Raw genomic sequence first — 56,771 nt, 5'->3', positions numbered from 1 at the left:
ATTTGCAATAAGTACAGATCTTAAATACACAAAATCAAATAATACGAATGCAATAAAGAAGAGCTGGACTGCATTCCATAAAGAAGATGAGCGAAACATCCCTAGTCCAAAACGGTGGATTGTTAAATATGCAAAGAATCCCATTTGACTTATAACACTAAAAATAAATCCTACACCCATCAGCCAGAAAGATACTGCTAAAATCTCCTTACCGTCGAAATTTTGAAAAAATTTATTGTACTTGTCCCACTCCAAAACAAAACCAATAATAACTGTGCTAATCCCACCAAGAAACAACGTCGTTAAAAATAGTCGTACCCACTTGCGGCTATTCACAACACATCCCCCATTATCCTTATATTTCTAATTAAATTGTATCAATGACAATTTCAAAAAGCTAGCCATGTTCATGTATAAATTCCTTAAAGATATTTATATTAAAAAGAGAGAACTGTGCTGAAAGGAGTTCCAACTTATGAAACGGATGCTATTCATTTTCGTTTCTTCTTTTCTACTTATCGCACTTGCAGCATGCGCACAAGGAAAAGAAACGAAATCCGAACTAGATTACGATCAAACAAAGAAAATGATTGTTGATATTTTAAAAACAGATCAAGGTAAGAAAGCTATTCAAGATGTATTAACTGATGAAAAAATGAAACAAGCACTCATACTAGATGAAACAGTAGTAAAGAAAACGATTGAAGATGCCATGGTATCCGATAAAGGGCAACAATTCTGGGAAAAGCTCTTTAAAGATCCTGAGTTCTCATCAAAGTTTGCTAAAAGTATGGGGAAAGAACAAACTCAATTAATGAAAACCTTACTAAAAGACCCTGAATACCAAGCAGGCGTTATAGAAATTATGAAAAATCCTGAAGTAGAAAAAATAATGTTACAAACAATGAAGAGTAAAGAATACCGTCAATATCTACAACAAGTACTAACAGAAACTGCTGAAAGTCCACTCTTCCAAGCCAAGATGATTGATATCATTAGTAAAGGTGTGCAAAAAGCTGAAAAAGGCGGATCTGGTAAGAAAGAAGCAGGCGGTGACGGTGGTTCTCAAGGCGAAAAGAAGGAAGAACAGTAAAAAATAATAACTATAATAACGAGTGGACAATGTATACATTGTTCACTCGTTATTACTTTATCTTACTATTAACAGACAAAATGGCCCCCTCTAGTTAAGCGAAAGGTTTACTAACAACAAAAGCATTATTGTTGTCAGTAACAGGTGAACCCCACTGATTAAAGTTTCACTTTATTTTTGTGTAACAGCTGTTTTATCAATTACTGTTTCAGCTATTTTACTATAAATAATGCCCGTTGTATGTGTATCTTCATATACTGAAGGAGCAAAGTCTTCTTTATTCCAATCGGGTTGTTGTAGCGGAATGCGACCAAGAACATTCGTTTGTAATTCGGTAGCTAACTTATCTCCCCCGCCTTTTCCAAATACATATTCTTTCTCACCAGTTACCTTACTTTCAAAATATGCCATATTCTCAACAACACCAAGAATACTATGTTCAGTGCGCAATGCCATCGCTCCAGCACGTGCTGCTACAAACGCAGCTGTTGGATGAGGCGTCGTTACAATAATCTCTTTGCAAGATGGCAACATTGAGTGCACATCTAACGCAACATCACCTGTGCCTGGTGGCAAATCTAGTACTAAATAATCTAGATCGCCCCATTCTACTTCTGTGAAGAAGTGGTTTAACATTTTCCCAAGCATAGGTCCTCTCCAAATAACTGGTGCATTATCCTCTACAAAGAAGCCCATTGAGATTACCTTTACACCTAAACGTTCCACCGGAATTATTTTGTCACCTCTTACGATAGGACGTTTTTCTATCCCCATCATGTCTGGCACACTAAAACCGTAAATGTCCGCATCGATAATACCAACTTTTTTTCCTAAACGAGCTAAAGCAACTGCAAGGTTAACGGAAACAGTTGATTTTCCCACGCCACCTTTTCCACTCGCTACTGCTAAGAATGTTGTTTTTGAATTAGGTGACAATAAAGATTCACTTTGCTCTTCTTGTTGTTCCGGTGCAAACTGAGCTAATTCCTCTTCTGTAAATTCTGCAAAACGAAGTCCAACTGTTGCTGCCCCAAGTTCTTTTACTAACTTTACAATTCCAGACTGCAACTGCATTTGTTCCGCTGTACCGGTTTTTACGATTGCAATTTTGACACTCACATGTTCCTTCTCTGGCTTGACTGTTACCTCTTTAATTGCACTTGTTTCTTTTAATTTTTTATGTAAAAACGGATCTACAATCCCTTCTAACGCTTCAACCACTTGCTCTTTCGTTACCATAATTAGCCCAGCCCCCTGTATGAAAAATAACGTAATGTTAATTGAATTTATCTCTGCTTATTCTTGAAATAAATGCGTTTACATTTCCAGTATAACATATTTTCCGAAAACTTCGTTAACGAGAGAAGCTCAAAAAAATCCTCCTTATTCTGGAGGATTTCCTTTTTCCGTGAAATAACGTAATATACCACGGTATATTGCAGCTGCTAACTTTTGCTGATATTTCTCCGAATTTAACATATACCTTTCGTTCACATTCGATAAAAAGCCAGCTTCAATTAAAGCACCTGGTGTTTTAGAATACTTTAATAAATACACATGCGAAATAGTCTTAGCAGAACGATTCGTGTTCTCTAAACTTGTTCTCAATTCAGCCTGTATAAATTTTGCAGCACGTTCATTTTCAATTGAAGAACGGTAATAGAACGTTTGTGCGCCTTTCGATCCACTACTAGTTAAAGCATTTAAATGAATACTTGCAAAAAAGTCTACATCAGGTTTATTGATGATTTCTACACGTTTTTTTAAATCCTCTGCTTTACGTCTGCTATATGACTTTGTATCTTTGTTAGCTAAATCATAATCTCCCTCACGCGTTAAAATAACTAGTGCACCTTGTTCTTGTAAATAGTCTTGTACCTTTTTTGTAATTTCAAGCGTAATATCCTTTTCTATAATATCCTTTCCACCAACAGCCCCTCCATCTGGTCCACCATGCCCAGCATCTAATACGATTACTTTCCCTGATAAGGGTAAATTCCAAGCACGCCACGATTTTGTAATTTGAAATTCTTGTTTGACTAAAAAAAACAATACAACCGCAGCGAGTGCAAAAGAGATAATTCGAATTCTCTTCATACCTTTCCTCCTCCAGCTAGTCCCTCTAATTACTTATATGGGACAAGAGGAAAGTTTATGCTTGTCTTAATGAAGCTTTAATCGATATCTTCTTTCACCTTTTTCATACCCTTCTTGCCACCACAATCCTATAAACTGCTGACAAGATTCAAAAAGTAATTCCTCATCTTTCAACTTTATTTCTCGCATAGTCATACTCGTTAAAAATTGAAATAGCGTTTCAGTTAATTGTTGTTCTTCTTCTAAAGCTCTATATTTCACATCAAAAAATGATTCACCATAATAACCAAATTTACTGTATCTCGCTCCTAATAAATAAGATTCTATCCCTAATTCAATACAGTAATCTTCATACTGACGATGAAGCTCTTGCATTTGAAATGCATCACGAATATTTGAACGCAATGTTTTTAATGATAATTCCCGCAACATCTTCCGCTCGTATTTTAACTGCTTTTCTTTTTGTTTTTCTTGTAAGCTGACAATGACATTCATAGTACTTATAAACCTCCCTAATACGTATTAGTCTAAACTTCTAAAGAAGAAGCATACGCGCGGCGGTAGCACTAAAATATTCCAAGCTATAAAAATTGCAAAAGAGGAATGAAACATAAAAAAACCCCAACCAAAATGGTTGGGGTTTGTAGTTCGCAAAAATTAACGTTTTGAGAACTGAGGTGCACGACGTGCGCCTTTAAGACCGTATTTTTTACGCTCTTTCATACGTGCGTCACGAGTTAATAGACCTGCACGTTTTAGTGTTAGACGGTATTCTGGATCAGCTTTTAATAAAGCGCGAGAAATACCGTGACGAATAGCACCAGCTTGACCAGTGTATCCACCACCATTTACGTTTACAAGTACATCGTAGTTACCTAAAGTTTCTGTTGCAACTAGAGGTTGTTTCACTACTTCACGTAATGCAGCAAATGGGATATAGTTTTCAAAATCACGACCGTTAATGATAACGCGTCCTTCGCCTGGAACTAGGCGTACGCGCGCTACTGAACTCTTACGACGTCCAGTACCATAGTATTGAACCTGTGCCAAAGTAAGCCCTCCTTTAATTAATTATCCGCGAAGTTCGTAAACTTCTGGTTTTTGTGCTTGGTGTGGATGCTCTGCTCCAGCATACACGTTAAGTTTCTTAGAAACTTGACGGCCTAAGCGTCCTTTTGGAAGCATGCCTTTAATTGCAAGCTCTAACATTTGTACAGGGTAGTTTGTACGCATTTCAAGAGCTGTTCTTTGCTTAAGTCCACCTGGGTGGTTAGTGTGACGGTAGTAAATTTTATCGTTTAATTTATTACCTGTTAAATGAATTTTCTCAGCGTTAATAATAATTACATGATCACCCGTGTCAACGTGTGGTGTAAATGTAGGTTTGTTTTTACCACGTAAAATGGATGCTACTTCACTAGCAAGGCGACCTAAAGTTTGACCTTCAGCATCAACCACATACCATTTACGCTCAACTTCGTTAGCTTTTGCCATAAAAGTCGTACGCATGTGTTTCCCTCCTCGTTATCTTTTCCATAGAAAAAATCTATTGTTTATCTTAAACACGATTTCCTTCCGGGGCTAATCGTGGTTTTAGAAACAATACCATATGTTATGATATACTTTTGAGTTTCTAATGTCAAGCAAATGTTACACCAGGATTAGTTGTTATAGTTTACCTCCCATAAGTAAAGCCCATGACCTGGAGCCATCTTTCCAGCAAACTGACGATTTTGTTTCGCTAAAATCTCTGGAATGCTATCAGGATCAAGCTTTCCTTGTCCTATGCTAAGTAACGTACCAACAATAATTCTGACCATATTATATAAAAATCCATTACCTACAAAACGAAAAATTATTTCATCATCTTGTTCAATTAACTCGATTTCATAAATTGTTCGCACTTTATCTTTTTTGTCAGTTTTTGCCGAACAAAAAGAAGTGAAATCATGCGTTCCAATAAAATAAGGAATTGCTTTTCTTATAGAGTTGATTTCGAGCGGGTATGGATATTGATATACGTAATTTCTACGGAATACATCCGCAGTCTTTGATAATAATACACGATAACGATATTCTTTTTTCTCAACACCGTAACGTGCATGAAATTCTTCTGTTTTTTTCTCTACTTGCCTTATAACAATATCATCTGGCAACATTGTGTTTAAAGCATTACTCCATTGCCACTCTTCAAGAGACAAAGGGGTATCAAAGTGTATTACTTGTCCTTTTGCATGAACTGTAGAATCTGTTCTACCAGATGCCTGAACACGAACAAGTTCTCCCTTATGCAATTTCTGCAATGCTTTTTCTATCTCCTGTTGAACAGTACGATGGTTCGGCTGAATTTGATAACCACAAAAATGCATGCCATCATATGCAACCGTACATTTTATTCTATCCATTTCTCTATTCTCCATTACGATCGCACCCATGCCAAAATACAAGCTAAACAAAATAAGCTGACAATCGTTACTGTATCGCTTGTTTTCCAGCGTAGTTGCCTAAATTTAGTACGTCCTTCACCACTTTGATATCCACGAGCTTCCATCGCAATGGCTAAGTCCTCTGCACGCTTAAAAGCACTGATAAACAGAGGAACGAGCAGTGAAATAATAGCTTTCATTCTATCTTTTATCGGTCCCCCGGCAAAATCAATACCACGTGACGCTTGTGCTTTCATTATTTTACTCGTTTCATCCATTAATGTCGGGATAAAACGAAGAGAAATTGACATCATTAATGCGATTTCATGAACAGGAACCTTTATACGCTTCAACGGCTTTAATAACGTCTCCAAACCATCTGTAATTTCAATAGGTGTCGTCGTTAACGTTAATAATGTCGTCATTAAAATAATAACGAAGAATCGTACAGAAATGTATATCCCTTGCTCTAATCCTTTTTCATATATCGAAAACCAACCAAGCTGGAATAGTACATCCCCCTCTTTATTTGTAAAAATATGCAGGAAAAATGTAAAAAGAAAAATCCATAAAATTGGTTTTAAGCCCGAAAGTACATAACGAATCGGCACTTTTGCAAAAAATAAAGCAATGAGTGCATATAAAAATAAAAATCCATATGAAATCGCATTATTTGCTAAGAAAACAACAAATACATATAAAAAGACAATCAGCAGCTTCGTACGTGGATCAAGTTGATGAATAAGTGAATTCCCCGGGATATATCTCCCAATAATCAACTGCTGCATGATTCATGACCACCTTTTCGTAACACCTGCACAACTTCATGAGTAAGATCCTCTAAAGATAAGGTAGCCTTTGGAATTGAAATACCAAACTTCTCTTCAATTGCACGTTTATACTTTAATGACATAGGAAGATCCACACCAATTTTCTCTAGTTCATCAGCATGTGAAAATACTTCCTCTGCACTTCCTTGCAAAAAGACCGTTCCTTTATGCATAACTACAATCTGCTCCGCATACTGAGCAGCATCCTCCATATTATGCGTTACAAGGATAACTGTAAGACCCTTCTCCTTGTGCAGCTTATAAAACATCTCCATAAGTTCGTTCTGCCCTTTTGGATCTAGTCCTGCTGTAGGTTCATCTAATACAAGCACTTCAGGTTCCATCGCCAGTACACCCGCTATAGCAACACGTCTCATTTGTCCACCACTTAATTCGAACGGAGAACGTGTTAACAGTTCCGGTTCTAGCCCTACAAGTTCAATTGCCTTTCTAGCCTTTTGCCTTGCTTCGTCTACAGATACTCCAAAATTAGTAGGGCCGAAACAAATATCTTTCTCCACAGTCTCTTCAAACAACTGATGTTCTGGGAATTGAAAGACAACCCCTACTTTTTTACGTAGTGGCTTTAGCTTTTTTTCTTTCTTTCCTGCCGAAATCAAATGTTCACCAATTTGAACTGTACCATTTGTCGGCTGCAATAAACCATTTAAATGTTGAATCATCGTCGACTTACCTGAACCAGTATGACCGATAATGGCATAATAACCCCCACTTGGAAACGACACGTCTACATCATAAAGTGCGCGTCTTTCAAATGGAGTTTTATATTGATAACGATGTTCTACTTTTTGGAATGTAATCTCCAAAGTTCGTTCACCAAGCTTTCCATTGTAAGATGCGTATTTTGCAAGAGAATTTCATTTCTTTTTAATAATTCTGCTATTTTCACTGAAAATGGTACATCTAATCCAATTTCTTGGAGCATATGAGAGGATTTGAAAATTTGTTCTGGAGTCCCTTCCTCTAATATCTCTCCCTTATTTAAAATAATGACACGGTCTGATTGTGCCGCTTCTTCTAAATCGTGCGTAATTGATAACACGGTAATACCTTTTTGATTAACAAGTTGTCTAACCGTTTCTACTACTTCACGTCTCCCTTGGGGGTCTAGCATTGACGTTGCTTCATCTAATATTAAAATAGATGGCTGAAGTGCTAAAACGCCTGCTATTGCCACTCGCTGTTTTTGCCCACCAGATAACGAATGAGGCTCATCATTAAGAAAATCTTCCATACGGACAAGTTTGAGAGCCTGATCTAATCTTTCTACCATCTGTTCTCTTGGCATTCCGATATTCTCTAAGCCAAAAACAACGTCGTCTTGCACTGTCGTTCCAACAAATTGATTATCTGGGTTTTGAAATACCATCCCAATTTGTTTTCGAACATCCCATACCGTTTCCTCTGATAAAACCATTGTATCATTTACTGTAATAGTTCCTGCTTCTGGCAAAAACAAACCATTCAATAATTTTGAAAGTGTAGACTTCCCTGAACCGTTTTGTCCAATAACAGATACCCATTCTCCCTCATATAAGGAAAATGAAACATCTTTTAATGCATAAGTGGCTGCCCCAGGATATTGAAAGGATATATTTTCTGTCCGAAGTTTCTCTTTTTTCAATACAAGGCACCCTTTCCTTCGCCAAGTTAGCCTATTTTTATATTTAAAAAAAAGGGCCATGACCAGTTTCTTGAAAAGAACTGTCCTGCCCTTTTAATTATCATTATACTAACTCGATAATTACCATTGGTGCTGCGTCTCCGCGACGTGGACCAATTTTTGCAATACGAGTGTATCCGCCTTGGCGCTCAGCATAGCGTGGAGCTACATCAGCGAATAATTTTTGAAGTGCATCTTGACCAGTCTCAGCGTTAGCTACTTCATTGCGAATGAAAGCTGCTGCTTGACGACGAGCATGAAGATCTCCGCGTTTACCTAAAGTGATCATTTTTTCCACTACAGAACGAAGTTCTTTTGCACGAGTTTCTGTCGTTTGGATGCGCTCGTTGATAATTAAATCAGTAGCTAAGTCACGTAACATAGCTTTACGTTGCGCACTTGTACGGCCTAATTTTCTGTATGCCATTCGTAGTTCCCTCCTTTGTTGATGGGTTTAAATCCTCAGTCGTCTTTACGTAAACCTAAACCTAATTCTTCAAGTTTATGTTTAACTTCTTCTAAGGATTTACGTCCTAAGTTACGAACTTTCATCATATCTTCTTCTGTTTTGTTCGCAAGCTCTTGTACAGTATTAATTCCTGCACGTTTAAGGCAATTATAAGAACGAACAGAAAGATCTAGTTCCTCGATAGTCATCTCAAGAACTTTCTCTTTTTGATCTTCTTCCTTCTCAACCATAATCTCAGCATTTTGTGCTTCATCAGTTAAACCAACAAAGATATTTAAATGCTCAGTTAAGATTTTGGCACCTAAAGAGATAGCTTCTTTTGGCCCGATGCTTCCATCCGTCCATACATCAAGCGTAAGCTTATCATAATTAGCCACTTGTCCGACACGTGTCTTTTCCACTTGGTAAGTCACACGTGATACTGGAGTATAAATAGAATCAATAGGAATTACTCCTATTGGTTGATCTTCGCTTTTATTTGCATCAGCTGGCGTATACCCACGGCCACGCTTTGCAGTTAAACGCACGCGGAAATGCGCATCTTTTGCTAACGTTGCAATGTGTAAATCTGGATTTAAGATTTCTACATCACTATCGTGAGTAATATCAGCAGCTGTGACAATACCTTCGCCCTGCACATCAATTTCCAACGTCTTCTCTTCTTCAGAGTAGATTTTAAGAGCTAACTTTTTCAAGTTTAAGATGATCGTTGTAACGTCTTCTACTACGCCCTCAACTGTTGAAAATTCATGTAATACGCCATCGATTTGGATAGCAGTAACAGCGGCACCAGGGAGTGAAGATAAAAGAATACGACGTAAGGAGTTACCCAACGTAGTACCATATCCACGCTCAAGCGGTTCAATTACGAATTTACCATATTTAGCATCTTCGTTAAGTTCAACCGTTTCGATTTTCGGCTTTTCGATTTCAATCATTAACTAAACCCTCCTTCAAAACGTCGAAACCCCGGTTAAACAAAGGTACAACCCCTGTCTAACCGAAAGTCCCCCTTAGGCAGTTCCCGATTGTGCACAACAAGCGATGTTTCTGTACGAAATTTCTCGATAATGCATCATATCCATTATAGACAAAAGGGAAAATTCTATACAGAAAAATTACACACGACGACGTTTTGGTGGACGACATCCATTATGAGGAACTGGAGTAACATCTCTAATTGCTGTTACTTCTAGACCTGCAGCTTGAAGAGCACGAATTGCAGCTTCACGACCAGCACCAGGACCTTTAACAGTAACCTCTAAAGTTTTTAAACCGTGTTCCATTGCAGCTTTAGCAGCAGTTTCAGCAGCCATTTGCGCAGCGAATGGAGTAGATTTACGAGATCCACGGAAACCAAGTGCACCAGCACTAGACCAAGAAAGTGCGTTACCGTGAGTATCTGTAAGAGTTACGATTGTGTTGTTGAAAGTAGAACGAATATGAGCTATACCAGCTTCAATATTCTTTTTCACACGTTTTTTACGAGTGTTTGTTTTACGTGCCATTGTTAGTTCAACCTCCTTTACTTATTATTTCTTTTTATTTGCTACTGTACGACGTGGACCTTTACGTGTACGAGCATTGTTTTTAGAATTTTGACCACGAACTGGTAAGCCACGACGGTGACGAAGACCACGGTAAGAACCGATCTCCATTAGACGTTTAATGTTAAGAGATACTTCACGACGAAGGTCTCCCTCAACTTTAATACGATCGATGATATCACGGATACGTCCTAATTCGTCTTCCGTTAAATCACGAACTCGTGTTTCTTCAGAAATACCTGCTTCAGCAAGAATTTTTTCAGCAGTTGTGCGACCAATGCCGAATACGTAAGTTAAAGAAATAACAACGCGTTTGTCTCGAGGAATATCTACACCTGCGATACGTGCCATTACGAATGCACCTCCTTCTGATTAACCTTGTTTTTGTTTATGTTTAGGGTTTTCACAAATAACCATTACTTTTCCACGTCTACGAATAACTTTACATTTTTCGCAGATTGGTTTAACTGACGGTCTTACTTTCATGTCTCGAACCTCCTTAAAGATTACGGAGTGCTATATTATTTAAAACGGTACGTAATACGACCACGATTTAAATCGTACGGAGATAATTCTACCGTAACTTTGTCTCCTGGTAAAATACGAATGAAGTTCATACGGATTTTACCAGAAACGTGAGCCAATACGACATGCCCATTCTCTAATTCTACTTTGAACATAGCATTTGGCAACGTTTCAAGAACGGTACCTTCGACTTCAATTACATCATCTTTAGCCATTCAATAGTTCTCCCTTCTTCAAATCAGTAACATTTTACACTGCTCTGAAATCCCGGAGAGCCAGCTACTTATAAAGTGGTAAGGATTTCGTATCCTGCTTCTGTAAGAGCAATCGTGTGCTCAAAATGGGCACACCATTTACCATCTACCGTTACCACTGTCCAGTCATCAGATAGTGTTTTTACATATCGTCTTCCTTGATTCACCATCGGCTCAACACAGATGACCATTCCCGGCTTTAATCTAGGGCCTCTATTTGGTGGACCATAGTGCGGGATTTGAGGGTCCTCATGTAAGTCTTGCCCGATTCCGTGACCAACATACTCCCTAACGATCGAGAATCCATTCTCTTCAGCATGGGTTTGAACCGCATGTGAGATATTTGATAATCTCTCGCCTGGTTTTACTTGTTCTAGACCAAGATACAACGATTTTTCTGTGACATCAAGTAGCTTTTGAACAGATTCAGAAATGTTTCCAACTGGATACGTCCATGCAGAATCTCCATGGTACCCATTGTATTTCGCACCAATATCGATACTGATGATATCGCCCTCTTTGAGCTTGCGCTTCCCTGGAATTCCGTGTACAAGCTCTTCATTTACAGAAGCACATATGCTCCCCGGAAATCCGTTGTATCCTTTAAAAGATGGCGTAGCACCATATTTTTGAATCGTCTTTTCCGCTATTTGATCGAGCTCTTTCGTTGTAATTCCTGGAGTAATGTGTTGTTTCAACTCTTGATGAGTCAAAGCAACGATCCTGCCAGCTTCTCGCATGATTTCTATCTCGCGAGGAGTTTTGCAGATTATCATTACGCTAAGCCTCCGATGAGAACATCGATATCAGCAAATACTTTATTGATATCTTGCTCACCATTAATGCTTTGTAAGTAACCAAGCTCTTCGTAGAAATCAAGCAAAGGTTTTGTTTGCTTAATATTTACATCTAAACGATTTGCTACAGTTTCTTCATTGTCATCAGAGCGTTGATATAATTCGCCACCACATTTATCGCACACATCAGCTTTTGCTGGTGGATTGAATTCTAAGTGGTAAGTCGCACCGCACTCTTTACAAATGCGACGGCCTGTAAGGCGTTTTAATAACAACCCTGAATCCACATTAATGTTTAAAACATAGTCGATTTTTTTGCCAAGATCTTTCATAATTTCTTCAAGAGCTGATGCTTGTGCAACAGTTCGTGGGAAACCGTCTAGTAAGAAACCTCTTACGCAGTCGTCTTGACTTAAACGTTCACGAACGATTCCGATTGTAACTTCATCTGGAACAAGTGCACCTTTATCAATAAAAGATTTTGCTTGTAGACCCATTTCAGTTTCAGCCTTCATAGCTGCACGGAACATGTCTCCTGTTGAAATGTGAGGGATGTTATACTTGGCAACAATCTGTTCGGCTTGTGTACCTTTACCAGCACCAGGAAGCCCCATTAAAATTAAGTTCATCCTTGTTCCCCCTCAGAGTACATGAGCATGTAGGGAAGACAATTCTTCCCACTTACTCACTGCTTGATAAACCCTTTGTAATGGCGTTTTACCAGTTGGCTTTCTAGCTGCTTCATTGTTTCTAAAGCAACGCCGACAACGATTAACATACTCGTTCCACCGATCTGTGCAGATGGAGGAAGATTTCCCAATTTCGTAAAGATAACTGGTAAGATTGCAATCGCTGCTAGGAAAATTGATCCTACAAAGGTCAAACGATACAAGATTTTTGTTAGATATTGTTCCGTATTCTTACCCGGACGAATACCTGGAACATATCCACCTTGCTTGTTTAGATTCTCTGACATTTGCTCTGGATTAACCTGAACAAATGCATAGAAATATGTGAAGGCTACAATGAGCGCAACATATATGATCATTCCCACTGGGTGAGAATAGTTAAAGTTTGCAATAATCCACTGCGATACATCATGTTTCGGGAAGAACTGTGCAATAGTCGGAGGCGTAATTAAGAATGAAACAGCAAAAATTACTGGAATAACACCAGCACTATTTACCTTAAGCGGTAAATGTGTGTTTTGTGCTCCAGCATAACCACCATTTCCTCCTGTTACACGCTTCGCATATTGAATTGGGATCTTTCTAACAGCCTGTTGAATGAAAATAACACCCACAATAACTGCTAGCACAGCTAGTAAAATCAATGCAACTTTAACGATACTCATGAACAATTGATCTCCGATATTTTGAAACTGTTGCTGATACACTTGAGATATAACACTTGGGATCGCCGCGGCAATACCGCCAAAGATAAGGATGGAAATACCATTACCTACACCTTTAGCTGTAATCTGTTCACCTAACCACATTAAAAATGCAGTACCAGCAGTCAGTACCGTAGCAATGTATAAATAAGTGCTCCAACCTGGATTCAAAATTAATTGTCCACCTACCATACCGTTAAAACCGATTGACATACCAAACCCCTGAATAAACGCAAGAACAATTGTAAAGTAACGCGTGAATTGCGTTAATTTACGACGGCCCATTTCACCTTGCTTCGACCATTCCGAAAATTTAGGAACAACATCCATCTGCAATAATTGCACGATGATGGATGCTGTAATATACGGCATGATTCCCATCGCAAAGATGGAGAAGTTTTTCAAGGCTCCACCGCCAAATGTATTTAGAATACCTAAAGCATTTAATTGATCTTGTGCCTTCAGTACGTCTCCATTTGTAAATGGCACGGGGATAAACGTGCCAATCCTGAATACGATTAACATCGCTAAAGTGAATAATATTTTACGTCTTATCTCAGCAACGCGCATAAAGTTGGAGATTGTACGAAACATTAGATCACCTCAACTGATCCGCCAGCTGCTTCAATTGCTTCTTTAGCACTTGAAGAGAACTTGTGCGCTTTAACAGTTAGTTTTTTCTCTACTGCTCCGCTTGCAAGAACTTTAACACCGTCGTTTAACTTGCTGATAACGCCAGTTTCCAGCAATAATTCAGGTGTTACTTCTGTACCATCTTCAAAACGATTTAACGTTGATAAGTTTACAATAGCAAACTCTTTACGGTTAATGTTTGTGAAGCCGCGTTTTGGTAAACGACGGAATAATGGAGTTTGACCACCTTCGAAGCCAAGACGAACACCGCCGCCAGAACGTGCGTTTTGTCCTTTATGACCTTTACCAGCAGTTTTACCGTTACCAGAACCGATACCACGACCGACACGGTTACGTACTTTACGAGAACCTTCTGCAGGTTTTAATTCATGAAGTTTCATTCCCAGGCACCTCCTTATATTAATGAGTTATCCTTAAGCTTCTTTTACAGTTACAAGGTGAGAAACTTTGTTGATCATACCAAGAATAGCAGGAGTTTCTTCCTTAACTACAGTTGAATTCAACTTTTTAAGACCTAAAGCTTCTACCGTCGCACGTTGATCTTGTGGACGACCAATTACACTACGAGTGAGGGTAATTTCTAACTTTTTCGCCATTTGTTTTCCCTCCTTAACCTAGTAGCTCTTCTACAGATTTACCGCGTAATTTTGCAACATCTTCAGCGCGCTTAAGTTCGCTTAATCCGTTCACAGTAGCGCGAATCATGTTGATTGGTGTGTTAGAACCAAGAGATTTCGAAAGAATATCTTGTACACCAGCTAATTCAAGGACCGCACGAACAGGTCCACCAGCAATAACACCAGTACCCTCAGCAGCAGGTTTTAAGAATACTTCACCAGCGCCAAAATGACCGTTGATTGTGTGTGGAATTGTTGTACCAACTAATGGTACAGCGATTAAGTTTTTCTTAGCGTCTTCGATAGCTTTACGGATTGCGTCTGGTACCTCTTGTGCTTTACCAGTACCGAATCCAACATGACCGTTTTTATCGCCAACTACAACTAGTGCAGCAAAGCGGAAACGACGACCACCCTTAACAACTTTCGCGACACGATTTATCGTAACTACACGTTCTTCAAGTTCTAATTTACTTGGGTCAATGCGATGCATCAATTTTCCCTCCTTTGACCATTAAAATTGTAATCCAGCCTCACGAGCAGCTTCAGCTAGAGCTTTAACACGGCCATGGTATAAGTAACCACCGCGATCAAATACTACTTCTTTAACGCCTTTCTCTACAGCACGCTTAGCAACTGATTCTCCAACTTTCGTAGCAGCTTCAATATTGCTAGTACCGTTAAGAGCAAGGTCTTTATCAAGAGTAGATGCACTTACTAACGTTACACCATTCACATCATCAATAACTTGAGCGTAAATATGTTGGTTAGAACGGAACACGTTTAAACGTGGACGCTCTGCAGTACCAGTAAGTTTAGCACGTACACGTGCATGTCTTTTCTTACGAGTCGCATTTTTATCAGCTTTAGTGATCATTCTTGTCACTCCTTTCTCTCACCTAACGGGTTTACTTAGCAGTTTTACCTTCTTTACGACGAACAACTTCGCCTTCGTAACGAATACCTTTACCTTTGTAAGGCTCAGGAGCACGTACAGCACGGATGTTAGCAGCGAATTCGCCAACACGTTGCTTGTCGATACCTTTAATTACGATCTTAGTTGGTGCAGGTACTTCAACTTCAAGACCTGCTTCCGGAGTCATTTCTACTGGATGAGAATAACCTACGCTTAATACAAGTTTATCACCTTGTTTTTGAGCACGGTAACCAACACCGACTAATTCAAGTCCGCGTGCGAAACCTTCAGTTACACCTTCAACCATGTTTCCGATTAAAGCACGAGTTGTACCGTGTAATGCACGGTGTTCCTTCTGTTCAGATGGACGCTCAACTGTTAATGTATTCTCTTCAATTTTGATAAGCATATCAGCATTGAAAGTACGAGTTAATTCACCTTTAGGGCCTTTTACTGTTACAGTATTGTCTTCTGCAACTGTAATAGTAACACCTGCAGGGATTTCAAGAATCTTTTTACCAATACGAGACATGTGGTCACACCTCCGTTCGTTTTAAATATATATTACCAAACGTATGCTACTACTTCTCCACCAGTTTGTAATTGACGAGCGTCTTTGTCTGTCATTACTCCCTTAGATGTAGAAACAAGAGCGATACCTAATCCGTTAAGTACACGTGGTACTTCGTCAGCTTTAGCGTAAACGCGTAAGCCAGGTTTACTGATACGTTTTAATCCAGTGATTACACGTTCATTGTTTGCACCATATTTCAGGAAAATACGAAGGATACCTTGTTTGTTATCCTCGATGTATTCTACATCACGAATGAAACCTTCACGTTTTAAAAGTTCAGCGATCTCTTTTTTGATTTTAGAAGCAGGAACCTCTAATTTCTCATGACGTACCATGTTCGCATTACGGATGCGAGTAAGCATGTCTGCAATTGGATCTGTCATCACCATGTGTTTTACCTCCTTCCCATTTGTGGGTTTTACCAACTAGCTTTTTTAACACCAGGAATTTGACCTTTATATGCAAGTTCACGGAAACAAATACGGCAAAGTTTAAATTTGCGGTATACAGAATGCGGACGACCGCAGCGTTCGCAACGTGTATACTCTTGTACTTTAAACTTAGGAGTACGCTTTTGTTTCGCTATCATAGATTTTTTAGCCACGTTTTCGCCTCCTCTACTTAGCGTTGGCTTCCATTATTTTTGGAATGGCATACCGAATTGTGTTAAAAGTTCACGAGCTTCTTCATCAGTTTTCGCTGTAGTAACGATTACGATGTCCATACCGCGGACTTTGCTTACTTTATCATAATCAATCTCAGGGAAAATAAGTTGCTCTTTAACACCTAATGTATAGTTTCCACGACCATCGAATGATTTCTTAGAAACACCACGGAAATCACGTACACGTGGTAAAGAAACTGATACTAATTTGTCGAAGAACTCATACATTTGCTCGCCGCGTAAAGTTACTTTCGCACCGATTGGCATACCTTCACGAAGACGGAAACCAGCGATTGATTTTTTAGCACGAGTTACAACAGGTTTTTGACCTGTGATTTGTGTTAATTCTTCTACTGCGTTGTCTAACGCTTTTGAGTTAGATACCGCGTCACCAACACCAGTGTTGATTACGATCTTTTCGATTTTTGGTACCTGCATTACAGATTTATAGTTAAACTTGCTCACTAGAGCAGGAGTAATTTCCTTTTGGAACTTCTCTTTAAGGCGATTCAATGAAGTGACCTCCTTTCTTAAGAAAATTATTTATCTAATAATTCACCAGATTTTTTTGCAATACGAACTTTTTTACCATCTTCTACTTTGAAGCCTACACGAGTAGGTTCACCTGTTTTCGGATCTAAAATCATAACGTTAGAAACGTGAATAGGTGCTTCTTTAGTAATAATTCCACCTTGTGGATTTAATTGAGATGGCTTAGAGTGCTTCTTAACGATATTGACACCCTCAACGATAACACGGTTTTGCTTTGGGAAAGCCACAAGGATAACGCCTTGTTTTCCTTTGTCTTTACCAGTGATTACCTGTACTTTATCACCTTTTTTTACATGCATCTTAATTCTGCACCTCCTTAGCAAGGCAATACCTTAAATTATAGAACTTCTGGAGCTAAAGAAACGATCTTCATGAAGTTGCTATCACGTAATTCACGAGCTACTGGTCCGAAGATACGAGTACCACGTGGGCTCTTATCGTCTTTAATGATAACCGCTGCGTTTTCATCAAATTTGATGTAAGAACCGTCCGGACGACGAGCTCCGCTCTTCGTACGTACCACTACTGCTTTAACAACGTCACCTTTTTTAACAACGCCACCTGGTGTTGCTTGTTTTACCGTAGCAACGATAATGTCACCAATGTTAGCATATTTACGACCAGAGCCGCCTAATACTTTAATTGTTAAAAGTTCACGTGCACCAGAGTTGTCAGCAACTTTCAAACGAGATTCTTGTTGGATCATGTTATGAAACCTCCCTTCGGACTAAAAATTCCGATTCGTCTATTTAGATAATAACCGCTTCTTCAACGATTTCAACTAAACGGAAACGCTTAGTAGCAGAAAGCGGGCGAGTTTCCATGATTTTAACGATATCGCCAAGTTTCGCTTGGTTTTGCTCATCATGGGCTTTGTACTTCTTAGAATACTTAACACGTTTTCCGTACAAGGAATGAGTTTTGTAAGTTTCAACTAAAACTGTAATCGTTTTGTCCATTTTGTCAGACACTACACGACCAGTATAAACTTTGCGTTGGTTACGTTCGCTCACTATGCAAACCTCCCCTCAATTTATCGATTAATTCCGATCTCTCTTTCACGAACTACAGTTTTCATACGAGCAATTGCTTTACGCACTTCACGAATGCGAGTTGGATTCTCTAATTGTCCTGTAGCAAGTTGGAAGCGAAGATTAAACAACTCTTCCTTTAAAGCTTTAACTTTTGTTTCGATTTCGGCAGTGGTTAATTCACGAATATCATTAGTTTTCATTAGATTCACCACCATTTTCTTCACGTTTTACGAATTTACATTTCACAGGTAACTTGTGAGCTGCAAGACGTAATGCTTCGCGTGCTACCTCTTCAGATACACCCGCGATTTCGAACATAATTTTCCCAGGTTTTACTACTGCTACCCAGCCTTCTGGTGCCCCTTTACCGGAACCCATACGTACTTCTAGAGGTTTTGCAGTGTAAGGTTTAGAAGGGAAAATTTTAATCCATACTTTACCGCCACGTTTCATGTAACGAGTCATTGCACGACGAGCAGCTTCGATTTGACGGTTTGTAATCCATGAAGCAGCTTGTGCTTGTAAACCGAATTCACCGAAAGCAATTTCAGTTCCACCTTTAGCACGACCACGCATTTTACCACGATGCTCTCTACGATATTTTACGCGTTTTGGCATTAACATATTATTTTCCTCCTTCCTCAGAAGCTTTCTTTTTTGTAGGAAGGACTTCTCCACGGTAGATCCATACTTTTACGCCTAATTTACCGTATGTTGTATCAGCTTCAACTGCTGCATAGTCAATATCAGCGCGAAGTGTATGAAGTGGAACAGTTCCTTCACTGTAAGATTCTGCACGAGCGATATCAGCTCCGCCAAGACGACCAGAAACCTGTGTTTTAATACCTTTAGCACCTGCACGCATAGCACGTTGAATAACTTGCTTTTGTGCACGACGGAATGATACACGGTTTTCTAATTGACGAGCGATGTTTTCGCCTACTAATTTAGCGTTAAGATCAGCTCTCTTAACTTCTAAAATGTTGATGTGTACACGCTTGCCTGTTAATTGGTTAAGAGCTTTACGAAGTGCTTCAACTTCAGTACCACCTTTACCAATTACCATACCAGGTTTTGCAGTGTGAATTGTAACATTTACACGATTTGCTGCACGTTCGATTTCTACTTTAGCAACAGCAGAATCTTTTAAGCGTACATTAATGTACTCACGGATTTTGATGTCTTCATGTAATAATGTAGCGTAATCTTTCTCAGCGAACCAACGAGATTCCCAGTCACGGATAACGCCGACACGAAGACCAATTGGATTAACCTTTTGACCCATCGATTATCCCTCCTTCTTTTCTGATACCACAACTGTGATGTGGCTTGTGCGTTTGTTAATTTGGCTTGCACGACCCATTGCACGTGGACGGAAACGTTTTAACGTTGGACCTTCGTCAACGAAAACTTTTTCAACAACTAGGTTGTTAATGTCCATCTCATAATTGTGCTCTGCATTTGCGATTGCAGATTTTAAAACTTTTTCTACAACTGGAGAAGCAGTTTTTGGTGTGTGGTTAAGGATAGCAATCGCTTCACCCACTTGCTTACCTCGGATTAAGTCTACTACTAAACGAACTTTACGAGGAGCAATACGAACTGTTCTCGCTACTGCTTTAGCTTGCATTGAAGTGCCTCCTCTCATTATCTTCTAGTTTTCTTATCGTCAGCAAGGTGACCTTTGTACGTACGAGTTGGTGCGAATTCACCTAACTTATGGCCAACCATATCCTCAGTGATGTACACAGGTACGTGTTTACGACCATCATATACAGCGATTGTGTGTCCGATGAACTGAGGGAAGATTGTTGAACGGCGAGACCAAGTTTTAACAACTTGTTTTTGCTCAGATGCAACTAATTTTTCCATTTTGCTCATTAAGTGATCATCGACAAATGGTCCTTTTTTTAAGCTACGAGCCATTTTGGTGCCTCCCTTCGTGATTGGCGTACGGTTCTAGAAATGAACCGTACTACAATCCCATTATTTTTTACGACGACGAACGATGAATTTGTCAGACGCTTTGTTTTTCTTACGAGTCTTGAATCCAAGAGTTGGTTTACCCCATGGAGACATTGGAGACTTACGTCCGATTGGAGAACGTCCTTCACCACCACCGTGTGGGTGATCAACCGGGTTCATTACAGAACCACGAACTGTTGGGCGTTTACCTAACCAGCGAGAGCGACCTGCTTTACCGATTTTGATAAGTTCGTGTTGTTCGTTACCTACTTGACCGATTGAAGCGCGACAAGCAGATAATACAAGACGTACTTCACCAGAAGTTAAACGTACAAGTACGTATTTACCTTCTTTACCAAGTACTTGAGCAGATGTACCAGCAGAACGAACTAATTGTCCGCCACGACCAGGCTTAAGCTCGATGTTATGAACAACAGTACCTACTGGAATGTTGATTAATGGTAATGCGTTACCGATTTTAATGTCAGCTTCTGGGCCAGACATAACTTCCATACCTACTTCTAAAGATTTAGGAGCAAGAATGTAACGTTTTTCACCGTCAACGTAGTTAATTAATGCGATATTCGCAGAGCGGTTTGGATCGTATTCGATCGTAGCAACGCGCCCTGGAATTCCATCTTTGTTACGCTTAAAGTCGATGATACGGTATTGACGCTTATGTCCGCCACCTTGATGACGTACAGTGATTTTACCTTGGTTATTACGACCAGCCTTCTTGCTTAAAGGAGCAAGTAATGACTTTTCGGGTCTATCAGTCGTGATTTCAGCGAAATCATTCGTAGTCATATTACGACGACCGTTAGTAGTTGGATTATACTTTTTGATTCCCATCTCAATTTCCCTCCTTCTTTAGTAAGAATTAAACGCCTTGGAAGATTTCGATTTCTTTGCTGTCAGCAGTTAGCTTAACGATTGCTTTACGACGACGGCTAGTAAAACCAGCGTGACGACCAACGCGTTTTGCTTTCGGCTTGTAGTTCATGATGTTCACTTTTTCTACTTTAACACCAAAGATCGCTTCAAGAGCATCTTTAACTTCTGTTTTATTAGATTTAACGTCCACATCGAACGTGTATTTTTTTTCAGCCATCATTTCCATAGAACGTTCAGTGATAACTGGGCGCTTAATGATATCACGAGGATCTCTCATTATGCAAGCACCTCCTCTACTTTTTCCACTGCCGCTTTTGTCATGATTAGCTTATCATGATGAAGCACGTCTAAAACGTTTACGCCATCAGCAGTGATTACTGTTACTCCAGGGATATTGCGAGCAGATAACTCTACAGATTCGTTTGCATCAGCAGTTACGATAAGAGCTTTCTTCTCAACAGTTAATCCTTTAAGTACTGCTAGCATATCTTTTGTTTTTGGTGCATTTAACACTAGGTCTTCAAGAACTACAATGTTGTTCTCAACTACTTTAGTAGCTAATGCAGATTTGATTGCTAAACGACGAACTTTCTTAGGAAGTTTGTACGCATAGCTTCTTGGTGTAGGTCCGAATACCGTACCACCACCACGCCATTGAGGAGAGCGGATAGACCCTTGACGAGCACGTCCAGTTCCTTTTTGACGCCATGGTTTACGACCACCACCGCGAACTTCAGAGCGAGTTTTTACTTTGTGTGTACCTTGACGTAAAGATGCACGTTGCATCATTACAGCTTCGAAAAGTACAGCTTCATTTGGTTCGATACCGAAAATAGCTTCAGCTAATTCGATTTCACCAACCTGTGAACCAGTTTGGTTATATACAGTAACTTTTGGCATTGGAATTCCTCCTTCCTATTGTGAATTATTTGCTAACCTTCACAGCGCCTTGAACAACTACAAGAGATTTCTTAGCACCTGGAACGTTACCTTTTACTAGTAATAAGTTGCGCTCAGTGTCAACTTGAACGATTTCTAAGTTTTGGATAGTAACTTGGTCTCCACCCATACGTCCAGCAAGTTTTTTGCCTTTGAATACACGGTTCGGAGCAACTGGGCCCATTGAACCTGGACGACGGTGATAGCGAGAACCATGAGACATAGGTCCGCGAGATTGTCCGTGGCGTTTGATAACACCTTGGAAACCTTTACCTTTAGAAATTCCTGTTACATCAACGATTTCACCTGTAGCGAATACGTCAACTTTTACCTCTTGACCAACCTCTAATCCGTCCACGTCTGCATCGCGGATTTCGCGAATGAAGCGCTTAGGAGTTGTAGATGCTTTAGCAGTGTGGCCTTGTTCAGGTTTGTTAGTTAACTTTTCACGTTTATCTTCAAATCCTAACTGGATTGCATTGTAGCCATCAGTTTCAGTTGTTTTCTTTTGAAGAACAACGTTTGGATTAGCAGCGATAACTGTTACTGGGATTAACTCACCGTTCTCAGCAAATACTTGAGTCATACCGATCTTTCTTCCTAAGATTCCTTTGGTCATGAGTTACACCTCCTACATTTTTAAGTTATATAAATTATAGTTTGATTTCGATATCTACACCAGATGGTAAGTCTAAACGCATTAATGAATCTACTGTTTGTGGAGTAGGACTCACGATGTCGATTAGACGTTTGTGCGTGCGCATTTCGAATTGCTCACGAGAATCTTTGTACTTATGAACAGCACGAAGAATTGTGTAAACAGTTTTTTCAGTTGGTAATGGGATCGGACCAGAAACTGTTGCCCCAGAACGCTTAGCTGTTTCTACAATTTTCTCAGCTGACTGATCAAGAATACGGTGATCGTAAGCTTTTAAACGGATACGAATTTTTTCTTTTGCCATTATTTTCCCTCCTTCGTTCGCCTATTTCTAAAATAGACCTTCTCCATGGAAATTTCCCCACACCATGCCATGGCAAAGCGGCCGGGTGTGTCAGCAACCTTCCACTTCATCGCAGTCAAAGACCAACATTGTCTATTATACAATGTTATTCGTCTAGATGCAAGCATCTTTTTGTTTGCATCCGCTTTTCTCTACTTTTGCTATTATACATGGCACTTTAAAGAATTTCAAGTTTTCATCTAACAGAATTCATTTTACAGTTTCTGGATTATCTTTTGTTGTTTTTATATACTATAGAAGAAACTCGTCAAAACAAAAAAAAACACTCTCTTCTCCCTTATATAAACGCAAACAAAAAACCTAAGGGAAAATCCCTTAGGTTTTTTTATATCAGTTAAGATTACTCAACGATAGTAGCAACTACACCGTAACCTACTGTACGTCCACCTTCACGAATAGAGAATTTAGTTCCCTCTTCGATAGCGATTGGAGCGATAAGTTCGATAGTCATTTCGATGTTGTCACCAGGCATTACCATTTCAGTACCTTCTGGTAATTGGATGATACCAGTTACGTCAGTTGTACGGAAGTAGAACTGAGGACGGTAGTTAGCGAAGAATGGAGTGTGACGTCCACCTTCTTCTTTAGATAATACGAAAACTTCAGCTTTGAATTTAGCGTGAGCTTTTACAGAACCGCTTTTTGCAAGTACTTGTCCACGTTGGATGTCTTCACGAGCAACCCCACGAAGTAAAGCACCGATGTTGTCTCCAGCTTGAGCTTGGTCAAGAAGTTTACGGAACATCTCTACACCAGTTACAGTTGTAGAAGCATTTTCTTCAGCAAGACCGATGATTTCTACTACGTCACCAACTTTAACGATACCGCGCTCAACACGACCAGTAGCAACTGTACCACGACCTGTGATAGAGAATACGTCCTCTACAGGCATTAAGAATGGTTTGTCAGTTTCACGTTCTGGAGTTGGGATGTAAGCATCAACTTCAGCCATTAATTCAATGATTTTTGCTTCCCAATCAGCTTCTCCTTGAAGAGCTTTAAGAGCAGAACCTTTGATTACAGGAATGTCGTCGCCTGGGAATCCGTATTCAGATAATAGGTCGCGAACTTCCATTTCTACTAATTCTAATAATTCTTCGTCATCTACCATGTCGCATTTATTTAAGAATACAACGATGTAAGGAACACCTACTTGACGAGAAAGAAGGATGTGCTCACGTGTTTGAGGCATTGGGCCATCAGCAGCAGATACTACTAAGATACCGCCGTCCATTTGAGCAGCACCAGTGATCATGTTTTTAACATAGTCAGCGTGACCTGGGCAGTCAACGTGTGCATAGTGACGAGTTTCAGTTTCGTACTCAACGTGTGCAGTTGAGATTGTGATACCGCGCTCTCTTTCTTCTGGAGCAGCATCGATTTGATCGTATCCGCGTGCTTCAGCACCACCAGCTTTTGCAAGAACTGTAGTGATCGCAGCAGTTAATGTAGTTTTACCATGGTCAACGTGGCCGATTGTACCGATGTTAACATGGGGTTTAGAACGTTCGAATTTAGCTTTAGCCATTCTAAATTCCTCCTTAGTTTATATAGGTTATTTTATATTTAGACTAGAAAGTGAAACTTACGTCCCACTTTCTAAGCTTACATAAGTAGTTATACTTGAACAATCGATAAAAATCAATTATTCACCTTTATTTTTTTTGATAATTTCTTCAGAAACAGACTTTGGTACTTCTTCATAGTGGTCAAACACCATAGAGAATGTTCCGCGTCCTTGAGTGTTAGAACGTAATGACGTTGCATAACCGAACATTTCAGAAAGTGGAACCATAGCGCGAACAACTTGTGCGTTACCGCGAGCTTCCATACCTTCTACACGTCCACGACGAGATGTTACGTCACCCATAATGTCACCCATGTACTCTTCAGGAATTACAACTTCAACTTTCATCATTGGCTCAAGAATTACTGGGCTACATTTAGAAACCGCAGCTTTAAGTGCCATAGATGCAGCGATTTTGAACGCCATCTCAGATGAATCGACATCATGGTAAGATCCGTCAACTAATGCAGCTTTAATGTCAACTAGTGGATAACCAGCTAGTACACCATTTTTAAGTGCATCTTCAAGACCTGCTCCAACAGCTGGGATGTATTCACGAGGAACTACACCACCGACGATCTTGTTTTCGAATTCGAATCCTTTACCTTCTTCGTTAGGTTCAAACTCAATCCAAACGTGACCGAATTGTCCACGACCACCAGATTGACGAGCGAACTTACCTTCAACTTTCGCAGCAGCGCGGAAAGTCTCACGGTATGCTACCTGAGGAGCACCAACGTTTGCTTCCACTTTGAATTCACGACGCATACGGTCAACGATGATATCAAGGTGAAGTTCACCCATACCAGCGATGATAGTTTGGCCAGTTTCTTGGTCAGTGTGAGCACGGAATGTTGGATCTTCTTCAGAAAGCTTAGATAATGCTGTACCCATTTTATCTTGGTCAGCTTTAGATTTTGGTTCGATAGCTACAGAGATAACTGGCTCTGGGAATTCCATAGACTCAAGGATAACAAGGCTCTTCTCGTCACAAAGAGTATCACCAGTAGTAGTATCTTTTAAACCTACAGCAGCAGCGATATCACCAGCGTAAACTGTTGAAATCTCTTCACGGCTGTTAGCGTGCATTTGTAGGATACGACCTACACGCTCACGCTTACCTTTAGTTGAGTTTTTCACGTATGATCCAGAGTTTAACACACCAGAGTACACACGGAAGAACGTTAACTTACCAACATAAGGGTCAGTCATGATTTTGAATGCTAAAGCTGCGAATGGTTCTTCATCGCTAGACTTACGTTCTACTTCTTCATCTGTATCCGGTAGAGTACCTTTAATAGCAGGTACATCTAGTGGAGATGGAAGGTAGTCGATAACTGCGTCTAACAGAATTTGAACACCTTTGTTTTTGAATGCAGAACCACAGATTACTGGGAAGAATTCTACAGAAGTTGTAGCCTTACGGATACCAGCTTTAAGCTCTTCTACAGTGATTTCTTCACCTTCTAGGTACTTCATCATCATTTCTTCATCAAGCTCAGCTACCGCTTCAATAAGTTTTCCACGGTATTCTTCAGCTAATTCTTTGTGCTCTTCAGGAATTTCAACACGTTGAATGTCTGTTCCTAAATCGTTACCGTACATGTAAGCACACTCTTCAACAAGGTCAATGATACCATTGAACTCATCTTCAGCACCGATTGGTAACTGAATTGGATGTGCGTTTGCTTGTAAACGATCGTGGATTGTTCCTACAGAGTATAAGAAATCTGCACCGATCTTATCCATTTTGTTAACGAATACGATACGAGGTACGCCGTAAGTAGTAGCCTGACGCCAAACAGTTTCTGTTTGTGGTTCTACACCAGATTGCGCATCAAGTACTGCTACAGCACCATCAAGTACGCGTAAAGAACGTTCTACTTCTACTGTGAAATCTACGTGTCCTGGAGTATCAATGATGTTTACACGATGACCTTTCCATTGTGCTGTAGTTGCAGCAGAAGTAATTGTGATACCACGCTCTTGCTCTTGCTCCATCCAGTCCATCTGAGATGCACCTTCGTGAGTTTCACCGATTTTATGAATACGTCCTGTGTAGTACAGAATACGCTCAGTTGCTGTTGTTTTACCAGCATCGATGTGAGCCATGATACCAATATTACGAGTGTTTTCTAAAGAGAACTCTCTTGCCATTTGGTGTCTTGCTCCTTCCATATATGGATTGGATTTTTTTATTTTAAGTAGCAAAAAAGCCACTTTATATTGTTACACATGTCAGTATGTCCAGTACTCTCATTATGTAAAACGAGCGCCCGATGAAAGGGAGAGGCATTCTCCCTCTCCACACTTCCATAAGCGACAAATAAAGCGGTTTATGCTTACATTTATTTTACGTTGAATCCTACCAACGGTAATGAGCAAATGCTTTGTTAGCTTCTGCCATTTTATGAGTGTCTTCACGTTTCTTAACAGATGCACCAGCGTTGTTAGCTGCATCTAAGATTTCGTTAGCAAGACGCTCTTCCATAGTTTTTTCACCACGAAGACGAGCGTAGTTTACTAACCAACGAAGACCTAAAGTTGTACGGCGTTCTGGACGAACCTCAACTGGAACTTGGTAGTTAGCACCACCAACACGACGAGCACGTACTTCAAGAACAGGCATGATGTTCTTAAGAGCTTGCTCGAATACTTCCATTGGCTCTTTACCAGTACGTTCGTTTACGATATCGAACGCATTATAAAGAATTGTTTGAGATTTACCTTTTTTACCGTCAACCATCATTTTGTTGATAAGGCGTGTTACTAGCTTCGAATTGTACATTGGATCTGGTAACACGTCACGTTTCGCAACAGGTCCTTTACGAGGCATATTGAGTTCCTCCTTTCATTTTAAAGTTATTATTTTTTAGCAGGTTTTGGTCTCTTAGTACCATATTTAGAACGTCCTTGCATACGTTTGTCAACACCAGCTGTGTCAAGCGCACCACGAACGATGTGGTAACGTACCCCCGGTAAATCCTTTACACGACCACCGCGAATTAATACTACGCTATGCTCTTGTAGGTTATGACCGATACCTGGGATGTAAGCTGTAACCTCGATACCGTTTGTTAAACGTACACGAGCGTATTTACGTAACGCTGAGTTAGGTTTCTTTGGAGTCATTGTACCAACACGAGTACATACACCACGTTTTTGAGGTGCAGAGATATCAGTTGATTTTTTCTTTAAAGAGTTAAAACCTTTGTTTAACGCAGGTGATTTAGATTTCCATACTTTATCAGTACGACCATTTCTCACTAATTGGTTAATAGTAGGCATTTGATTATCCTCCCTTCGCATGTTTGTATGACCACATATCCAGGTGGTTCATTATTAGTTGAAAACAAAGTTTTTGCAAGGAAGAGCAAATGCTCTCTCCTCACAAAAACAGTTTTAACTTATTATTCCTATTGCTGAAGCTCCCACTTGAATCCCCGAAGCTTTACCAAGCTTACGAACTGATTCAACTTTTGTTATGGGCACGTTATATTGCATTGCAATACGAATGATAGCATGGGTTAACCGCATGTCAGCATCCTCTGCGATGACAACTTCTTTAACTGTACCATTTTTGATTGCTTCCAATGTGCGTTTATGACCAACGACTACATTTTCAGCAGTTGATACTTTTTGATAAGACATATAAATATCCTCCAAAGCATCGTTCAGGAGCAACCTTGATTATAGTAACATTTTGACTCATACAATGTCAACTAAGATTAATTGTTTTTATACAAAATTTATGACGGAAAATTTTACTGTTCCACATAAACCTCATCGTTTTCTACATTCATGTCATCTTGTGTTGTTTTTACAAGATCCACTTTGCGATAACGATTCATACCTGTTCCAGCAGGAACAAGTTTACCGATAATAACATTTTCTTTTAATCCTAGAAGTTCATCGCGTTTACCCTTAATTGCTGCATCAGTTAAGACACGAGTTGTTTCTTGGAACGATGCTGCAGATAAGAATGAATCTGTTTCAAGTGAAGCTTTTGTAATACCAAGCAGAACAGGTCTAGCTGTTGCTGGTTGCTTACCTTGCAGTAAGACCTTAGCATTCGCATCAGTAAACTGATGGATATCTAGTAATGTTCCTGGTAATACATCTGTTTCACCTGCATCACTTACACGAACTTTACGTAACATTTGACGTACCATTACTTCTACGTGTTTGTCACCAATTTCTACCCCTTGCATACGGTATACTTTTTGAACTTCACGTAATAAGTATTCTTGAACCGCCGTAATGTCCGTTACTTTTAGTAATTCTTTCGGATCAATAGAACCTTCTGTTAACTCTTTACCGTGGCTAATTGGCTGTCCTGGAGTTACTTTCAGACGAGCACCGTAAGGAATAGCATACGTACGAGCTTCAACTTCACCCTGTACAACTACTTCTTGGCGATCTTTAACGTCGTTGATCGCTGCGATAACACCGTCGATTTCACTGATAACTGCCTGACCTTTCGGATTACGAGCTTCGAAGATCTCTTGGATACGAGGTAAACCTTGAGTGATATCATCTCCGGCAACCCCACCTGTATGGAATGTACGCATCGTTAACTGTGTACCTGGCTCACCGATAGATTGAGCTGCGATAATACCTACCGCTTCTCCTACTTCTACGTCTGTTCCAGTTGCTAAGTTACGACCGTAACACTTCTTACATACACCGTGGCGAGTGTTACACGTAAACGCTGAACGAATGTTTACAGTTTCAACACCCGAATTTTCAACGATATGAGCGATATCTTCAGTAATTAATTGATTTTCAGCAACTAATACTTCACCTGTTTCAGGATGTTTTACAGTTTTTCTTGCAAAACGTCCAACAAGACGATCATATAATGACTCGATAACTTCATTACCCTCTTTAATCGCACCAATTAATAAACCGCGATCTGTTCCACAATCATCTTCACGAACGATTACATCTTGTGCAACGTCAACAAGACGACGTGTTAAGTAACCAGAATCGGCAGTTTTAAGTGCTGTATCGGCAAGACCTTTACGCGCACCATGCGTAGAGATGAAGTACTCAAGTACTGTTAAACCTTCACGGAAACTCGATTTGATTGGAAGTTCGATGATACGACCAGATGGATTGGCCATAAGACCACGCATACCAGCAAGCTGAGTAAAGTTAGATGCGTTACCACGGGCACCTGAGTCACTCATCATGAAGATTGGGTTGCGTTTATTCAAGGATTTCATCAGTTTTCCTTGGATAACATCTTTTGCATTACTCCAAATAGAGATAACACGATCGTAACGTTCTTCTTCCGTGATTAAACCGCGACGGAATTGTTTAATTACATTATCTACTTTTGCTTGTGCTTCGTGGAGAATTTCATCTTTTTCGCCTAATACAAGAATGTCAGATACCCCAACTGTAATACCAGCTTTTGTAGAGTACTTGAATCCTAAGTTTTTCATACGATCAAGCATGCGAGACGTTTCTGTAATTTGGAAACGTTTGAACACTTCCGCAATGATGTTACCAAGGATTTTCTTGCTAAATGGCGCCACTTCTTCGCGACTAGCAATAATTTCTTTAATGTTCGCACCTTTTTCAACGAAGTATTTCGCTGGTGTTTCTTTTTCAAGGTTTGAATTTGTTGGTTCATTAATATAAGGGAACGACTCTGGTAAGATTTCGTTAAATATTAATTTACCAACTGTTGTTAATAGAAGCATACTCTTTTGCTCTTCAGTAAATGTTGCGTTGTTTACTGCACTTGCAGCTACTGCAACACGTGTATGAAGATGAACATATCCATTTTGATATGCAAGTAATGCTTCGTTTGCATCTTTGAAGACCATACCTTCACCGATTGCACCTTCACGCTCAAGTGTTAAGTAATAGTTACCTAATACCATATCCTGAGATGGAGTAACAACTGGTTTACCGTCTTTCGGGTTCAAGATGTTTTGTGCCGCTAACATAAGAAGACGAGCTTCAGCTTGAGCTTCTGATGATAAAGGTACGTGAACGGCCATTTGGTCACCGTCAAAGTCCGCGTTGTATGCAGTACATACAAGTGGGTGAAGACGGATTGCGCGACCTTCTACTAATGTAGGTTCAAACGCCTGGATACCAAGACGGTGAAGTGTTGGTGCGCGGTTTAGAAGTACTGGATGTTCTTTAATCACAGACTCTAAAACGTCCCAAACTTCAGGTTGTACACGCTCGATTTTACGTTTCGCACTCTTAATGTTATGTGCTAATCCTTTTTCAACTAACTCTTTCATTACGAAAGGTTTGAACAGTTCAAGCGCCATTTCTTTTGGTAATCCACATTGATACATCTTTAAGTTCGGTCCTACAACGATTACAGAACGACCAGAGTAGTCAACACGTTTACCTAATAAGTTTTGACGGAAACGTCCTTGTTTACCTTTAAGCATGTGAGATAGTGATTTTAATGGACGGTTACCTGGTCCAGTAACTGGACGGCCACGACGACCATTATCGATTAATGCGTCTACAGCTTCTTGTAACATACGTTTTTCGTTTTGAACGATGATGCTTGGTGCACCTAAGTCCAATAGACGTTTTAAACGATTGTTACGGTTAATTACACGACGGTATAAGTCGTTTAAGTCAGAAGTAGCAAAACGTCCACCATCTAACTGTACCATTGGGCGTAGTTCTGGTGGGATTACTGGTAGAACATCTAAGATCATCCAAGATGGTTCATTTCCAGAGTTACGGAATGCTTCTAATACTTCTAGACGTTTAATAGCACGAGTACGGCGTTGTCCTTGTGCTGTTTTTAATTCTTCTTTTAAGAAGTCTACTTCTTTATCTAAATCGATGTCTTGTAGTAGCTTTTTAATCGCTTCTGCACCCATAGCAGCTTGGAATGTGCTACCATATCGATCACGATATGCACGGTATTCTTTTTCAGAAAGTAATTGCTTCTTATCAAGTGGTGTATCTCCACTTTCTGTTACAACATAAGAAGCGAAATAAATTACTTCTTCAAGCGCGCGAGGGGACATGTCTAAGACAAGTCCCATGCGGCTCGGGATACCTTTGAAATACCAAATATGAGATACAGGAGCAGCTAATTCGATATGACCCATGCGTTCACGACGTACTTTTGCACGCGTTACTTCAACGCCACATCGATCACAAACTACACCTTTATAACGTACACGTTTGTATTTTCCGCAATGACATTCCCAGTCCTTTTGTGGTCCGAAAATACGCTCACAGAACAAGCCATCTTTTTCAGGCTTTAACGTACGATAGTTAATAGTTTCTGGTTTCTTAACTTCACCGTATGACCAAGAACGAATCTTGTCAGGTGAAGCAAGTCCAATCTTCATATATTCAAAGTTATTTACATCTATCAAGGGGCCTACCTCCCTTTTAGTCTACAGGTTATCCCAATTATTCCTTAGTTGTCTCAACTTCGACATTCAATTTATCTGCTGATTGATGATCATCGTCATCTTCTGTATCACGCATTTCAATTTCTGTATCGTCGCTAGACATCATTTTAACGTCCATACCTAAACTTTGCAGCTCTTTAATCAATACTTTGAATGATTCAGGAACGCCTGGTTCTGGAACATTTTCGCCTTTAACAATTGCTTCATAAGTCTTAACACGTCCAACAACATCATCAGACTTCACTGTTAAGATTTCTTGAAGAGTATAAGCAGCACCGTAAGCTTCAAGTGCCCAAACCTCCATCTCACCGAAACGCTGTCCACCGAACTGAGCTTTACCTCCAAGAGGTTGCTGCGTTACAAGTGAGTATGGTCCAGTAGAACGAGCATGAAGTTTATCGTCAACCATGTGCGCAAGTTTGATCATATACATGACACCAACAGATACGCGGTTATCGAATGGTTCACCAGTACGTCCGTCATACAGGATTGTTTTCGCGTCATTTGCCATACCAGCTTCTTCAATTGTGCCCCAAACATCTTCCTCACGAGCACCATCGAATACTGGTGTTGCAATGTGAATGCCAAGGTATCTTGCTGCCATACCAAGATGAAGCTCTAATACCTGACCGATATTCATACGAGATGGTACCCCTAATGGGTTTAACATGATATCGATTGGCGTACCGTCTGGTAAGTAAGGCATATCTTCTTCTGGTAAAATACGAGAAATAACACCTTTGTTACCGTGACGTCCGGCCATCTTGTCACCTTCAGAAATTTTACGTTTTTGAACGATATATGCACGTACAAGTTGATTCACGCCTGGTGGCAATTCATCGCCATCTTCACGGTTGAATACTTTTACGTCTAAGATAATACCGCCACCACCGTGTGGTACACGTAGTGATGTATCACGTACTTCACGCGCTTTTTCTCCAAAGATAGCATGTAATAGACGTTCTTCAGCTGTTAATTCTGTTACACCTTTAGGTGTTACTTTACCAACAAGTAAATCTCCATCTTTTACTTCAGCACCAACGCGAATGATACCGCGCTCGTCAAGGTTACGTAATGCGTCTTCCCCAACGTTTGGAATGTCACGTGTAATTTCTTCTGGTCCAAGCTTCGTATCACGAGCTTCTGATTCATATTCTTCAATATGAATAGAAGTGTACACATCATCTTTTACAAGGCGCTCACTCATGATGATCGCATCCTCGTAGTTATAACCGTCCCAAGTCATGAAGCCAACAAGCACGTTACGTCCAAGTGCTAGTTCACCTAATTCCATAGAAGGACCATCCGCAAGGATTTCACCTTTTACAACTTCATTTCCAACACTTACGATTGGACGTTGGTTGTAACAAGTTCCTTGGTTAGAACGAATGAATTTTTGCATTTTATAGCGATCTAAGTCGCCTTTTACTGTTTGACCGTCAACTTCTACATAGCGACGTACCCAAACTTCACGTGCTTCTACGCGCTCAACAACACCAGGATGTTTACAGATTACTGCAGCACCTGAGTCTTTTGCTGATACGTACTCCATACCTGTACCTACAATCGGAGATTCCGGATTCATTAACGGAACCGCCTGACGTTGCATGTTCGCTCCCATAAGTGCGCGGTTAGAGTCATCGTTTTCTAAGAACGGAATACAAGCTGTCGCTGCCGACACTACTTGTTTTGGAGATACATCCATGTAGTCGATGCGTTCTCTATTTGTGACAATGTTTTCACCACGGAAACGAGCTACGATATCTTCACTTAGGAATTCACCTTCGTCAGATAATTTCATATTCGCTTGGGCTACAACATAGTTATCTTCTTCATCTGCTGTTAAGTAATCAACATGCCCTGTTACAAGACCAGTTTCTGGGTCAACACGACGGTATGGTGTTTCAATGAAACCAAACTCATTTACTTTCGCGAACGAAGATAACGAGTTAATCAAACCGATGTTTGGTCCCTCTGGTGTTTCAATCGGACACATACGACCGTAGTGAGAGTAATGAACGTCACGCACTTCAAAGCCTGCGCGCTCACGTGTTAAACCACCAGGTCCTAATGCAGATAGTCTTCGTTTGTGAGTTAACTCTGCTAATGGGTTTGTTTGGTCCATAAACTGAGATAACTGAGAACTTCCGAAGAACTCTTTAATAGATGCAATAACAGGACGAATATTAATTAGTGCCTGTGGTGTAATTGCATTTGTATCTTGGATCGACATTCTCTCACGAACAACACGTTCCATACGAGAAAGACCGATACGGAATTGATTTTGTAATAGTTCTCCAACAGAACGCAGACGACGGTTTCCTAAATGGTCAATATCATCTGTATCCCCTACTTTGTATAGTAGGTTGAAGAAGTAACTGATAGAAGCAAGGATATCACCTGGTGTGATGTGTTTCACATCACGAGTAATGTTTGCATTACCAATTACATTAATTACGCGTTCGCCTTCCGACTCAGGAGCATAAATCTTAATAGATTGCAGCTCAACATCGCCTTCTACCACTCCACCCATTGGTTTCGCTGTTTTGAATCCAATGTTTTTCTCTAAGTAAGGTAAAATGCGATCAAGTGTACGACGATCTAAGATTGTTCCTTCTGCCGCTAAAATTTCACCAGTTTCTGGATCCACTAATGTTTCAGCTAAACGTTGATTAAACAATCTGTTTTTAATGTGTAACTTCTTGTTGATCTTATAGCGACCTACATTTGCTAAATCGTAGCGCTTTGGATCGAAGAAACGAGACACAAGTAAGCTCTTAGCATTTTCTACTGTTGGTGGTTCACCAGGACGTAGACGCTCATAAATTTCAAGCAATGCTTTTTCTGTGCTATCTGTGTTGTCTTTTTCTAATGTGTTGCTTAAGTATTCGTTATCACCTAAAAGCTCGGTGATTTCTTGATCAGAGCCAAACCCTAATGCGCGTAACAAAACAGTTACAGGAAGTTTACGCGTACGGTCAATACGCACATATACAACATCCTTAGCATCTGTCTCATACTCTAACCAAGCTCCGCGGTTTGGAATTACAGTAGCAGTAAAACCACGTTTTCCGTTTTTATCCACTTTGCCACTATAGTATACGCTTGGAGAGCGAACTAACTGGGAAACGATAACACGTTCTGCACCGTTAATTACGAATGTTCCAGTCTCTGTCATGAGTGGGAAATCTCCCATGAACACATCTTGTTCTTTTACTTCACCAGTTTCCTTGTTGATTAGACGCACTTTTACACGAAGTGGTGCTGCATACGTCACATCACGCTCTTTGCATTCGTCTACAGAGTATTTAGGTTCACCTAAGCTGTAGTCGATAAATTCAAGCGATAGATTTCCCGTAAAGTCTTCAATCGGAGAAATGTCTTGGAACATTTCTCGCAAACCCTCATCAAGAAACCACTGATAAGAAGAGGTTTGAATTTCGATAAGATTTGGTAACTCTAATACTTCACTAATACGGGCATAACTTCTTCGTTGGCGGTGGCGTCCGTATTGAACTAGTTGACCTGTCAACTGCTTCACCCCTCAAATCATGAGTATTATAAATGCACAAAAAAATTTGTGCAAAATCACAAATAAATACAACTACTGCTATTAGCGTAGTCTCTTTCTCTTAAAGATAAATACGTTGAGTCTTTCTACCTGCTCAAAAAAGAAAAATGGCTTCTATAAGAAAACCATCATTCTGTTTCATAATCTGCTGATTTTACTATCTTTTCCAAGAGAAACAAAAATATACATCTTTCTCAACGCAGAAAATCATATATTGGCATTGTATAATGTTAACATAGCCAAAAATAACCGTCAACGTTTTTTTGATTTTATGATATAATATCCTTTTTTCTTTTCTACAACCTCAACTTCAGAAAATACTTCTTCTAGTTTTTTTAGCGCAGACGGTGCACCTTGTTTCTTTTGAATAACAATCCAAAGTTCTCCACCTGGAACTAAATACTCCACAGCTTTTTCTAAAATCTCATGTACGATATCTTTACCCGCACGAATCGGAGGGTTAGATAGAATAGCAGCATACTTACCATCTACATTTTCATAGACGCTACTTTGAAAAATACGTATATTCTCGATTTTGTTATTAGCGGCGTTTTCTTTCGCAAGCCCAAGTGCCCTCTCATTCACATCCACCATGTGAACTTCACGACCTTGAAACTCTTTCGCTAACGACAAACCAATAGGACCGTATCCGCAACCTACGTCTAATATATTACCTTTAATATCTGGCATTTGAAACGCTTCAATTAAAAGACGGGAACCAAAGTCCACTTCGTTTTTCGAGAACACCCCATGGTCAGATAAGAAAGTAAATCGAGATCCACGAAGGACAAACTCCCATCGCTTGCGATCACTTTTACTAGAAGGGTCGTTAGAAAAATAATGGTCTGCCATATGGCCACCTCTTTTCTTTACAGTTAAAAAAAAAGCTCGCATGAGAGCGAGCTTTTTTTAAAGCATCAAAAGTTAATTACTTAACTTCTACAGCAGCGCCAACTTCTTCAAGTTTAGCTTTGATTTCTTCAGCTTCTTCTTTAGCAGCAGCTTCTTTGATTACTTTTGGAGTGTTGTCAACTAATTCTTTAGCTTCTTTTAAGCCAAGACCAGTGATTTCACGAACAACTTTGATAACTTTGATTTTTTGTGCACCAGCGCTAGTTAGTTCCACATCAAATTCAGTTTTCTCAGCAGCAGCTTCTCCAGCGCCACCAGCAACAGCTACAGGAGCAGCAGCAGTTACGCCGAATTCTTCCTCGATAGCTTTTACTAAGTCGTTAAGTTCTAATACAGTCATAGATTTAACTGCTTCAATGATTTGTTCTTTAGTCATTGTAAATATCCTCCCTTAAATAGGTTTGTATTGTTTTATCGATAATACGTAATTATCTTTTAAAAAATTAAGCGCCTTGCTCTTCCTTTTGGTCTGCAACTGCTTTAGTAGCAAGTGCAAGGTTACGGATTGGAGCTTGAAGAACGCTAAGAAGCATAGAAAGTAAGCCTTCACGTGATGGAAGAGTAGCGATTGCTTTAACCTCATCAAGTGTTACAAGTTTACCTTCGATTACGCCCGCTTTAATTTCTAAAGCTTCATGATCTTTAGCGAAGTCGTTTAATACTTTCGCAGGAGCAACTACATCCTCGTTACTGAACGCGATTGCGTTTGGTCCTGTTAAGAATTCATTTAACTCAGCCATTTCAGCAGATTCTGCAGCACGACGAGTTAGAGAGTTTTTGTAAACTTTGAACTCAACGCCAGCTTCACGTAATTGCTTACGTAATTCTGTTGCTTCAGAAACTGTTAAACCACGGTAGTCAACAACGATTGTAGATTTACTAGCGCGAAGTTTGTCCGCGATTTCAGTTACAACTTGTTGTTTAGTTTCGATTACTTTGCTCATGTTATTACACCTCCTGTAGATTATATAGAAGATGTACCGAAAGTGCACTAAAAACCTCCATGCCCAACTTGTAGACATGGAGGCATATAGTCACAGAAAAAAGATTCCGCTTCGTATATTAACACCTAGGTAGGAAATTAAGTCTATTGACACCTACTGTCTACGGTACACTAATTAAATTCACAACATAAATGATTATATTAAAACTTCTTTATGAAGTCAACTTCCAAAATTTACGCTAATGTAGAAACGTCTACACGTACGCCAGGTCCCATTGTAGAAGCAACTGTTACGTTCTTCATGTAAGTACCTTTTGCAGCAGCTGGCTTAACTTTTTGTAAAGTGTCAGCAATTGTTTTGAAGTTTTCTACTAATTTAGCATCTTCGAAAGATACTTTACCGATTGGAACGTGGATGTTACCAGCTTTATCAACGCGGTATTCAACTTTACCAGCTTTGATTTCGTTAACAGCTTTAGTTACATCGAAAGTAACTGTTCCAGTTTTAGGGTTTGGCATTAAACCTTTAGGTCCTAATACGCGACCAAGTTTACCAACTTCACCCATCATGTCAGGAGTTGCTACTACTACATCGAAATCGAACCAACCTTGTTGGATTTTACCGATGTAATCAGTATCGCCTACGAAGTCAGCTCCAGCAGCTTCAGCTTCTTTAGCTTTTTCACCTTTAGCAAATACTAATACACGTTGTACTTTACCAGTACCATGTGGAAGAACAACTGCACCACGGATTTGTTGGTCAGCTTTCTTAGGGTCAACACCTAAACGGAATGCAGCTTCTACAGTTGCATCAAATTTAGCTGTGTTTGTTTTCTTTACTAATTCTACTGCTTCTGTTGCAGAGTAAGCAGCTGCACGATCAACAAGCTTTGCAGCTTCTACGTACTTTTTACCTCTTTTAGCCATTTTTATTTCCTCCTCGAATGTGGTTTTAGCGGAATAACCTCCCACGTTTACGCCTGTTTTCAGGTATAACCTGAGGATGAGCGCCATCCATTTATTTAAAAACGATAATCATTTACGATAATAAAGGTTGCGAATTGGAATTCCAGACCCGCAACCTTTTTTAAAAACAAATCGAATTAGTCTTCGATAACGATGCCCATACTGCGTGCAGTACCTTCAACCATACGCATTGCAGCTTCTACGCTAGCAGCGTTTAGGTCAGGCATTTTAGTTTCAGCGATTTCGCGTACTTTATCACGCTTAACAGTTGCCACTTTATTACGGTTTGGTTCACCAGAACCAGACTCAATACCAGCTACTTTCTTAAGAAGAACAGCAGCAGGAGGAGTTTTAGTAATGAAAGTGAATGAACGGTCCTCAAATACCGTAATTTCAACAGGGATGATAAGACCTGCTTGATCTGCTGTACGAGCGTTAAACTCTTTACAGAAGCCCATGATGTTAACACCTGCTTGTCCTAATGCTGGACCAACTGGTGGAGCTGGGTTAGCTTTACCTGCAGGAATTTGAAGCTTTACCATTTTAATTACCTTTTTAGCCACGAGACACACCTCCTTAAGTCCGTGATGTGGTCAATTGGACAGTGATTTGCCCTCCCACGTCATATTTTATCTGTAAGGATAAAATCTTTCAAAAAACGTCTCCGATAACGAAGACGTACTGACTTAAAAGATATTATCACTTTTTACAATTCATTTCAAGTTTCATTTTATAATTTTTCAATTTGATGGAAGTCAAGTTCAACTGGAGTCTCGCGACCAAACATGTCCACAAGTACGCTAACCTTTTTCTTCTCCACATCAATTTCTTCAATAGCACCTGTATAATCTGCGAATGGCCCCTCATTTACACGTACTGTCTCATGAAGTTCAAAGTCGAAATCAACCACTTCGTTATCCATGCCCATATGTTTCATAATGGTAACAACTTCCTCTTCTAATAGAGGTGATGGTTTAGATCCAGAACCAGAAGAACCAACGAACCCAGTTACACCTGGCGTGTTACGTACAACATACCAAGAGTCATCAGTCATGATTAATTCTACTAATACATAACCTGGGAACACTTTTCTTTTCATTAATTTTTCTTTTCCGTTTTTCATTTCTACTTCTACTTCTTCCGGGACAACAACACGGAAAATTTTATCTTGCATACCCATTGATTCTACACGTTTCTCTAGGTTTGCTTTTACTTTATTTTCATATCCAGAATAAGTATGGACAACATACCAACTTTTTTCCATTCATTTAGGACGAGCGTCCTTCCCTCCCTGACGTACATTTTTTTGCGCAAATGAAAAAACCCGTTCACCGGGCTTTTACACAGTTCTTATAAATAACATTATATCATGGATAAGTGCTTCTTATTCAAGAATTAACCAAGAATTAACCGAATTAAAGAAGAAATGCCCATATCAACTACTGCGAAGAAAATCGCAAAGAACACAACTGTAGCAACAACAGTCGCTGTTGAGCGGAGTAATTCATCTTTTTTAGGCCAACTTACTTTTTTCATTTCGCGACCTACATCGCCGAAAAAGTTCGTTAAACGCATCTGCGGGACCTCCAGTGTATTATTTCAATTATTTATTTTGTTTCCTTGTGAACTGTATGCTGATTGCATGTTTTACAAAACTTTTTTATTTCAAGTCGCTCTATTGAGCTCGTATCTTTCATAGTAGAGTAGTTTCGATTTTTACACTCTTCACATGAGAGTACAACTTTTTTCCTCATTAGTTACACCAACCTTGTAACATTATGTCCCTAAAAATGTATCATACAATAAAAGACAATGTCAATGACATGCATTTGTACTCTCTACAAAAGAAAACAGGTGATTTATTTTACACCTGTAGCACTTGTTACTTCTTATGAATTTAAAGTTGTACTTTCTCTCATTTCCATATATCGTTCCAATTTCCTCTTTACTCGTTGTAAAGCGTTATCAATAGATTTCACATGCCTGTTTAACTGTTCTGAAATCTCTTGATAAGAACGACCATCTAAATATAAAGAAAGCACTTTCCTTTCTAAATCGCTTAATAATTCAGATATTTTTGATTCTATGTCTGTATATTCTTCCTGGCTAATGATCATCTCTTCAGGATCAGTCACCTTTGCTTCAGAAATAACATCCAATAACGTTCGATCAGATTCCTCATCGTAAATCGGCTTATCTAAAGACACATACGAATTTAAAGGAATATGTTTTTGTCTTGTTGCCGTTTTAATAGCGGTAATAATTTGTCGAGTGATACATAGTTCAGCAAATGCTTTGAATGAAGACAGCTTGTCCTCTTTATAATCACGAATTGCTTTAAACAACCCTATCATACCTTCTTGAACAATGTCTTCTCGATCGGCACCCACTAAAAAGTAAGATCTTGATTTCGCACGAACAAAGTTCTTATACTTGTGAATTAAATATTCTAGAGCGTCAGTATTACCTTTTCGAACTAACTCAACGATTGCCTCATCCTCTAAATCACGAAATGTAACGTCGCCTATACTTACGAAGCCTGCTTCCACCTTGATCCCTCCGACCGCTATTTATTTAGCAATATTATACAGTAAAAAGATAAAGAGCGTCAATGCTTCAACGCTCTCCTCTTCTTAATTTTTCTAATTTTTCTGTAATATCTTTACTAAATATCTTTCGCATGGCGGGCTGCTGTTCTTTCGTGTCTTTTGTACGCCTTCTTACTTGTTGTTCCATCGCTTGTACTTCCAACTCTAATTCACGCGCAGATTTTCGAAGGGCACCTTGCCCAAATATAACCCATTGTTCTGTATAATCAGAAGTCGCAACATATATTTGTGTATTTATATTTCTAAGCTCTATTGCAAGTTGCTCTATCTTTTCGTCTGCAGTTTGATTCTTTCGTGTGAATATGACTTCTACACGAGATTGTTTCATCTTTTTTTCAATACCATGGACTGTATAGGCATCAAAGACTATCATCACTTTTGTGCCTGTATACCCTTGATAATCCGCCATCTTATCAATAAGCGCATCTCTTGATGATTGTAAATCTACATCCCGCAGTTTCTTCAAATCTCCCCAAGCTCCGATAATGTTGTAACCGTCAACGATTAAAATATCGTTCATTTTTTATTTACCAATTTCGTGACGTTTACGATATACCTCATACATTAACAAACTTGCGGCTACTGAAGCATTTAAGGATGTAACTTTCCCCACCATCGGTAGAGTGATTAGGAAATCACATTTTTCACCAATAATACGACTCATACCTTTTCCTTCACTACCAATTACTAATCCAATCGGCATTGTACCATCTAAATTACGGTAATCCGTTTTCCCTTTGGCATCTGTACCAGCAATCCAAAGTCCACGCTCTTTTAATTCATCAATTGTACGAGATAAGTTTGTTACGCGCGCAACAGGAATGTATTCAATCGCTCCTGTTGATGCTTTCGCAACTGATGCTGTAAGTCCCACAGCTCTTCTCTTCGGAATAATAATTCCATGAGCTCCTGTTGCATCAGCAGTACGCATAATAGAACCTAGGTTATGCGGATCTTCAATCTCATCTAAAATTAAGAAGAATGGATCTTCATTACGTTTTTCTGCCACTTTGAATAAATCTTCTAACTCTGCATACTGATATGCAGCTACTTGAGCAATTACACCTTGATGATTACCCTCAACTAATTGATCTAACTTTTTCTTTGGTGCATGTTGTAAAATAATCTTATTTTCTTTCGCTAACGCTAGTACAATTTGTACTTGTCCTTTGGCAGCACCTTCTGCGATCCAAATTTTATTAATATCTCTCCCTGATCTTAACGCTTCAATTACAGGGTTACGTCCGATAATATATTCACTAGTCATGATGATGTGCCCCCTTCCTTTTCTTCTAAAACTGCAATTGCCTTATATACAATTTCATCTAATCTTTCACGATTATTTAATAAATGATGATAACCAATTAGTGCTTCAAAGGCTGTACTATGTCGATATGTTTGTACATCCGTATTTTTCGGAACTGTACCTGAATTTGCATTACGCCCTCTTCTTAATACCGCCTCTTCTTCCTCTGTCAAAAATGCCGTCTCTAATAAATGATAAACAACTTTCGCCTGTGCTTTTGCTGAAACAAAGCTCGTCCCTAAGCGATGTAATTGATTAGGGCGAACTTTTCCTTTTTGAAGGAGGTGATAGCGGATATATTGTTCATATACCGCATCACCCATATACGCTAACGCCAAGCTGTTTAATTGCTTTGCATCAATCATCCTTATCCTCTTTTCCATCTTGTACCTTGAGCGGTATCTTCTAAAATAATATTACGTTCTTTTAAATCGTCACGAATTTGATCAGACAATGCGAAATCGCGATTTTTACGAGCTTCAATGCGCTTTTGGATAAGCTCTTCAATTTCTTCATCCAGTAATTCTTCTTTTGATAATTCTAATCCTAAAATATCAAATAACGTTTCCAGTTGTTTTACGTATGCTTCAATTACAACTTTAGATGTATGCTCTTCAAGTAAATATTGATTTGCATGATTTGCTACGTTGTATAATTCGGTAATTGCATTTGCAGTGTTAAAGTCATCATTCATTGCCTCTTCAAATGCAGTCTGGAATTTCTCTATTTCAGCTAACCATTTCTCATTATGGTCCGTTAAATCCGTACTACTCTCCATACGATGCTTTAAGTTTCCATAAGCTGTTTTAATTCTTTCCAGTCCATTATTCGTACTTTGTAATAACTCTTCACTAAAGTTAATCGGGTGACGATAGTGTACTGATAACATAAAGAATCTAATTAACTGCGGGTCGTATTGCTTAATAATATCGTGAACTAAAATAAAGTTACCAAGCGATTTAGACATCTTCTCATTGTTAATATTAATATATCCATTATGCATCCAGTAACGTGCAAACGTTTTTCCAGTCAATGCCTCTGACTGCGCAATTTCATTTTCATGATGTGGGAACGCCAAGTCTTGACCACCAGCATGAATGTCAATTGTATCCCCTAAGTACTTACGCGCCATTGCTGAGCATTCAATATGCCATCCTGGACGTCCTTGCCCCCAAGGGCTTTCCCAGAAGATTTCTCCTTCTTTCGCAGCTTTCCATAAAGCAAAATCAAGAGGGTCTTGTTTCTTTTCCCCTACCTCAATACGAGCACCGTGACGTAAATCTGCGATTGGTTGATGTGATAATTTACCGTAACCTTCGAATTCCTTCGTCTTAAAGTACACATCACCCTCTGATTCATATGCATACCCTTTATTCACAAGTTCTTGAATAAATTCAATAATGATATCCATATTTTCTGTTACACGAGGATGAACTGTTGCGTGTTTGCAACCTAGTGCTGTTACATCTTCAAAGTACGCTTCAACAAAACGATCAGCAATTGTCGGTACATCTTCACCTAATTCATTTGCCGCTTTAATTAATTTATCATCTACATCCGTAAAGTTAGATACATATTGCACATCGTATCCTTTGTATTCTAAATAACGACGCACTGTATCGAATACCATAGGAGGTCTTGCATTCCCAATATGAATGTAGTTATAAACTGTAGGTCCGCATACATACATCTTCACCTTATTTTCTTCTAATGGAATAAACTCTTCTTTTTGACGTGTTAACGTATTATAAATGTGAATAGTCATTTTTATCCTTCCTTTCTACCTTTAATTCCAATTGTTTCTTCAATTTATCAATTTCTACTTCCATAGCCTTTAATTTATCAAAAATCGGATCTGGAAGGTCAGAGTGATTTAATTCTTGACCAATCTTTACTCCATTTTGAATAACGACACGGCCAGGTATACCTACAACTGTAGAATGTGCAGGAACTTCTTTTAATACGACAGACCCTGCTCCGATTTTAGAATTCTCCCCCACAGTAATAGACCCAAGAACTTTAGCACCCGTCGCAATTAATACATTATCCTGAATTGTTGGGTGCCTCTTCCCTTTTTCTTTTCCTGTACCACCTAATGTAACCCCTTGATAAATCGTTACATTATCACCAATTTCACAAGTTTCTCCAATTACAACTCCCATTCCATGATCTATGAAAAAGCGTCGACCAATAGTTGCTCCTGGATGGATCTCAATGCCAGTAAAAAAGCGGCTCACTTGTGAAACAAAACGTGCAAGAAAGAAAAAATTTCTTTTATAAAAAGCATGTGCAATTCGGTGGGCCCAAACTGCATGTAATCCAGAGTAAGTTAAAATGACTTCGAAATAACCTCTTGCCGCTGGATCCTGTTCAAAAACGACTTCAATATCTTCCCGAAGCCTCTTAAACATCGGTGTTCCCTCCCCTTTATGGGCTGCTTTTTTGTCGAACGAACTAACTCCCCTAACTCATCACTTCTCCTCTAATTCTTTATATAAGGAGATAAATTCTATATTCATACCTATTTACACGGTATAAAAAAAAGGCGTCTCTGTCATATTGACAGAGACGCCTTTTAAGCGCGGTTCCACTCTGTTTAGGCTTAAAAAAGCCTCAAACTCATCCATGATAACGGTGTACACCGCTTCTGCTTACTTTGCGGCCTAAGACATCCCACGAAGCAATTCGCTGTTCAGCAGAAGACTCGAAGGGGCATTTCAAAAATCCGCTTATAAACCACTCCCAGCCTAAAGGTGGTTCTCTCTGTAAAAAGCCTGATTTTCTACTTCTCCTTCTCGTCGCTTTTCCTTATTAGGTTTTAGGTATACTTATTATATTTCTAAATCTAGAAAATGTTAACCAATTACTTTTTGAAGACGATTTAAAACTTTTTCTTTTCCAAGAAGTGCAATAGCATTCGGAAGCTCTGGACCATGCGTTTGTCCTGTAGTTGCAACACGGATTGGCATAAATAAATTTTTACCTTTATGTCCTGTTTCCTTTTGAACTGCTTTAATCGCTGCCTTAATTGCTGCTGGCTCCATTGCTTCTAGAGCTTCTATTTGACCAGCAAATGCACGAAGTACTTCAGGTACTTGTTCACCATTTAATACTTCTTGTCCTTCTTCTTCATAATCAACATGATCTTTAAAGAACATTTCAGAAAGCTCTACAATTTCAGCTCCAAAACTCATTTGTTCATGGTATAAAGCAATTACATCACGAATCCAAGCTTGGTCTTGTTCGCTTAAAGTTTCTCCCACACGTCCAGCTTTCACTAAATGCGGTAAGCTTAACTCTACAACCGTATCTAAATCTTGCTTTTTCATATACTGGTTGTTCATCCATTTTAGTTTTTGAGAATCAAATAATGCAGGTGATTTTGATAAACGAGCTGCATCGAACATTTTGATAAACTCATCTTTAGAGAAGATTTCTTCTTCTCCTACCGGAGACCAACCTAGTAGTGCAATAAAGTTAAAGATTGCTTCTGGAAGATACCCAAGCTCTTTATATTGCTCAATAAATTGAATAATAGATTCATCACGCTTACTTAACTTTTTACGACTTTCATTAACAATTAGAGTCATATGACCGAATTGTGGAATATCCCAGCCGAAAGCTTCATAAATCATCATTTGTTTCGGTGTATTTGAAATATGATCATCACCACGAAGTACATGTGTAATTTCCATTAGATGATCATCTACTGCTACTGCAAAGTTATAAGTTGGAATTCCATCTTTTTTCACAATAACAAAATCACCGAAATCATTTGAATGGAACGCAACTTCATCTTTTACAATATCTTTGAATGTGTAGTCACGATCAGCTGGTACACGGAAGCGAATACTTGGAATACGTCCCTCAGCTTCAAATTCTTTCACTTGTTCTGCAGTTAATTCACGGTGGTTACCTGCGTAACGAGGTGTTTCACCGCGAGCGATTTGTCCTTCACGCTCTGCTTCAAGCTCTTCTTCTGTCATATAACATTTATAAGCTAAACCACGCTCTAATAAATCTTCATATAATTTTTTATAAATATCTAAACGCTCTGTTTGGCGATACGGTCCAAATTCACCACCAACATCAACACCTTCATCCCAGTCCATACCGAGCCATTTCAAGTATTTTAATTGGCTTTCTTCTCCACCAGCCACGTTACGTTTTACATCAGTATCTTCAATACGAATAATAAACTTGCCATCTAAATGACGAGCAAATAAATAATTAAATAATGCCGTACGCGCATTTCCGATATGTAAGTGTCCTGTTGGACTTGGCGCGTAGCGTACTCTCACTTGCTTTTCCATAATTGGTACACCTTCCATTCTTAATGTCAACACATTCTATAATTGTACACCAAAAAAATGTGATTATCCATCTTACGAATTAAAAACCATTATTTTTTCTGTAATAAAACAACTGCTTGAGAAGCAATCCCTTCTTCTCTACCTGTAAATCCTAATTTTTCTGTTGTTGTTGCCTTTACATTAATGTTATCGATAGACGTTTCTAACAGTTCACTAATGCGCTTACGCATGCTCTCAATATGTGGTGCCATTTTTGGTTTTTGAGCAATAATTGTACAATCTAAATTTCCTAACTCATAACCTTGTTCACGTACAAATTCCCAAACTTTTTGTAACAATACAGCTGAATCTGCATCTTTAAAAGCTGGGTCTGTATCAGGAAAATGCTTTCCGATATCTCCTGCTGCAATCGCACCTAAACATGCATCAGCAATCGTATGTAACAATACATCTGCATCTGAATGACCGATTAATCCTTTCTCGTGTGGAATTGTAATTCCACCGATAATCAACGGGCGCCCTTCCGCAAATTCATGTACATCAAAACCTTGTCCAATTCGAAACATCCTTACTTCCTCCTTAAGCTAAACTACTGAGCTTTATGACTCTATATTATATCGCTATCCTTATAAAGAAAAGCCCGGCTGTTGCCGAGCTTTTCTTTATTAACACATCATCAACGTTATTTCTTCTGAACACGTAGGAAACTTTCAGCAATTAATAGATCTTCCGGAGTCGTCACTTTAATATTATAGTAACTCCCCTCTACTACACCTACTTGCTTCCCAACACGTTCTACGAGACTTGCATCATCTGTGCCAAGAAAACAACTTTGCTTTGCGCTTCTATGAGCTTCTAGCAAAAGAGAAACAGAGAATCCTTGTGGTGTTTGTACAGCGTTAAGTTGAGATCGCTCTACCGTTTCTACAACAACACCCCGCTCTACTTTCTTAACAGTATCTTTTACTGGCACTGCACAAATGGAAGCTCCATATTTTTCTGCTGCAGTTAATACATCGCGAATCACTTTATTCGTTACGAACGGGCGCGCCCCGTCATGCACAAGAACATATTCGACACCACTCGCATACTGAAGTGCGTTATATACGCTATCTTGTCTTTCGGCTCCACCCTGAATAAATTGTACGTGCTTTTCAATCTGGTACTTCTGCATTAACTCTTCAAAATACGGGCGTTCCTCTTCGTTAATTGCCATAATAATACTTTTGCACGCTTTATCTTTTTCAAAAGCACGCAATGTGTGCACAATAATTGGTACTTCATCTATAAGTAAAAATAACTTATTTTTACCAGCACCCATTCGTTTTCCTTGGCCCGCCGCCGGAATAATTAATGTATACATATTAATAATCCTCTACTTATAATGCTTTTTCTAGCAATTTACGTTTTGCGAAAATCATACGACCAGCCGATGTTTGTAATACGCTAGTAACAAGTACGTCAAGTTGTGAACCCACATACTCTCTACCATCTTCTACTACAATCATCGTACCATCATCTAAGTATGCAACACCTTGATTTTGTTCTTTACCATCTTTCACAACATAAACACTTAATTCTTCACCAGGGAGTACGACTGGTTTAATCGCATTAGCTAAATCATTAATGTTTAACACCGTAACCCCTTGTAATTCAGAAACTTTGTTTAAATTGAAATCGTTTGTTACTACAGTTCCACCAGTGATTTTTGCCAACTTTACAAGCTTGCTATCTACTTCTTGGATATCATCGAAATCGCCTTCATAAATTTCTACCGGAATTGGCATCTCCTTTTGAATACGATTTAAAATGTCTAGTCCTCTGCGGCCACGATTACGCTTTAAAGCATCTGAAGAATCGGCAATATGCTGAAGCTCTTCTAATACGAATTGCGGAATGACAATTGTTCCTTCTAAAAACTTTGTTTGGCAAATATCTGCAATACGTCCATCAATAATTACACTCGTATCAAGAATTTTCCAATGAGTCGTAGATTTTTCCGCTTCGACCTCTACCTCTTCATTCTCACTATTGTTTTTCTTCTTACCTCCGCGTTGGGGTAATGTAAATAATCCTAGCAATTCATTCCTCTTTTTAAATCCTACTTGAAATCCTAAATATCCAAGTAAAAGGGTGAAGAACACTTGCAACACCGTACTAATAACTGGAATTGTAAATTCACGAATTGGTATCAAAATTAAATATGCAACAATAAGACCAGAGATTAATCCTAATGTACCAAATAAAACATCTGCTACAGGCGCCTTTACAAGAGCCTCTTCAATATGCTTAATAAGTTGAACAATATAATCTACAAGCCAAAATGTTGTTAAAAATAAAATAATTGCACCAATAATTGCACGAACATACGATCCTTCCAACAAAGGAACCGCACCGATATCTAATACATTAATAATTTTTGGGATTAAGTAAATCCCTAACGCTCCCCCGATCACTAAAAAGAAGAGCTGTACAATCCGTTTTAACATCCAACCACCTCCTACTCATTATTAACCATTGTTTCGCTAATCAAAACGCCGAATGCAAAAGCGGACGTGTTTTTTTGTAAATAGTTTTATTTACCAATATATCATATCATATACCAAAAATGTTCTAGTGTCGTTATATTATAGAATCAATGTAATATTCTTAATTGTGTCTACTCATATAGAGATGCTCTTGAATTCTTTTTAGACCTTCTCGTATTTTCTTCGCTCTCACTTCTCCAATTCCTTCCACATCATCCAATTCATTAATAGTTGCTCGGCAAACACCTTGCAATGTTTTAAATCGATTAATTAAATTCTCTATAATAAGTGGCGGAACACGAGAAATCTTGCTTGTAATTCGATACCCTCTAGGTGTCACACTTTCTTCTAAACTTGTTTGTCCTGGATAGCCAAGTAATTTAACTAAATCACTATCCTCTAAAAGTTGTGTATTTGCAAGATCTTGTAACTTTTTCAAGATTTGATGATGGTCTTGTGTTTTCTCCTGGTGATAATCTTTAATTAACAATGCTGCCTCTGCCTCTAAATCAGCTAGTAATTCTGTAAGCTGTAAACGAATTAACCTACCTTCTGTTCCTAACTCATGAATATAGCTCAATATTTCATTTTTTATACGCAGCACCATTTCAACACTATGTAAAACGTGAACCACCTCGGACATTGTAACGACCTCTTCAAATTCTAGAATGCCCAAATTCGTAATGCCGTCATTCCATACAGCCTTATATTTTTCTAGCGTTTGAATTGCTTGATTTGCCTTCGTTAAAATGACACCTATATCTTTTAGTGTATAACGTAAGTTCCCTTGATATAGCGTAATTACATTACGTCTTTGTGAAATGGCCACAACAAGGCTGCCCGTCTGCTTTGCTACACGCTCTGCTGTTCGGTGACGCATACCTGTTTCAATAGAATCAATAGATGAATCCGGAACTAACTGTGCGTTTGCAATTAAAATTTTACTTCCAGTTTCATTTAAAATAAGTGCTCCATCCATTTTTGCTAATTCATATAAACTAGCAGGAGAGAATGCGCAATTAATATGAAAACCACCATCAACAATGCTTTTAATCTGCTCATTATACCCAAGAACAATTAGTCCCCCTGTTTGTGCGCGAAGTACATTATCTATCCCTTCGCGCAGTGGTGTTCCCGGGGCCACGAGCTGTAAAATATTAATTATACTTTTGACACGTTGCTTATTTTCTTCCATAGCCTAGCCTCCTAATGTCAAACGAAGCGCTTCTCCTAAATTAGAAACACCTACAACCTCAATCCCCTCTGGAATTGTCCACCCCCCTAAATTTTTTCTAGGAATGATAGCACGTTGAAATCCTAATTTAGCTGCTTCTTGTACACGTTGTTCGATTCTTGATACTCTTCTTATTTCTCCAGTTAATCCAACTTCTCCTATTACCGCATCAGTTGGTGCCGTAGATTTATCTCTAAAACTTGAAGCTATACTTAAGGCAACAGCTAAATCAATTGCCGGTTCATCTAATTTCAAACCACCAGCTACTTTTAAATACGCATCTTGATTTTGTAATAGTAAACCTGTTCTTTTCTCTAGTACCGCCATAATAAGCGAGACACGATTATGATCAATTCCTGTCGCCATTCTTCGAGGATTTCCAAAACTAGTAGGGGAAATTAATGCCTGTATTTCTACTAAAACTGGTCTTGTTCCTTCCATTGAGGCAACTACTGTTGAACCTGCAACTCCAACTGGTCTTTCCTCAAGGAAAATTTCAGAAGGATTTAAGACTTCCGCAAGGCCAAGTTCTTTCATTTCAAAGATACCCATTTCATTCGTAGAACCAAAACGATTCTTTACAGCTCGTAAAATACGATATGTATGGTGTCGATCTCCTTCAAAGTAAAGAACTGCATCGACCATATGTTCTAACATACGCGGCCCCGCAATTGCACCTTCTTTTGTCACATGTCCTACGATGAAAATTGGGATTCCTTTTGTTTTTGCAAGTTTCATTAATTCTGCTGTACATTCACGTACTTGCGCCACACTACCAGGAGCTGATGTCACCTCAGGTAAATGTATCGTTTGAATAGAATCAATAACAACAAAAGCAGGATTCATCTCTTCAATATGTGCTGCAATACGCTGTAAATCTGTCTCTGATACAACAAATAGATTACTACCATTTACATGTAAACGATCTGCACGAAGTTTAATCTGCTTTGCTGACTCCTCACCTGATATATACAATACATCATATGAAGCATCTGCTAATTGCGAGGAAATCTGTAATAATAACGTTGATTTTCCAATCCCAGGGTCCCCACCAATAAGTACTAAAGATCCATCTACAATTCCGCCACCTAGTACACGGTTAAACTCCTGAAATTTTGTTTCAATACGTGCCTCAGACTTTGTTTCTACTTCTGTAAGACGTCTTGGTTTTGTTACTTCTGTTTGAATTGCATTTGCATAATTTAGGCGTCTGGATGATACAACGGGTTCCATCTCTTCAACAAGCGAATTCCATTGACCACACCCTGGACATTTACCCATATATTTTGGTGATTGATAACCACACTCTTGACATGTGAATTTTGTTTTCTTTTTAGCCATATCTTTTTATATTTCACTTCGCTTTCATCTATAAACATTTGACCTTCTCGTACAAGAAAGAGGGCTATCTCGTAGCCCTCTTAGTTTGTCTATACTTATTTTACCTTTTCAGCACTATGAATGACAAATGTTTCCCCTTCTACATCAAAGATAACTTTTTGTCCTTTCTCAATAGCCCCTTTTAAAAGTTCTTCCGATAGTCTATCTTCTACATGCTTCTGAATTGCTCTACGTAGTGGACGAGCACCATATTCACGATCAAACCCTTTATCAGCAATAGCTGCAATCGCTCCTTCTGTTAAGTGCAATTCAATTTCTTGTTCTTTTAAGCGATTCACTAGCTGATTTACCATAAGAGTCACAATTTCTTGAATATGTTTTTTCTCAAGCATATGGAATACGATAATTTCATCAATACGGTTTAAGAATTCTGGACGAAATGCCTTTTTCAGCTCATCCATTACTTTACCTTTCATATCCGAATAATCACGGCTTTCATCTTGTACGTTAAATCCAAGATGTTTGTTACGTTTTAACGCCTCAGCACCAACGTTAGACGTCATAATAACAATCGTATTACGGAAATCAACTGTACGTCCTTTAGAATCAGTTAAACGACCATCTTCCAATACCTGTAGTAGAATATTAAATACATCAGGATGTGCCTTCTCTACTTCATCTAATAGGACAACTGAATAAGGCTTACGACGAACCTTCTCTGTTAATTGTCCGCCTTCTTCATACCCAACATATCCTGGAGGAGAACCAACTAAGCGAGAAGTTGAATGTTTCTCCATATACTCAGACATATCAATGCGAATCATTGCATCCTCATCACCGAACATAGATTCTGCCAATGCTCTTGCTAATTCTGTTTTACCTACACCTGTTGGCCCTAAGAAAATAAATGAACCAATTGGACGTTTCGGATCTTTCAATCCTGCTCTTGCACGACGAACAGCTTTCGCTACAGCCACTACAGCTTCATCCTGACCGATGACACGATCATGAAGAATGGATTCTAAGTTTAATAATTTATCAGTCTCTGTTTGTGCAAGTTTAGAAACAGGGATACGTGTCCATGTAGAAACGACATTTGCAATATCTTCTACCGTAACCTCTGAATTTTCTTTTCCTTGTTGTTCTTTCCACTGACGCTTTGTATCTTCCAATTTCTCACGTAAGCGTTGTTCCATATCACGTAAGGAAGCAGCCTTTTCAAACTCTTGACTTTGTACAGCTGCATCTTTTTCTTTTCGAATTTCCTCAAGCTTCACTTCAAGCTCTTTTAAGTTTGGTGGTGTTGTATAAGAACGTAAGCGAACCTTTGAAGCAGCTTCATCAATTAAATCAATTGCTTTATCTGGTAAGAAGCGATCCGTAATATAACGATCTGAAAGTTTCACAGCTGCATCAATTGCATCATCTGTAATAGACACACGGTGATGGGCCTCATAACGATCGCGTAAACCTTTCAAGATTTGAGTTGATTCTTCTAGACTCGGCTCATCAACATGAATTGGCTGGAAACGTCTCTCTAAAGCTGCATCCTTTTCAATATATTTACGATACTCATCTAAAGTTGTCGCACCAATACATTGTAATTCTCCGCGTGCTAAAGATGGTTTTAAAATATTCGATGCATCGATTGCACCTTCTGCTCCACCTGCACCGATTAATGTATGAAGTTCATCAATAAATAGAATAATATTCCCTGCTTGACGTATTTCATCCATTACTTTCTTTAAACGATCTTCAAACTCACCACGATATTTCGTCCCAGCTACCACTGTTCCCATATCTAGTGTCATAACACGCTTATCTCTTAACGTTTCAGGAACTTCATTATTTACGATTTGCTGTGCTAACCCTTCAGCAATTGCTGTTTTACCTACACCAGGCTCTCCAATTAACACTGGATTGTTTTTTGTTCTACGGCTTAACACTTCAATTACACGTTGAATTTCTTTACTACGTCCAATAACAGGATCCAAACGATTCTCACGTGCAACAACTGTTAAGTCGCGCGCTAAACTGTCTAGTGTCGGTGTATTTGCATTTGTCGATGAACCACCTTGGTGACCTGAACTTGCTTCGTTACTTCCAAGAAGTTGTAACACTTGTTGTCTTGCTTTATTGAGGCTTACACCTAAATTATTTAATACACGTGCCGCTACACCTTCACCTTCACGGATTAAGCCAAGTAAAATATGTTCTGTTCCAACGTAAGAATGTCCTAGCTTACGCGCTTCATCCATAGACAATTCAATAACTTTTTTAGCACGAGGTGTATAATGTACAGTTTGAGAAGCTTCTGTTCCACGTCCAATTAACGCTTCTACCTCTTTTTGCACTTTCTCCGGGCTCAATCCAAGAGCAATTAACGCTTTTGCTGCAATTCCTTCACCTTCGCGTACAAGCCCAAGTAAAATATGTTCTGTTCCAATGTTATTATGCCCAATGCGAATTGCTTCCTCTTGAGATAAAGCTAATACTTTCTGTGCTCTTTCTGTAAATCTTCCAAACATCATAGAAATCGCCTCCTACTTGCGCTTAGTTTTTTTCAATACGTAATCGCTCACGGATTAAGGTTGCTCTTCGATAATCTCTTTCTTCTGGTCCTAAAGGTCCTCCTGCATATTGTTGTAAAATACCAGGTTGCGTAAGAACCATTAGCTCAGTCAAAATATTTCTCGATATACCTTTTATATATCCTAGATCAATACCGAGTCGTACATCCGATAAGCAAGTTGCCGCTTCTGCAGATTGAATTAAACGACTGTTTGCTAGTATACCGTAAGAACGATAAACCTTATCTTCAAGCTCAATACTCGAATTTTGTACAATTAATTCTCTGGCCAATTTTTCTTGTTGTATAATTTGCTGCATGACACTCTTTAAATCTGCAATAATATCTTCTTCGGATTTCCCTAGCGTCATTTGATTTGATACTTGAAATATATTACCTAACGCTTCGCTACCTTCACCGTATATTCCTCTTACTACTAAACCTAATTTTTGAATTACTTGTATAATACGGCTAATTCTTTTTGTTAAAACCAGCCCTGGTAAATGAATCATTACAGAAGCTCTTAATCCTGTACCAACGTTAGTAGGACAACTCGTAATATATCCAAGTGATTCATCAAAAGCATATTCAACCTCTTTTTCAATCCAATTATCTATTTGATTGGCGCTTTGAAGCGCCTTTGATAACTGTAGTCCTGGAAATAGGCACTGAATCCTAATGTGGTCTTCCTCATTAAGCATCACACTAATGTGTTCGCTTTCTGATAACAGACATGCTCCATATTCAGTCCCTGCTAGATTTGGACTAATTAAATGCTTTTCAACTAAAACTCTCCTTTGAAGAGGAGTTAATTCATTCATTTTTAATAGTCCAAACTTCCCAAAGGGCTCTACCGCTTTATTTATAAATTTCTTTTTAAATAATTCTTGAACCTTTTGAGCTTCCTCTTCGTTTTGCATAGTAGAAAATTGATATTGCTTAAAATTACGAGCCAAACGAATTCGACTACTTAAAACAATATCAGAATCAGGGCCATCCCCCTTCATCCATGGACTAATCGCTTCATTCATAATTTTGTCCAGTGACATAGAACTACTCCCCCTCTCTATGCTCACTAAGCTGAGTTTCAAGCCCTCCAATTTCATCTCTTACCTCAGCAGCTTTCTCAAACTCCTCATTCTGTACATATTGTTTCAGAATAAGTTTTAGTTCATCTAATTCTTTCTTTAAGTGGATATTTCCTTCCATTCGTTCCGGAATTTTTCCACAATGTTCTGTATGTCCACCATGAAGTCGCTTTAACAATGGGTTTAAGTGTCCTTTAAATGTATCGTAACAAGAAGCACAACCAAAGCGTCCCACCTTTGTAAAATGTTCATATGTCATCTTACAACCTGGACATCTTACTGTATTTGTATTTGAAAACCCGTTTTTTCCTTCTCCAAACATTGTTGATTCACCGTGTAATAAACCAGCAAATACATCATGAAATGAAAAGTTAGACTGTGATGATTGAAAGAAAGACGTATAGCCACTTTGCTCTGCACATTGCTCACAAAGATGAACTTCCGCCTTCTTCTCGTTGATTACTTTTGTATAATGTAAAGTTGCTGGTCTTATATTACAGTTTTGACAAGTCATCAATATCCCCACCTTTACAACAGGAACGATCTACCTCATGATACTTTTCATACATTACTAGATTGTCCTCTTTCCTTAATCCATTTAGATAAAAGTACATGCTCTTTTTCAAAACTTCTACAATATTTAACTGCCCTATCTTAATTATCATTCTTTTACAAAAGCTGTATTTATTTATATTTCAGTGTTCTTAACATTGCGCATAATATTCGAGCCCTAAGTTCATCTCGAGAAGGAATATCCATTGATAATACAGAACGATCTAGTACACTTAACATTAGTTTTGCTTCACGGCCTGTTATAATTCCCTCTTCTAATAAACGTATAATCATACTCTCTGCATTCCCTTGTGCAACGCTATGATCAATCATATGAAGCATTTGATCAATAATGTCTATATCATCATGCAGTTTGACTTTTATAATGCGAATGTAACCTCCTCCACCACGTTTACTTTCTACTACAAATCCTCTTTCTAATGTAAAACGGGTATTGATTACATAATTGATTTGAGATGGTACGCACTCGAAGCGATCCGCAATCTCATTTCTTTTGATTTCAATCACATTATTATTACTTAAGTCAATAACTTGCTTTAGATATTGCTCAATGATATCAGATATATTTCTCATTTATCCGCCACCTTTATTGACTTTGACTATCTTTGACTTTAATTATATACGTATTAATAAAATTTGCAACTCTTTTGCTTATTCACTATCCTAGCCACATTCCCCTGCATTTAATCAAAATAGTAATTATTTAAGCACATTTTTTTAATTACTATGGATTATAAAAGAAAACACGAAAAAACACGAGTCATTTGACTCGTGTTTAGTTGCTTGGCGACGTCCTACTCTCACAGGGACAAGGTCCCAACTACCATCGGCGCTAGAGAGCTTAACTTCCGTGTTCGGTATGGGAACGGGTGTGACCTCTCTGCCATCAT

72 protein-coding genes, 1 rRNA gene and 2 other annotated features (1 of these 75 running past the window's edge) are annotated in these 56,771 nt (G+C 39.0%); of the genes, 1 reads left to right on the top strand and 72 read right to left on the bottom strand.

Features of this window, described 5'->3' with window-relative positions; translation table 11 throughout:
- A protein-coding gene (kbaA, locus tag MR143_RS28510; protein ID WP_001088526.1) for a KinB signaling pathway activation protein KbaA crosses the window boundary here: on the bottom strand, positions 1-336 show its 5' portion. The gene continues 276 nt to the left of window position 1, outside the view; only the first 336 of its 612 coding nucleotides appear in the window; the start codon lies at positions 334-336; the stop codon falls past the left edge of the window.
- A 139-nt stretch (positions 337-475) separates the two neighbouring features.
- Here kbaA and gerD point away from each other — a divergent pair, with 139 nt between their 5' ends.
- Positions 476-1,093: a spore germination lipoprotein GerD gene (gene gerD / locus MR143_RS28505; protein ID WP_000827292.1), complete on the top strand. Its 618-nt coding sequence runs from the start codon at positions 476-478 to the stop codon at positions 1,091-1,093.
- A 171-nt stretch (positions 1,094-1,264) separates the two neighbouring features.
- On the opposite strand, the gene MR143_RS28500 is transcribed toward gerD, so the two are convergent.
- From MR143_RS28500 to rrf, 71 genes are all read right to left on the bottom strand, one after another.
- Complete coding sequence (locus tag MR143_RS28500; protein WP_242281119.1) at positions 1,265-2,332, bottom strand: P-loop NTPase; 1,068 nt, start codon at positions 2,330-2,332, stop codon at positions 1,265-1,267.
- A 144-nt stretch (positions 2,333-2,476) separates the two neighbouring features.
- Complete coding sequence (gene cwlD, locus MR143_RS28495) at positions 2,477-3,190, bottom strand: N-acetylmuramoyl-L-alanine amidase CwlD (protein WP_000822438.1); 714 nt, start codon at positions 3,188-3,190, stop codon at positions 2,477-2,479.
- A 66-nt stretch (positions 3,191-3,256) separates the two neighbouring features.
- Entirely contained in the window at positions 3,257-3,685 is a 429-nt protein-coding gene (locus MR143_RS28490) for a DUF2521 family protein (RefSeq protein WP_001101005.1), read from the bottom strand.
- Positions 3,686-3,847: 162 nt separating this feature from the next.
- Positions 3,848-4,240 (bottom strand): 30S ribosomal protein S9, encoded by a 393-nt coding sequence (gene rpsI / locus MR143_RS28485; RefSeq protein WP_000079986.1) that lies wholly within the window; start codon positions 4,238-4,240, stop codon positions 3,848-3,850.
- Between the two features lie 21 nt (positions 4,241-4,261).
- Positions 4,262-4,699, bottom strand: coding sequence for a 50S ribosomal protein L13 (gene rplM, locus MR143_RS28480; protein ID WP_001260793.1), 438 nt, complete (start codon positions 4,697-4,699; stop codon positions 4,262-4,264).
- A gap of 152 nt (positions 4,700-4,851) precedes the next feature.
- Positions 4,852-5,595 carry a tRNA pseudouridine(38-40) synthase TruA gene (gene truA / locus MR143_RS28475; protein WP_002163816.1) on the bottom strand — a complete coding sequence of 248 codons (744 nt, stop codon included), beginning with the start codon at positions 5,593-5,595 and terminating at the stop codon, positions 4,852-4,854.
- 14 nt (positions 5,596-5,609) lie between these two features.
- Positions 5,610-6,404, bottom strand: coding sequence for an energy-coupling factor transporter transmembrane component T family protein (locus tag MR143_RS28470; RefSeq protein WP_001186526.1), 795 nt, complete (start codon positions 6,402-6,404; stop codon positions 5,610-5,612).
- The gene (locus tag MR143_RS28465; RefSeq protein WP_000406535.1) at positions 6,392-7,273 is read right to left on the bottom strand and encodes an energy-coupling factor ABC transporter ATP-binding protein; all 882 of its coding nucleotides are present in this window, start codon (positions 7,271-7,273) and stop codon (positions 6,392-6,394) included. The genes MR143_RS28470 and MR143_RS28465 overlap by 13 nt, the downstream gene beginning before the upstream one ends.
- The gene (locus MR143_RS28460) at positions 7,249-8,091 is read right to left on the bottom strand and encodes an energy-coupling factor ABC transporter ATP-binding protein (RefSeq protein ID WP_242281118.1); all 843 of its coding nucleotides are present in this window, start codon (positions 8,089-8,091) and stop codon (positions 7,249-7,251) included. Before MR143_RS28460 ends, MR143_RS28465 begins: the two co-directional genes overlap by 25 nt.
- Before the next feature lie 103 nt (positions 8,092-8,194).
- The gene (rplQ, locus tag MR143_RS28455) at positions 8,195-8,557 is read right to left on the bottom strand and encodes a 50S ribosomal protein L17 (RefSeq protein WP_000331490.1); all 363 of its coding nucleotides are present in this window, start codon (positions 8,555-8,557) and stop codon (positions 8,195-8,197) included.
- A gap of 35 nt (positions 8,558-8,592) precedes the next feature.
- On the bottom strand, positions 8,593-9,537 hold the full coding sequence (locus MR143_RS28450) for a DNA-directed RNA polymerase subunit alpha (protein ID WP_000569643.1): 945 nt from the start codon (positions 9,535-9,537) through the stop codon (positions 8,593-8,595).
- 180 nt (positions 9,538-9,717) lie between these two features.
- Positions 9,718-10,107: a 30S ribosomal protein S11 gene (gene rpsK / locus MR143_RS28445; protein ID WP_000101798.1), complete on the bottom strand. Its 390-nt coding sequence runs from the start codon at positions 10,105-10,107 to the stop codon at positions 9,718-9,720.
- Positions 10,108-10,131: 24 nt separating this feature from the next.
- Entirely contained in the window at positions 10,132-10,497 is a 366-nt protein-coding gene (rpsM, locus tag MR143_RS28440; RefSeq protein ID WP_000090788.1) for a 30S ribosomal protein S13, read from the bottom strand.
- A gap of 21 nt (positions 10,498-10,518) precedes the next feature.
- The gene (gene rpmJ, locus MR143_RS28435; protein ID WP_000868344.1) at positions 10,519-10,632 is read right to left on the bottom strand and encodes a 50S ribosomal protein L36; all 114 of its coding nucleotides are present in this window, start codon (positions 10,630-10,632) and stop codon (positions 10,519-10,521) included.
- 35 nt (positions 10,633-10,667) lie between these two features.
- On the bottom strand, positions 10,668-10,886 hold the full coding sequence (gene infA / locus MR143_RS28430) for a translation initiation factor IF-1 (protein WP_001029884.1): 219 nt from the start codon (positions 10,884-10,886) through the stop codon (positions 10,668-10,670).
- A 68-nt stretch (positions 10,887-10,954) separates the two neighbouring features.
- Positions 10,955-11,701, bottom strand: a complete 747-nt coding sequence (gene map / locus MR143_RS28425; protein ID WP_000582539.1) for a type I methionyl aminopeptidase — start codon at positions 11,699-11,701, stop codon at positions 10,955-10,957.
- Complete coding sequence (locus tag MR143_RS28420; protein WP_001048989.1) at positions 11,701-12,351, bottom strand: adenylate kinase; 651 nt, start codon at positions 12,349-12,351, stop codon at positions 11,701-11,703. The genes map and MR143_RS28420 overlap by 1 nt, the downstream gene beginning before the upstream one ends.
- A 56-nt stretch (positions 12,352-12,407) precedes the next feature.
- The gene (gene secY, locus MR143_RS28415) at positions 12,408-13,709 is read right to left on the bottom strand and encodes a preprotein translocase subunit SecY (RefSeq protein WP_000490117.1); all 1,302 of its coding nucleotides are present in this window, start codon (positions 13,707-13,709) and stop codon (positions 12,408-12,410) included.
- Positions 13,709-14,149: a 50S ribosomal protein L15 gene (gene rplO / locus MR143_RS28410; protein ID WP_000766081.1), complete on the bottom strand. Its 441-nt coding sequence runs from the start codon at positions 14,147-14,149 to the stop codon at positions 13,709-13,711. The genes secY and rplO overlap by 1 nt, the downstream gene beginning before the upstream one ends.
- Positions 14,150-14,182: 33 nt before the next feature.
- Positions 14,183-14,365, bottom strand: coding sequence for a 50S ribosomal protein L30 (gene rpmD, locus MR143_RS28405; RefSeq protein WP_001085234.1), 183 nt, complete (start codon positions 14,363-14,365; stop codon positions 14,183-14,185).
- Between the two features lie 13 nt (positions 14,366-14,378).
- Positions 14,379-14,879, bottom strand: coding sequence for a 30S ribosomal protein S5 (gene rpsE / locus MR143_RS28400; RefSeq protein WP_000554646.1), 501 nt, complete (start codon positions 14,877-14,879; stop codon positions 14,379-14,381).
- A 21-nt stretch (positions 14,880-14,900) separates the two neighbouring features.
- Positions 14,901-15,263 (bottom strand): 50S ribosomal protein L18, encoded by a 363-nt coding sequence (gene rplR, locus MR143_RS28395; protein ID WP_000628816.1) that lies wholly within the window; start codon positions 15,261-15,263, stop codon positions 14,901-14,903.
- 31 nt (positions 15,264-15,294) lie between these two features.
- The gene (gene rplF / locus MR143_RS28390; protein ID WP_000086558.1) at positions 15,295-15,834 is read right to left on the bottom strand and encodes a 50S ribosomal protein L6; all 540 of its coding nucleotides are present in this window, start codon (positions 15,832-15,834) and stop codon (positions 15,295-15,297) included.
- 32 nt (positions 15,835-15,866) lie between these two features.
- On the bottom strand, positions 15,867-16,265 hold the full coding sequence (rpsH, locus tag MR143_RS28385; RefSeq protein WP_000245511.1) for a 30S ribosomal protein S8: 399 nt from the start codon (positions 16,263-16,265) through the stop codon (positions 15,867-15,869).
- Between the two features lie 29 nt (positions 16,266-16,294).
- Positions 16,295-16,480 carry a 30S ribosomal protein S14 gene (rpsN, locus tag MR143_RS28380; RefSeq protein WP_001085700.1) on the bottom strand — a complete coding sequence of 62 codons (186 nt, stop codon included), beginning with the start codon at positions 16,478-16,480 and terminating at the stop codon, positions 16,295-16,297.
- Between the two features lie 33 nt (positions 16,481-16,513).
- The gene (gene rplE, locus MR143_RS28375) at positions 16,514-17,053 is read right to left on the bottom strand and encodes a 50S ribosomal protein L5 (protein WP_001080831.1); all 540 of its coding nucleotides are present in this window, start codon (positions 17,051-17,053) and stop codon (positions 16,514-16,516) included.
- A 26-nt stretch (positions 17,054-17,079) separates the two neighbouring features.
- The gene (gene rplX, locus MR143_RS28370) at positions 17,080-17,391 is read right to left on the bottom strand and encodes a 50S ribosomal protein L24 (protein WP_000558200.1); all 312 of its coding nucleotides are present in this window, start codon (positions 17,389-17,391) and stop codon (positions 17,080-17,082) included.
- 38 nt (positions 17,392-17,429) lie between these two features.
- Entirely contained in the window at positions 17,430-17,798 is a 369-nt protein-coding gene (rplN, locus tag MR143_RS28365; RefSeq protein WP_000615912.1) for a 50S ribosomal protein L14, read from the bottom strand.
- Between the two features lie 43 nt (positions 17,799-17,841).
- Entirely contained in the window at positions 17,842-18,105 is a 264-nt protein-coding gene (rpsQ, locus tag MR143_RS28360; protein ID WP_000004106.1) for a 30S ribosomal protein S17, read from the bottom strand.
- A gap of 20 nt (positions 18,106-18,125) precedes the next feature.
- The gene (gene rpmC / locus MR143_RS28355) at positions 18,126-18,326 is read right to left on the bottom strand and encodes a 50S ribosomal protein L29 (RefSeq protein ID WP_000855718.1); all 201 of its coding nucleotides are present in this window, start codon (positions 18,324-18,326) and stop codon (positions 18,126-18,128) included.
- Entirely contained in the window at positions 18,316-18,750 is a 435-nt protein-coding gene (gene rplP, locus MR143_RS28350) for a 50S ribosomal protein L16 (RefSeq protein ID WP_000928969.1), read from the bottom strand. Before rplP ends, rpmC begins: the two co-directional genes overlap by 11 nt.
- A 1-nt stretch (position 18,751) precedes the next feature.
- The gene (rpsC, locus tag MR143_RS28345) at positions 18,752-19,411 is read right to left on the bottom strand and encodes a 30S ribosomal protein S3 (RefSeq protein WP_000529956.1); all 660 of its coding nucleotides are present in this window, start codon (positions 19,409-19,411) and stop codon (positions 18,752-18,754) included.
- Between the two features lie 3 nt (positions 19,412-19,414).
- Positions 19,415-19,756: a 50S ribosomal protein L22 gene (rplV, locus tag MR143_RS28340; RefSeq protein WP_001148024.1), complete on the bottom strand. Its 342-nt coding sequence runs from the start codon at positions 19,754-19,756 to the stop codon at positions 19,415-19,417.
- Between the two features lie 17 nt (positions 19,757-19,773).
- Positions 19,774-20,052 carry a 30S ribosomal protein S19 gene (gene rpsS, locus MR143_RS28335; RefSeq protein ID WP_000124454.1) on the bottom strand — a complete coding sequence of 93 codons (279 nt, stop codon included), beginning with the start codon at positions 20,050-20,052 and terminating at the stop codon, positions 19,774-19,776.
- 60 nt (positions 20,053-20,112) lie between these two features.
- Complete coding sequence (gene rplB, locus MR143_RS28330; RefSeq protein ID WP_000511583.1) at positions 20,113-20,943, bottom strand: 50S ribosomal protein L2; 831 nt, start codon at positions 20,941-20,943, stop codon at positions 20,113-20,115.
- Between the two features lie 28 nt (positions 20,944-20,971).
- Entirely contained in the window at positions 20,972-21,262 is a 291-nt protein-coding gene (gene rplW / locus MR143_RS28325; RefSeq protein WP_001205558.1) for a 50S ribosomal protein L23, read from the bottom strand.
- Positions 21,262-21,885, bottom strand: a complete 624-nt coding sequence (rplD, locus tag MR143_RS28320) for a 50S ribosomal protein L4 (protein ID WP_001127258.1) — start codon at positions 21,883-21,885, stop codon at positions 21,262-21,264. The genes rplW and rplD overlap by 1 nt, the downstream gene beginning before the upstream one ends.
- Before the next feature lie 25 nt (positions 21,886-21,910).
- Positions 21,911-22,543, bottom strand: a complete 633-nt coding sequence (gene rplC / locus MR143_RS28315) for a 50S ribosomal protein L3 (protein ID WP_000160207.1) — start codon at positions 22,541-22,543, stop codon at positions 21,911-21,913.
- A gap of 34 nt (positions 22,544-22,577) precedes the next feature.
- The gene (gene rpsJ / locus MR143_RS28310) at positions 22,578-22,886 is read right to left on the bottom strand and encodes a 30S ribosomal protein S10 (protein ID WP_001040596.1); all 309 of its coding nucleotides are present in this window, start codon (positions 22,884-22,886) and stop codon (positions 22,578-22,580) included.
- 400 nt (positions 22,887-23,286) lie between these two features.
- Entirely contained in the window at positions 23,287-24,474 is a 1,188-nt protein-coding gene (gene tuf, locus MR143_RS28305) for an elongation factor Tu (RefSeq protein WP_001029614.1), read from the bottom strand.
- Positions 24,475-24,591: 117 nt separating this feature from the next.
- On the bottom strand, positions 24,592-26,670 hold the full coding sequence (fusA, locus tag MR143_RS28300; RefSeq protein WP_000090370.1) for an elongation factor G: 2,079 nt from the start codon (positions 26,668-26,670) through the stop codon (positions 24,592-24,594).
- A 208-nt stretch (positions 26,671-26,878) separates the two neighbouring features.
- Complete coding sequence (gene rpsG, locus MR143_RS28295; protein WP_001137491.1) at positions 26,879-27,349, bottom strand: 30S ribosomal protein S7; 471 nt, start codon at positions 27,347-27,349, stop codon at positions 26,879-26,881.
- A gap of 29 nt (positions 27,350-27,378) precedes the next feature.
- Complete coding sequence (gene rpsL / locus MR143_RS28290) at positions 27,379-27,801, bottom strand: 30S ribosomal protein S12 (protein ID WP_001142341.1); 423 nt, start codon at positions 27,799-27,801, stop codon at positions 27,379-27,381.
- Positions 27,802-27,915: 114 nt separating this feature from the next.
- Complete coding sequence (locus MR143_RS28285; protein WP_000121836.1) at positions 27,916-28,164, bottom strand: 50S ribosomal protein L7ae-like protein; 249 nt, start codon at positions 28,162-28,164, stop codon at positions 27,916-27,918.
- A gap of 113 nt (positions 28,165-28,277) precedes the next feature.
- Positions 28,278-31,889, bottom strand: a complete 3,612-nt coding sequence (gene rpoC, locus MR143_RS28280; protein ID WP_000567939.1) for a DNA-directed RNA polymerase subunit beta' — start codon at positions 31,887-31,889, stop codon at positions 28,278-28,280.
- A 37-nt stretch (positions 31,890-31,926) separates the two neighbouring features.
- Positions 31,927-35,460: a DNA-directed RNA polymerase subunit beta gene (rpoB, locus tag MR143_RS28275; RefSeq protein WP_000147553.1), complete on the bottom strand. Its 3,534-nt coding sequence runs from the start codon at positions 35,458-35,460 to the stop codon at positions 31,927-31,929.
- A 291-nt stretch (positions 35,461-35,751) separates the two neighbouring features.
- Entirely contained in the window at positions 35,752-36,351 is a 600-nt protein-coding gene (locus tag MR143_RS28270) for a class I SAM-dependent methyltransferase (protein WP_000763289.1), read from the bottom strand.
- 76 nt (positions 36,352-36,427) lie between these two features.
- Complete coding sequence (gene rplL / locus MR143_RS28265) at positions 36,428-36,787, bottom strand: 50S ribosomal protein L7/L12 (protein ID WP_000159736.1); 360 nt, start codon at positions 36,785-36,787, stop codon at positions 36,428-36,430.
- A 67-nt stretch (positions 36,788-36,854) separates the two neighbouring features.
- Complete coding sequence (gene rplJ / locus MR143_RS28260; protein WP_000048716.1) at positions 36,855-37,355, bottom strand: 50S ribosomal protein L10; 501 nt, start codon at positions 37,353-37,355, stop codon at positions 36,855-36,857.
- 39 nt (positions 37,356-37,394) lie between these two features.
- Positions 37,395-37,539, bottom strand: a sequence feature (ribosomal protein L10 leader region).
- Positions 37,540-37,588: 49 nt separating this feature from the next.
- Positions 37,589-38,281, bottom strand: coding sequence for a 50S ribosomal protein L1 (gene rplA, locus MR143_RS28255; protein WP_001987630.1), 693 nt, complete (start codon positions 38,279-38,281; stop codon positions 37,589-37,591).
- A gap of 176 nt (positions 38,282-38,457) precedes the next feature.
- On the bottom strand, positions 38,458-38,883 hold the full coding sequence (gene rplK, locus MR143_RS28250; protein ID WP_001085872.1) for a 50S ribosomal protein L11: 426 nt from the start codon (positions 38,881-38,883) through the stop codon (positions 38,458-38,460).
- A 167-nt stretch (positions 38,884-39,050) separates the two neighbouring features.
- Entirely contained in the window at positions 39,051-39,584 is a 534-nt protein-coding gene (nusG, locus tag MR143_RS28245; RefSeq protein WP_000415794.1) for a transcription termination/antitermination protein NusG, read from the bottom strand.
- A gap of 131 nt (positions 39,585-39,715) precedes the next feature.
- Complete coding sequence (gene secE / locus MR143_RS28240; protein ID WP_001241323.1) at positions 39,716-39,895, bottom strand: preprotein translocase subunit SecE; 180 nt, start codon at positions 39,893-39,895, stop codon at positions 39,716-39,718.
- A 32-nt stretch (positions 39,896-39,927) separates the two neighbouring features.
- Complete coding sequence (gene rpmG, locus MR143_RS28235) at positions 39,928-40,074, bottom strand: 50S ribosomal protein L33 (protein ID WP_014481927.1); 147 nt, start codon at positions 40,072-40,074, stop codon at positions 39,928-39,930.
- Between the two features lie 135 nt (positions 40,075-40,209).
- The gene (locus MR143_RS28230; protein WP_000387193.1) at positions 40,210-40,869 is read right to left on the bottom strand and encodes an RNA polymerase factor sigma-70; all 660 of its coding nucleotides are present in this window, start codon (positions 40,867-40,869) and stop codon (positions 40,210-40,212) included.
- 67 nt (positions 40,870-40,936) lie between these two features.
- The gene (locus MR143_RS28225; RefSeq protein WP_000997886.1) at positions 40,937-41,449 is read right to left on the bottom strand and encodes an NYN domain-containing protein; all 513 of its coding nucleotides are present in this window, start codon (positions 41,447-41,449) and stop codon (positions 40,937-40,939) included.
- 3 nt (positions 41,450-41,452) lie between these two features.
- Entirely contained in the window at positions 41,453-42,196 is a 744-nt protein-coding gene (gene rlmB, locus MR143_RS28220) for a 23S rRNA (guanosine(2251)-2'-O)-methyltransferase RlmB (protein WP_000200237.1), read from the bottom strand.
- Entirely contained in the window at positions 42,193-42,600 is a 408-nt protein-coding gene (locus MR143_RS28215; protein ID WP_000564261.1) for a Mini-ribonuclease 3, read from the bottom strand. Before MR143_RS28215 ends, rlmB begins: the two co-directional genes overlap by 4 nt.
- Positions 42,601-42,602: 2 nt before the next feature.
- Complete coding sequence (cysS, locus tag MR143_RS28210; protein ID WP_000152251.1) at positions 42,603-44,000, bottom strand: cysteine--tRNA ligase; 1,398 nt, start codon at positions 43,998-44,000, stop codon at positions 42,603-42,605.
- The gene (gene cysE / locus MR143_RS28205) at positions 43,981-44,646 is read right to left on the bottom strand and encodes a serine O-acetyltransferase (protein ID WP_000476496.1); all 666 of its coding nucleotides are present in this window, start codon (positions 44,644-44,646) and stop codon (positions 43,981-43,983) included. Before cysE ends, cysS begins: the two co-directional genes overlap by 20 nt.
- Before the next feature lie 150 nt (positions 44,647-44,796).
- Positions 44,797-45,043 (bottom strand) — a binding site (T-box leader).
- 47 nt (positions 45,044-45,090) lie between these two features.
- Positions 45,091-46,548 (bottom strand): glutamate--tRNA ligase, encoded by a 1,458-nt coding sequence (gene gltX / locus MR143_RS28200; protein ID WP_000415142.1) that lies wholly within the window; start codon positions 46,546-46,548, stop codon positions 45,091-45,093.
- An 89-nt stretch (positions 46,549-46,637) separates the two neighbouring features.
- A complete protein-coding gene (ispF, locus tag MR143_RS28195; RefSeq protein WP_000488386.1) occupies positions 46,638-47,114 on the bottom strand; it encodes a 2-C-methyl-D-erythritol 2,4-cyclodiphosphate synthase in 477 nt (158 codons plus the stop codon).
- A gap of 116 nt (positions 47,115-47,230) precedes the next feature.
- Positions 47,231-47,911 carry a 2-C-methyl-D-erythritol 4-phosphate cytidylyltransferase gene (gene ispD / locus MR143_RS28190; RefSeq protein ID WP_000288285.1) on the bottom strand — a complete coding sequence of 227 codons (681 nt, stop codon included), beginning with the start codon at positions 47,909-47,911 and terminating at the stop codon, positions 47,231-47,233.
- 16 nt (positions 47,912-47,927) lie between these two features.
- A complete protein-coding gene (locus MR143_RS28185; protein ID WP_000919677.1) occupies positions 47,928-49,037 on the bottom strand; it encodes a PIN/TRAM domain-containing protein in 1,110 nt (369 codons plus the stop codon).
- Between the two features lie 160 nt (positions 49,038-49,197).
- Complete coding sequence (gene disA / locus MR143_RS28180; protein WP_000392158.1) at positions 49,198-50,271, bottom strand: DNA integrity scanning diadenylate cyclase DisA; 1,074 nt, start codon at positions 50,269-50,271, stop codon at positions 49,198-49,200.
- A gap of 3 nt (positions 50,272-50,274) precedes the next feature.
- A complete protein-coding gene (gene radA, locus MR143_RS28175) occupies positions 50,275-51,651 on the bottom strand; it encodes a DNA repair protein RadA (protein WP_001085202.1) in 1,377 nt (458 codons plus the stop codon).
- Positions 51,652-51,746: 95 nt separating this feature from the next.
- On the bottom strand, positions 51,747-54,182 hold the full coding sequence (gene clpC, locus MR143_RS28170; protein ID WP_000971183.1) for an ATP-dependent protease ATP-binding subunit ClpC: 2,436 nt from the start codon (positions 54,180-54,182) through the stop codon (positions 51,747-51,749).
- A 22-nt stretch (positions 54,183-54,204) separates the two neighbouring features.
- Positions 54,205-55,269: a protein-arginine kinase McsB gene (locus MR143_RS28165; RefSeq protein ID WP_000050842.1), complete on the bottom strand. Its 1,065-nt coding sequence runs from the start codon at positions 55,267-55,269 to the stop codon at positions 54,205-54,207.
- Positions 55,270-55,273: 4 nt separating this feature from the next.
- A complete protein-coding gene (locus MR143_RS28160) occupies positions 55,274-55,822 on the bottom strand; it encodes a protein-arginine kinase activator protein McsA (RefSeq protein ID WP_000128401.1) in 549 nt (182 codons plus the stop codon).
- Positions 55,823-55,992: 170 nt separating this feature from the next.
- Positions 55,993-56,454, bottom strand: a complete 462-nt coding sequence (ctsR, locus tag MR143_RS28155) for a transcriptional regulator CtsR (protein WP_001244565.1) — start codon at positions 56,452-56,454, stop codon at positions 55,993-55,995.
- A gap of 208 nt (positions 56,455-56,662) precedes the next feature.
- Positions 56,663-56,771 (bottom strand): 5S ribosomal RNA (gene rrf, locus MR143_RS28150); the annotation flags it as partial.

Source organism: Bacillus cereus group sp. BfR-BA-01347 (genome assembly GCF_022663835.1).
Classification (GTDB): domain Bacteria; phylum Bacillota; class Bacilli; order Bacillales; family Bacillaceae_G; genus Bacillus_A; species Bacillus_A thuringiensis_K.
This window is presented reverse-complemented; position numbering and strand designations above follow the sequence as displayed.

Excerpts from the sequence above, each read along its gene's own strand:
- gerD (WP_000827292.1), top strand. The coding sequence starts at position 476 with ATGAAACGGATGCTATTCATTTTCGTTTCTTCTTTTCTACTTATCGCA.
- MR143_RS28500 (WP_242281119.1), bottom strand. The coding sequence starts at position 2,332 with ATGGTAACGAAAGAGCAAGTGGTTGAAGCGTTAGAAGGGATTGTAGAT.
- cwlD (WP_000822438.1), bottom strand. The coding sequence starts at position 3,190 with ATGAAGAGAATTCGAATTATCTCTTTTGCACTCGCTGCGGTTGTATTG.
- MR143_RS28490 (WP_001101005.1), bottom strand. The coding sequence starts at position 3,685 with ATGAATGTCATTGTCAGCTTACAAGAAAAACAAAAAGAAAAGCAGTTA.
- rplM (WP_001260793.1), bottom strand. The coding sequence starts at position 4,699 with ATGCGTACGACTTTTATGGCAAAAGCTAACGAAGTTGAGCGTAAATGG.
- truA (WP_002163816.1), bottom strand. The coding sequence starts at position 5,595 with ATGGATAGAATAAAATGTACGGTTGCATATGATGGCATGCATTTTTGT.
- MR143_RS28470 (WP_001186526.1), bottom strand. The coding sequence starts at position 6,404 with ATGCAGCAGTTGATTATTGGGAGATATATCCCGGGGAATTCACTTATT.
- rplQ (WP_000331490.1), bottom strand. The coding sequence starts at position 8,557 with ATGGCATACAGAAAATTAGGCCGTACAAGTGCGCAACGTAAAGCTATG.
- MR143_RS28450 (WP_000569643.1), bottom strand. The coding sequence starts at position 9,537 with ATGATTGAAATCGAAAAGCCGAAAATCGAAACGGTTGAACTTAACGAA.
- rpsK (WP_000101798.1), bottom strand. The coding sequence starts at position 10,107 with ATGGCACGTAAAACAAACACTCGTAAAAAACGTGTGAAAAAGAATATT.
- rpsM (WP_000090788.1), bottom strand. The coding sequence starts at position 10,497 with ATGGCACGTATCGCAGGTGTAGATATTCCTCGAGACAAACGCGTTGTT.
- rpmJ (WP_000868344.1), bottom strand. The coding sequence starts at position 10,632 with ATGAAAGTAAGACCGTCAGTTAAACCAATCTGCGAAAAATGTAAAGTT.
- infA (WP_001029884.1), bottom strand. The coding sequence starts at position 10,886 with ATGGCTAAAGATGATGTAATTGAAGTCGAAGGTACCGTTCTTGAAACG.
- map (WP_000582539.1), bottom strand. The coding sequence starts at position 11,701 with ATGATAATCTGCAAAACTCCTCGCGAGATAGAAATCATGCGAGAAGCT.
- MR143_RS28420 (WP_001048989.1), bottom strand. The coding sequence starts at position 12,351 with ATGAACTTAATTTTAATGGGGCTTCCTGGTGCTGGTAAAGGTACACAA.
- secY (WP_000490117.1), bottom strand. The coding sequence starts at position 13,709 with ATGTTTCGTACAATCTCCAACTTTATGCGCGTTGCTGAGATAAGACGT.
- rplO (WP_000766081.1), bottom strand. The coding sequence starts at position 14,149 with ATGAAACTTCATGAATTAAAACCTGCAGAAGGTTCTCGTAAAGTACGT.
- rpmD (WP_001085234.1), bottom strand. The coding sequence starts at position 14,365 with ATGGCGAAAAAGTTAGAAATTACCCTCACTCGTAGTGTAATTGGTCGT.
- rpsE (WP_000554646.1), bottom strand. The coding sequence starts at position 14,879 with ATGCATCGCATTGACCCAAGTAAATTAGAACTTGAAGAACGTGTAGTT.
- rplR (WP_000628816.1), bottom strand. The coding sequence starts at position 15,263 with ATGATCACTAAAGCTGATAAAAATGCGACTCGTAAGAAAAGACATGCA.
- rplF (WP_000086558.1), bottom strand. The coding sequence starts at position 15,834 with ATGTCTCGTATTGGTAAAAAGATTCTTGAAATCCCTGCAGGTGTTACT.
- rpsH (WP_000245511.1), bottom strand. The coding sequence starts at position 16,265 with ATGGTGATGACAGATCCAATTGCAGACATGCTTACTCGCATCCGTAAT.
- rplX (WP_000558200.1), bottom strand. The coding sequence starts at position 17,391 with ATGCATGTAAAAAAAGGTGATAAAGTACAGGTAATCACTGGTAAAGAC.
- rplN (WP_000615912.1), bottom strand. The coding sequence starts at position 17,798 with ATGATCCAACAAGAATCTCGTTTGAAAGTTGCTGACAACTCTGGTGCA.
- rpmC (WP_000855718.1), bottom strand. The coding sequence starts at position 18,326 with ATGAAAACTAATGATATTCGTGAATTAACCACTGCCGAAATCGAAACA.
- rplP (WP_000928969.1), bottom strand. The coding sequence starts at position 18,750 with ATGTTAATGCCAAAACGCGTAAAATATCGTAGAGAGCATCGTGGTAAA.
- rpsC (WP_000529956.1), bottom strand. The coding sequence starts at position 19,411 with ATGGGTCAAAAGGTTAATCCAATTGGTCTTCGTGTCGGCGTTATCCGT.
- rplV (WP_001148024.1), bottom strand. The coding sequence starts at position 19,756 with ATGCAAGCTAAAGCAGTAGCGAGAACAGTTCGTATTGCTCCTCGTAAA.
- rpsS (WP_000124454.1), bottom strand. The coding sequence starts at position 20,052 with ATGGCTCGTAGCTTAAAAAAAGGACCATTTGTCGATGATCACTTAATG.
- rplB (WP_000511583.1), bottom strand. The coding sequence starts at position 20,943 with ATGGGAATCAAAAAGTATAATCCAACTACTAACGGTCGTCGTAATATG.
- rplW (WP_001205558.1), bottom strand. The coding sequence starts at position 21,262 with ATGAGAGATCCTCGTGATATCATTAAGCGCCCAGTTATCACTGAACGT.
- rplD (WP_001127258.1), bottom strand. The coding sequence starts at position 21,885 with ATGCCAAAAGTTACTGTATATAACCAAACTGGTTCACAGGTTGGTGAA.
- rplC (WP_000160207.1), bottom strand. The coding sequence starts at position 22,543 with ATGACCAAAGGAATCTTAGGAAGAAAGATCGGTATGACTCAAGTATTT.
- rpsJ (WP_001040596.1), bottom strand. The coding sequence starts at position 22,886 with ATGGCAAAAGAAAAAATTCGTATCCGTTTAAAAGCTTACGATCACCGT.
- tuf (WP_001029614.1), bottom strand. The coding sequence starts at position 24,474 with ATGGCTAAAGCTAAATTCGAACGTTCTAAACCCCATGTTAACATCGGT.
- fusA (WP_000090370.1), bottom strand. The coding sequence starts at position 26,670 with ATGGCAAGAGAGTTCTCTTTAGAAAACACTCGTAATATTGGTATCATG.
- rpsG (WP_001137491.1), bottom strand. The coding sequence starts at position 27,349 with ATGCCTCGTAAAGGACCTGTTGCGAAACGTGACGTGTTACCAGATCCA.
- rpsL (WP_001142341.1), bottom strand. The coding sequence starts at position 27,801 with ATGCCTACTATTAACCAATTAGTGAGAAATGGTCGTACTGATAAAGTA.
- MR143_RS28285 (WP_000121836.1), bottom strand. The coding sequence starts at position 28,164 with ATGTCTTATCAAAAAGTATCAACTGCTGAAAATGTAGTCGTTGGTCAT.
- MR143_RS28270 (WP_000763289.1), bottom strand. The coding sequence starts at position 36,351 with ATGGCAGACCATTATTTTTCTAACGACCCTTCTAGTAAAAGTGATCGC.
- rplL (WP_000159736.1), bottom strand. The coding sequence starts at position 36,787 with ATGACTAAAGAACAAATCATTGAAGCAGTTAAATCTATGACTGTATTA.
- rplJ (WP_000048716.1), bottom strand. The coding sequence starts at position 37,355 with ATGAGCAAAGTAATCGAAACTAAACAACAAGTTGTAACTGAAATCGCG.
- rplA (WP_001987630.1), bottom strand. The coding sequence starts at position 38,281 with ATGGCTAAAAGAGGTAAAAAGTACGTAGAAGCTGCAAAGCTTGTTGAT.
- nusG (WP_000415794.1), bottom strand. The coding sequence starts at position 39,584 with ATGGAAAAAAGTTGGTATGTTGTCCATACTTATTCTGGATATGAAAAT.
- secE (WP_001241323.1), bottom strand. The coding sequence starts at position 39,895 with ATGCGTTTAACGAACTTTTTCGGCGATGTAGGTCGCGAAATGAAAAAA.
- rpmG (WP_014481927.1), bottom strand. The coding sequence starts at position 40,074 with ATGAGGAAAAAAGTTGTACTCTCATGTGAAGAGTGTAAAAATCGAAAC.
- MR143_RS28225 (WP_000997886.1), bottom strand. The coding sequence starts at position 41,449 with ATGAACGATATTTTAATCGTTGACGGTTACAACATTATCGGAGCTTGG.
- rlmB (WP_000200237.1), bottom strand. The coding sequence starts at position 42,196 with ATGACTAGTGAATATATTATCGGACGTAACCCTGTAATTGAAGCGTTA.
- MR143_RS28215 (WP_000564261.1), bottom strand. The coding sequence starts at position 42,600 with ATGATTGATGCAAAGCAATTAAACAGCTTGGCGTTAGCGTATATGGGT.
- cysS (WP_000152251.1), bottom strand. The coding sequence starts at position 44,000 with ATGACTATTCACATTTATAATACGTTAACACGTCAAAAAGAAGAGTTT.
- cysE (WP_000476496.1), bottom strand. The coding sequence starts at position 44,646 with ATGTTTAAGAGGCTTCGGGAAGATATTGAAGTCGTTTTTGAACAGGAT.
- gltX (WP_000415142.1), bottom strand. The coding sequence starts at position 46,548 with ATGGAAAAGCAAGTGAGAGTACGCTACGCGCCAAGTCCAACAGGACAC.
- ispF (WP_000488386.1), bottom strand. The coding sequence starts at position 47,114 with ATGTTTCGAATTGGACAAGGTTTTGATGTACATGAATTTGCGGAAGGG.
- ispD (WP_000288285.1), bottom strand. The coding sequence starts at position 47,911 with ATGTATACATTAATTATTCCGGCGGCGGGCCAAGGAAAACGAATGGGT.
- MR143_RS28185 (WP_000919677.1), bottom strand. The coding sequence starts at position 49,037 with ATGTTAAAACGGATTGTACAGCTCTTCTTTTTAGTGATCGGGGGAGCG.
- disA (WP_000392158.1), bottom strand. The coding sequence starts at position 50,271 with ATGGAAGAAAATAAGCAACGTGTCAAAAGTATAATTAATATTTTACAG.
- radA (WP_001085202.1), bottom strand. The coding sequence starts at position 51,651 with ATGGCTAAAAAGAAAACAAAATTCACATGTCAAGAGTGTGGTTATCAA.
- clpC (WP_000971183.1), bottom strand. The coding sequence starts at position 54,182 with ATGATGTTTGGAAGATTTACAGAAAGAGCACAGAAAGTATTAGCTTTA.
- MR143_RS28165 (WP_000050842.1), bottom strand. The coding sequence starts at position 55,269 with ATGTCACTGGACAAAATTATGAATGAAGCGATTAGTCCATGGATGAAG.
- MR143_RS28160 (WP_000128401.1), bottom strand. The coding sequence starts at position 55,822 with ATGACTTGTCAAAACTGTAATATAAGACCAGCAACTTTACATTATACA.
- ctsR (WP_001244565.1), bottom strand. The coding sequence starts at position 56,454 with ATGAGAAATATATCTGATATCATTGAGCAATATCTAAAGCAAGTTATT.